The sequence below is a fragment of the Nonomuraea fuscirosea genome (assembly GCF_003001935.1).
In the GTDB taxonomy this organism is placed as follows: Bacteria; Actinomycetota; Actinomycetes; order Streptosporangiales; family Streptosporangiaceae; genus Nonomuraea; species Nonomuraea fuscirosea.
In genome coordinates, this window is the sequence record NZ_PVNG01000016.1 from 1 (window position 1) to 55,386 (window position 55,386).

Below are 55,386 nucleotides of genomic sequence, written 5' to 3' on the forward strand. Positions count from 1 at the left end.
ACCCTGCTGGTCTCCGACAACGGCGTGGGCCTGGGCGAGGGCGGCCGGCGCAGCGGGCTGCGCAACATCGAGGAACGGGCCGGGCGGCTGGGCGGCACCGCCCTGCTGGAGTCCCCTGACGAGGGTGGCACGCGGCTGAGGTGGACGATCCCTGTGTGAGGGCCACGCCCCGCGTGCCGGAGGGCTGGATCGGGTCGCCACGGATGAGCGCCGGGCTGGACGAGACGAGGACCAAAGTCCCCTCAGCACAGGGAGGACGCCTCTGAGCGGCGGGTCCCGCCTGCGGGAATCTGAAGGCGGATCTAGGAGGCGGCGATGTCTCTGGACGAGCTCGGTGTGGTGGTGGGCTACGACGGTTCCTTGCCGGCACGGGAAGCCCTGCGATGGGCGGCCGCGGAGGCTGCCGGCAGAGGGGTGCCGCTGACGGTGTGCCACGCGTGGGACTGGCCGTACCACGAGTGGCCGGGTGAGCTGGTGCCGCTCGAACTCGTCCGCCGCCCCGCCCAGCGGCTGGTCAAGGCCGCGGCCACCTGGGCCGGACGGCACCATCCCGGCGTCGCGGTCAACACGCTGATCGACCGCGGCTCCCCGTCCGTGCTCCTGACCGACCTGTCCGCCGCCGCCGAGCTGATCGTGGTGGGCAGCCGCGGGCACGGCGCCCTCCAGGGAATGGCGGTCGGCTCGGTGAGCGGTCATGTCGTCTCCCGGGCCCGCTGTCCGGTGATCGTCATGCGCGGTGACTCGCAGGAGCGTGGCGCGCGCGAGGTCGTGGTGGGTTTCGACGGCTCCCCGGCGTCCAGGGCCGCGCTGAGCTTCGCCGCCACGGAGGCGTACCGGCTGGGCAGCCCGATTCACGTCGTGATCGCCCGCCACGGCGGGGAGGCGGACCCGCTGGAGCCGCGCATCCGGGCCCAGGGGCTCGCCTGGGACGAGCTGACCGCCCGGCAGGGCGCCCATCCGGACCTTCAGGCGAGCGTCGAGCTCGTGGACGAGCCCGCGCGCCGGGCGCTGCTCGAAGCGGCCCGCAAGGCCTGCCTGCTGGTGGTCGGGGCGCGCGGCCTGGGCGAGGTGCGGGGGCTGCTCCTCGGCTCCGTCAGCCAGGCCCTGGTCCACCACGCCCCGTGCCCCGTCGCCGTGGTGCACTGACCGGCCGCGGCAGGGGACGAAGGTCCTGGTGCCGCGGGCCCTACGGCACTGCAGCGGAAGCCGCGTGAGCGGTGTGCTGGAGCTGACTCGGAAACGGCGCATCACCCCTCGGAAAGGGGGCCATCATGAACGCCACCATCGGCAGGCCCGCCGTGCAGGCCGGAGCCACGCAAGCTCGCCGCCCGGTCGACTACGTGTGGGCCGCGGCCCGGATCGCGATCGGCTGGATCTTCCTCTGGGCGTTCCTGGACAAGACCTTCGGCTGGGGCTTCGCCACCCCCGCCGACCGCGCCTGGATCAACGGCGGCAGCCCCACGACCGGCTTCCTCAAGGGCACCGGCGAGAACGCGCTCGGCGGCTTCTTCTCCGGCCTGGCGGGTCAGCTGTGGGTGGACTGGCTGTTCATGGCCGGCCAGCTCGGCATCGGCCTGGCGCTCGTCCTGGGCATCGGCATCCGCGTCGCCGCCGGTGCGGGCACGCTCATGCTGGTCCTCATGTGGGCCGCCGAGCTGCCCCTGGCCAACAACCCGTTCATGGACGACCACATCGTCTACGCGATCGTCCTCGTCGGCCTCGCCCTCACCGGAGCCGGCACCACGCTCGGCCTCGGCAACCTGCCGGTCGTCCAGCGCAACGCCTGGCTGAAGTAGTGCCGCGATACCGCGCCCACCTCCGGCAGGCCGGAGGTGGGCGCCGGTCGTTCAGGTGCCGGGGCGCGAGGCGTAGGGGAGCAGGGCCATCTCGCGCGCGGTCTTGACGGCGCGGGCGATCCGGCGCTGCTGCTGGACGGTGACGCCGGTGACTCGGCGACTGCGGATCTTGCCGCGGTCGGAGATGAACTTACGCAGCAGCGCGGTGTCCTTGTAGTCGATGCGGTCGGTGTTGAGCAGCGGGTTGGGCTTCTTGCGCGGGGCGCGGCGGGGCTTCACGCGATCTCCTTGAGGTCGAGGATGGGAGCGAACGGGTCGTCGTGGCCGGGGTGTTCGCCCTCGGCCAGCAGGCAGGAGTCGAGCAGGCCGTGCAGGCGTATGACGTCGAGGTCGGGGCCGGTGAAGACCAGGTGCTGGACCCGGTCACCGTGCTCGGGGTCCCAGTCGAGGGCGGCCGCCGCACGGCGGGCGGGAGAGACGAGGTCCCAGGCGGCTTCGGGCAGGGCGGCCAGCCACGGGCCGGCGTCCTCGACCGAGACGATTCCGGCGACGGCGTCCCACGCGAGGAGCTGACCGGGGCGGGTGGCCAGCCAGAAGCGGCCGCGGGAGCGAACGGACTCGGTGACCAGCTCGTCCACGGCCTCGAAGAGGCGGCCGGGATGCAGCGGGCGGCGGCTGTGCCAGACCGTCGTGACGATCTGCTCGGTCCTGGCGTCGGCGGGCAGGCGGGCGGTGCGGGGGTCCACGCGTTCGGCCAGCTCGGCCGGGCACAGGGCCGGGCCGGTGACCGCCGGCAGGCTTGCCACGTCGTGCACCGGGGTGAGCGGGGCGAGGTGGGTGAGCACCCGCAGCGACAGCTCGTGGTCGTCCTCGTCCCCGCCGTGCAGGACCAGGCCGGTGGCGTACTCGAGCTGCCGGGCCAGGACCTCGGCCAGATAGCGCTGGTCGCCCGCGGCCGCGGACCGGCCGACCTCGCGGAGGCGCTCGCCGCGGGTGAGGTCGTCGGGCAGGCCGCCGGCATCCAGTGCGGTGAGCACGGCCGTGAGCCGCAGGATCTCCTGGGCTTCGGCGCAGCCGATCGCCTCGGCGACCGAGCGCGGCTCGACCGAGTCCCACAGGTCCACGATCAGCAGGGGCGTGCCGGGCGCCAGCACGACGAGCCGGGGGAGCAGGTCCTCGCGGACGGTGCAGGTCACGCAGCCGTGGGCGAGACGCACGTCGGCCGTCTCCAGCACCTGGCCGCCGTCGCGGACGATGCGCCGTACGCGGCCACGGGTGACGTCGGCGAGATCGTGGTGGACGGCGACGGAGCCGGGACAGCGCGTGAGCAACTCGTCGACGGCAGCGGTACGAGCCGCGCCGTGCAAGCCGGCGACGAGGACGACAGGGGTGGACATCCAGCCTCCCAATTGCGGAATGAAAATCATTGTCGTTATGCTGGCACAGTATCGCACGCCGAAAGGAACCGCTTTGGCAAGGAATGAGGTGCTACCCGTGATCAGACTCAAGTCCACGGCCGGCACCGGCTACACGTACGTGACCACCAAGAACCGGCGCAACGACCCCGACCGGCTCACCCTGCGCAAGTACGACCCGACCCTCCGCCGGCACGTCCTGTTCAGGGAGGAGCGATGAAGAACTGCCAGCTCACCGGGGTCAAGTCGGTGTTCGGCAACAACGTCTCCCATTCCCACCGCCGCACCCGGCGCCGCTGGAACCCCAACATCCAGCAGCGCCGCTACTGGCTGCCGAGCGAGGATCGCTTCGTCCGGCTCACGCTCAGCGCCCGCGCGATCAGGACGGTCGACAAGATCGGCGTCGAGGCGGCCGTCGCGCGGATCCGCGCCAGGGGAGAGCGGATCTGATGGCGAAGAAGAGCAAGATCGCCGCCAACGAGCGGCGCAAGGCCGTCGTCGCCCGGTACGCCGGGCGGCGCGCCGAGCTGAAGGAGATCATCCGCACCGGCGCACCCCAGGACCGCGCGGACGCGGCTCGCGAGCTGGCCCGCCAGCCGCGCGACGCCAGCGCCACCCGCGTGCGCAACCGTGACTCCGTCGACGGCCGTCCTCGTGGGCATCTGACCAAGTTCGGGCTGTCGCGGGTGCGCTTCCGGGAGATGGCGCACCGCGGCGAACTGCCCGGCATCACGAAGGCGAGCTGGTAGCCGTGGCCGTGCCCAAGCACAAAACGTCCCGCGGTAACACCCTGCACCGCCGCAGCCAAAGGCCTCGGCCGCCGCGGCGAGGGTGACGTACCCGCCCCGCGGCGCGGCCACTTTCGGTGCGGCGTTCTGCGGGTCGCCGGCGAGCTCCGTGCGCGGCGCGGGGCTCGCTGCGACGTACCGGACAACGTGCTGGAGTCGGCCACCACTCCGCCGAGACGTTGTCATGGCCGGTGCGCCGGCATGATCGCTCATGCAGGTGATGCGAGGTCATCAACACGTACATGAGGCTTCTCGTGACAGCGAGAACCGGGGTTCCGCTTTTCCATTTGATCGACTATCGTCGATTGACGATGAATAAGACCATGGGGCCCTTGCCGCGCGCGGAGGCCGAGGAGTACGCGAGCTGGTTCAAGGCTCTGGCCGACGCCACTCGCATCCAGATCGTGTCGCTGCTGGCCCGGCAGCGTACGCCGATGAGTGTGGGCGAGATCGTGAACGCCTCCGGGGTGGGCCAGTCCACCGTGTCGCACCACCTGAAGATCCTGGCCGAGGTGCGGTTCGTCCTGGTCGAGCGGCAGGGCACCTCCAGCCTGTACCGGATCAACGAGAACTGCGTGAGCTGCTTTCCGACCGCCGCCGACGTGGTCATGGGCAACCCCGTCCCGGCCGCGCCCACCTGCGAGTGAAGGAGGTCCGTCATGGCGCACGATGAGATCATCGACCGCTACTCCGCCCTGGCCCGTGCCGCGGAGGCCGGCCGGACGGTCGTCGACTGCGGGCAGGAGGAGTTCGACCGGGGAGTCTTCGGCGCGGCCGGTTACGGCGACCTCGGGGCGCTGCCCGAGGGGGCGGTGCGGGCGAGCCTGGGCTGCGGCAATCCGCTGGCGGTCGCAGATCTGCGCGCCGGCGAGGTGGTGCTGGATCTGGGCTCGGGCGGCGGGATCGACGTGCTGCTGTCGGCGCGCCGGGTCGGCCCGCACGGCAAGGTGTACGGGGTGGACGCCAGCGCGGACATGCTGGCGCTGGCCCGGCGCAACGCCGAGCAGGCCGGCGCGCGCAACGTGGAGTTCCTGCACGGCACGATCGAGCGGATACCGCTGCCGGACCGTTCGGTGGACGTGGTCATCTCCAACTGCGTGATCAATCTGTCCGGTGACAAGGCGTCGGTGCTGTCGGAGGCGTTCCGGGTACTGCGGCCGGGCGGCCGGTTCGGCGTCAGCGACGTCGTGGTCGAGGATGACGTCGATCAGGCCCGTCGTCTGGCTGCCGAGCAGCGGATCGGCTGCGTGGCCGGGGCGCTTCCCGTGGGCGAGTACCGCGCTTCGCTGGCGGCGGCTGGGTTCGTCGGCGTGCGGATCACCTTGACCGCCGACCATGGCGACGGCGTACATTCGGCGATCGTCCAGGCCGCCAAGCCTGCCGCTGGACCGGGCTTGGAGATCCGGCCGATGCGGGAGACCGACGCCGAGCAGGTGCTGGCCATCTACCAGGCCGGACTGGACACGGGACAGGCCAGCTTCGAAACCGCTGTGCCCAGCTGGGAAGGCTTCACCGCCGCCCGGCTGGAGCACCTGCGCCATGTGGCCGTCGACACCGAGACGGGGCAACTGGTCGGCTGGGTGGCGGCCTCCCGGGTTTCGCCCAGGCCCGTCTATGCCGGCGTGATCGAGCACAGCATCTACGTCCACCCTGGCTGTCAGTCGCATGGGATCGGCCGCGCCCTGCTGGAAGCCTTCGTCGCAGCCGCCGAGGGCGCGGGGGTGTGGACCATCCAGTCCGGGGTCTTTCCCGAGAACGCCGCCAGCCTCGCGCTCCACCAGGCGCTCGGCTTCCGGAAGGTGGGCGTGCGCGAACGTGTCGGACGCCACCACGGCGTCTGGCGCGACGTGGTCCTCATCGAACGTCGCAGTCCGGCGCGCTAAGCCGCCAGCATGGGAGGAAGGGCACGCACCACGGCGAGGAGGCGAATCAGGCTCGCGGGTACGGCCGCGGCCAACGGCCACACCGGGCCGGTCGAGAAGTGCAGCGCCGTGGTCATCATCAGTCCGTCCAGCAGGATCAGCCCGAGCGCGCCTGCGATCACGGTCAGGCGCGTCCGGCGGTGGACCCGTGGCCGCAGGGCCGCGGCGAGGAGCAGGCCGACGACGGTCAGCAGCGCGACGCCGTACAGGACTTTGACCGGTGTGGGCAGCGGCCACGCCCATGCCTGGCCGGTGATGAGCGTCGCGGCCCAGAGGGCGGCCATGATCGGCCCGGTGGCCAGCAGCATCAGAGCGGTGCGCCGCCAGGGTGAGACGCGGACGAACGCGGCCGTGATCGTGTCGGCGTCGCCGAACTCGGCGATCGTCGCCCGGGCGGCGACGTCGGGATCGCCATGGCGGCGTAGCTGATCCGCGTAGGCCTCGTGCAGCCCGTCGGCCAGTTCTTCGACCGCTTCGGCGGGCAGGCGGGCGGCCAGGATGGCGAGTTGCGCGGCGATCAACTCGTGGCCGGCCATGACCGTGTCCCCAGTGCGGCGGTGATCGCGGTGGCGAACTCCTGCCAGCCGGTGCGTTCCCTGCTGAGCACCGTACGGCCGGCGGCGGTGAGCTCATAGGTGCGGCGGCGACGGCCGCCGACGACCGACCAGTCGCCCGCGATGAGCCCGGCGCGCTCCAACCGGTGCAGTGCCGGGTAGATCGTGCCGGTGGGCAGGTCTATGCGGCCCTCTGTGGCCTCTCGCAAAGCCTCCTTGACGGCGTAGCCGTGACGCGGGCCGTCTTCGAGGGCGGCCAGCAGCAGCCCGTCGAGGTGTCCTTTCAGCGCTTCGGCCCTCATAGGTAGTAACGCTATATCGGGCCTTGGCGGGCGGCAACGGCCGGAGTAGCGTCCCTATAGGTAGTGATACAACCTATAGGGAGTGCGCGGTGGACATCCTCGGCATCCCGATCCCTGACGCTGGACCGGTCTATCTGACCGCGCTGGCCGTTCACATCCCCACCGGTCTGACCTGCGTGATTTCAGGTGCCGTGGCGGCGCTGACCCGCAAGGGCGGCGCCGCGCACCGGCGCTTCGGCCGCGTGTACGTCTGGGGCCTGGCGGTGGTGTTCGGCACGATGACCGTGATGTCGGCGATCCGGTGGCGGGAGAACGCTCATCTGTTCTTCATCGGTGTCGTGGCCCTCGCCGCGGGCTGCGCCGGCTATCTGGACCGGCGCGGCCGGCTGTCCGACCGAGTGCACATCACCTGCATGGGCGTGTCCTACGTGGCGCTGCTGACCGCCTTCTACGTCGACAACGGCCCGCACCTGCCGCTGTGGGATCGCCTGCCGACGTGGGCATTCTGGCTGCTTCCCTCCCTGCTCGGACTTCCGGTCATCTTCCGGGCGATCAGGGCAAGGAAGCCGGCATCGTGAATCGTCACGCGGACAGGCGGCGACTTGGCACTGGTGAGCGCTGTCACCCGAGGCTGGACCGGCCCTCCTCCTTGCCGGTCCATCCTGGCTTTGATATGTGTCAATATAGAGAGACATTGATTTCGATGGCTGTCTATACGGAGTAGATGTGGAACCTCTGGAGCTCTTGGAGTGCAGTCCGCCGCTGATGCGCCAGCCGTTGGACGCAGAGCAGGCGGCCGGGGTGGCGCGGGTGTTCAAGGCACTGGGCGATCCCGTGCGGCTGCGCATTCTGTCGATCGTCGCCAGTCGCGCCGGCGGTGAGGTGTGCGTGTGCGACATCACCGGCGCGTTCGAGCTGTCCCAGCCGACCATCAGCCACCACCTGAAGGTGCTCAAGGAGGTCGGCCTGCTGACCTCGCAGCGGCGCGCCTCCTGGGTGTACTACCGCCTCGTCCCCGAGACGCTCGGTGAGCTGTCGGCCCTGCTCGACGTGCCCGTGACCGTCTGAGAGGTAGCGCGATGACCTCTTCCACATCCCCGGCTTCATCGGCCTCGGCGGCCGCCCAGCCCGCGCGCGGCGTCATCGCCGGCCTGTCCACGCTCGACCGGTTCCTGCCGGTGTGGATCATCGCGGCCATGGCCGCCGGGCTGCTGCTCGGACGGCTGGTACCGGGTCTGAACACCGCGCTGGAAGCGGTGAAGGTCGGCGAGATCTCGCTGCCGATCGCCCTCGGCCTTCTGCTGATGATGTATCCGGTGCTGGCCAAGGTCCGCTACGACCGGCTGGGCGCCGTCACCGGCGACCGCCGCCTGCTGCTCTCCTCCCTGCTGCTGAACTGGGTGCTCGGCCCGGCCGTCATGTTCGCGCTCGCCTGGATCTTCCTGCCCGACCTGCCCGAGTACCGCACCGGCCTGATCATCGTCGGGCTCGCCCGGTGCATCGCCATGGTGCTCATCTGGAACGACCTGGCCTGCGGCGACCGCGAGAGCGCCGCCGTCCTGGTGGCGCTCAACTCGGTCTTCCAGGTGATCGCGTTCGGCGCGCTGGGCTGGTTCTACCTGCAGGTGCTGCCCGGATGGCTCGGCCTGTCCCAGGCCGCGCTGGAGGTCTCGACCTGGGACATCGCCCAGTACGTGCTCATCTTCCTCGGCATCCCGCTGGCCGCCGGATACCTGTCCCGCAAGCTCGGCGAACGCGCCCGCGGCCGAGACTGGTACGAAAGCCGGTTCCTGCCCCGCGTCGGCCCGCTGGCCCTGTACGGGCTGCTGTTCACCATCGTCATCCTGTTCGCCCTGCAGGGCGGCACGATCACCTCCCGGCCCGGCGATGTCGCCCGGATCGCGCTGCCGTTGCTGGCCTACTTCGCTCTCATGTGGGGCGGGTCGTTCCTGGCCGGCAAGGTGATCGGCCTGGGCTACGAGCGCTCCACCACGCTGGCCTTCACCGCCGCCGGCAACAACTTCGAGCTGGCCATCGCCGTGGCGGTCGGTGTCTTCGGCGTCACCTCCGGCCAGGCCCTGGCCGGCGTGGTCGGCCCGCTCATCGAGGTCCCCGTTCTGGTCGCCCTGGTCTACGTCAGCCTGGCCGGCCGCCGCCTGTTCACCGCCAAGGAGCCCACCCGTGCCTGAGACCGTCCCCGCCAAGCCGAGCGTCCTGTTCGTGTGCGTGCACAACGCCGGACGCTCCCAGATGGCCGCCGGCTGGCTCACCCACCTGGCAGGCGACCGGGTCGAAATCCGCTCCGCAGGGTCAGCGCCCGCCGACCAGGTCAACCCGGTCGCCGTCGAGGCCATGGCCGAGGTCGGTATCGACATCACCGCCGCTCAGCCCAAGGTCCTGTCCGTCGACGCAGTCCAAGCCTCCGACGTGGTCATCACCATGGGCTGCGGCGACGCCTGCCCGATCTTCCCCGGCAAGCGGTATGAGGACTGGAAGCTCGACGACCCCGCCGGGCAGGGCATCGAGAGTGTCAGGATCATTCGCGACGACCTCCGGCAGCGGGTGGAGCAGTTGCTCAGCAGCTTGTGATGGGTTGAGGGCCGGATGCTTGACCTCGACCACAAGCGTCACTACTCCTCCGGGGACAAGTGGCACGGACGGCCAGCGCGCTACCTTTCCATGGACAGCAGCCACGTGGTGGCCACCACCAGGCGAGCCGCCGCCACCAGAGTGTCCGGCTGGACGCGGTCGGGGGTTTCGGCAGGGGTCTGGTAGCCCGGCATGCCCATGCCGATACCGACCGCGGCCAGACCGGCAGCGGCGTAGCGGCGATTGTCGGAGGCCATCGCGCCGGCCCGCAGCGGCACGCCGACCAGGCGGGCGGCCTGGTCGAGCGTGGCCAGCAGGGCGTGAGCAGGTCCGCCGGCCTCGACGGAGGCAGCCTGGTGCAGCTGCGCGGCGCCGTCGAGGTTGAGCACCAACGTGTCGGACGGCACAGCGGGCGCGTGGTGGGCCGAGCCCCATGCCCCGCTCTCCTCGGCGTCCAGGAAGGCCACCGACAGGTCGGCCCGGGTGACCCGGTCTGCTGTCAGGACGCGGGCAGCCTCCAGGACGGCGGCCACGCCAGAGGCGTTGTCGGCGGCTGCGGGCAGCCGCATGCCGGGGTCGTCGCCGACGCCGTCGTAGTGCGCGGCCAGCAGTACCCGCGGCCCCGTCCCCGCACCCCTGACGCGGGAGGAGGCGGGGAAGCGAGCGTGGACGTTGCGGCCCTCAGTGGAGATCTGCCGCAGCGGCATCGACCCGGTGACCTGCACCGGGCCGATGGCCAGGGCGTCGGTCAGGCGGGCGTGCTGGCCGGTGCGCAGGGCGATGATCGGGACGGCGCGGGTGGCCGGTCCGGCGATCATCTTGGGCATCCACCCCTCGGCGTCGGTGCCGCGCGCGGTCAGTACTCCGGCCGCGCCGTGGGCCTCGGCTCGTTCACACGCCTGCGCCCAGTCTCCGGCCTCGGCCAGCACCCATCGGCCGCGCAGGTCGGCCTCGGAGGCGGCGGCCAGCGGCGCGGTGTGCCGGTGCGGCAACTCAGCCGAGGCGAGGTGCTCGACGAAGTCTCGGCGGTGCTTCAGGCGCAGCGCCTGGCCGCCCGCGTTCCACTCGAGCACCGGGGTCGCATACAGCTCTCGCACGTCCGCGACGGGGAAGGAGTCGACTTCGACCTCGGCGCCCAGCTCGCGTAGCCGCTCGGCGAGCCATGCGGCGGCGGCGCGGCCTCCGGGCGTGCCCACACGCCGCCCCGCGTAGTGGTCGCGGGCCAGCTCGTGCACCGTGGCCAGCATCCGCGCCGCCGACACCCGCTCCACGACGGCGGCCAGATCGGGCGCCTGAGGGATGTCCGGCGTGGTGGAGGTCATCCGCAGCAGCCGGTGGAAGCTGCCTCGGCGGCCGGGGCGGCGGCTGGGGCCTGACCGCAGCAGCCGGCCTGGGCGGCCTGGTGCGCGGCGGACGTGCTGCCGCAGCAGGCGGTGGCGGCTGCATCTGCCTGCTGGGCCGTGTCACTGGCCAGGGAGGAGGCAGGAGCTCCGCAGCAGCCACCGGCGGCGGGTGGCGCGAAGGCCTCCGTCAGGTCGCCGATGAAGCCGCCGCTGGTCTGGTTCGTCGTCATGGTGGTTGCCCTTCCGCCGGTGCGAGGTCGAGGCCGTCAACACTTAGATGTATGTCGAATCAGGCTCCACGATCTCACGCTGCTTAGATGTTCGTCAAGATAGACGAAGGTCGAATCAATGGTGTGAATACACCGGAGTGCGTGCGCCTAAAGCTGGGCGATGACCTCCGCGGCCAGCTTCCGGGCGGTGCGGCCGGCGCCGATGAGGGTGGCCGAGGCGGGGCCGGTCCAGTCGCCGTAGCCGAGCAGGTGCAGGCGTGGTTCGGCCAGGGCGCGGGTGCCGTCGGTGGGGATCGTGCCGCCGGGCCCGCGCAGCCGTAGCGGGGCCAGGTGAGAAAGTGCGGGCCGGAAGCCGGTGCACCACACGATCACGTCGAATGCCGCCGTGCTGCCGTCGGCCCACGCCACCCCGTCGGGGGTGATGCGGGAGAACATGGGCTCGGATTTGAGCGCGCCCCGGTCGCGGGCCTCGCGCACGGACGCGACGGCGACGATGTCGCCCAGGTCGCCGATGCCTTCGGCGTTCTGTCCGGCCTGGGCGGCCTGGTGGCGGCGGGTGGCCAGGTCGAACAGGGCGCGGCCGTCGATCTCGTCGGGCAGCAGCCGGGGCGGGCGCAGCGTCGCCCAGGTGGTCTGGGCGACCTGGGAGAGCTCGGCGAGGATCTGCGCGGCGGAGTTGCCCCCGCCCACCACCAGCACCCGGCGATCGCGGAAGTCCCCGGAACCGCGGTAACCGGCGGTGTGCAACTGCTCGCCCCGAAAGTCACCGATGCCGGGACAGTGCGGGACGTAGGGACGCCACCAGGTGCCCGTGGCGCTGACCACGATCCGGGCGTGCCAGGTGCCGGCGCTGCTGTCCACGGCCAGGCGTGGTCCGGCGCGCCGCACGGCCCGGACGGTGGCGGGGCGGACGACCGGCAGCCGGTAACGCTGCTCGTAGTCGGCGAGATAGGCGACGACGTGGGCGGCGTCCGGATGGCCGCCGTCGGCCGGGACCGGCATCATCCGGCCGGGCAGGGAGCTGTACTGCGCGGGGGAGAAGAGCCGCAGGGACGGCCAGGCATGCTGCCAGGCGCCGCCGGATGCCTGCTGGGCGTCCAGGATGACGAAGTCGACGCTTGCCCGCCGTAGGTAGTAGCCGGCCGCCAGCCCGGCCTGTCCGGCGCCGATGACCACGACATCGGCCGGGTGGGCCGCGTCGGTCATACGGTGAGGAGTTCCACGTCCACCGGACCGCTCTGCGCAGCGGGCGGGGCGGCGAGCGGGGTGAACAGAGCGCCCAGCCTACTCACCGTCTCAGGGATGATCCGGTAGTAAACCCAGGTGCCGCGGCGTTCGCCGTCGATCAGCCCGGCGGTGCGCAGCACCTTCAGGTGGTGGGAGATGGTGGGGGCGGTCAGGTCGAAGACGCCGGTCAGGTCGCAGACGCACGCCTCGCCTCCGGGGTGGGAGCCGATCATCGACAGCAGGCGCAGTCGTACCGGGTCGGCCACGGCCTTGAGCAGGACCGCGAGGTCGGCCGCATCGTCCTCCGACAGGGGCGCGCGGGCGATCGGCGCGCAGCACTGGGTCGTCACGGCGGTCATCCGGGGCTCCTTAATTCGACATTCGTCTAAATCATACGCGATGGTAGGCGACCAGCGACAAGGCGGCGGTGACGCAGACGGCGGCCACCGCGCTCATCACCCAGGTGTAGCCGACGGCCTGGGCCAGGGCGACCGCACCGAGCGGAGCCAGGGCCTTGTCGGCGACGGAGAAGAGCGCGATGCGGCCCGACAAGGTGGCGTAGGCGGCGGTGCCGTACCGCTGCACGAGCAGGTGCGGCAGCGTGATGGAGCCGATGCCGAAGCCGAGCCCGAAGAGCAGCACGCAGCCGATCGCGCCCGCGACGCTCGCGCCAAGGGCCGGCAGGAGCAGCGCCGCGACGCCTTGCAAGATATAGATCGCGGCGGCGATCAGAGCGGCGGGCAGACGGGTCTGCAGACCGGTGGTGATCAGTCGCCCGGTGACCGACAGAACGCCGAGCAGCCCGGCGAGCGTCGCGGCCAGGACCGGGGTGTGGCCGAGGTGGATGAGGTAGGTGACCAGCACGACGGCGATGACGGCGACCGCGCCGCCGCTGGCGGTGAAGGCGATCACCAGCAGCCAGAACGGACGGCGGCGCACGGCGGCCCTGACCAGGTCGGCGCGTTCCCCGGCGGCCTCGGGTGTGCGGGCGTGGGCCGGGCGGCGGCGGATCACCAGCGCGTGCAGCGGGATCGCCGCCAGGCCGTAGACGAGACCGAGGGCCACGAGGGCCTGACGCCAGCCGTAGGCGTCGACCAGCAGGCCGGTGAGCGGGATGAAGATCGAGGAGGCGAACCCGGCGACGATGGTGAGCGCCAGGATGCCTCGCGCACGGCCTCGCGCGTCGGCGCCGTACCAGGCGATGATGACGGCGAACGCGGCCTCGTACAGCACCATCGAGCAGGCGACGCCGATGGCGGCGAAGACCAGGTAGAGCTGCCACAGTGCGGTGACCTGCGACCAGGCCAGCACCGCCCCGGCGCCGAGCAGCGAACCGAGCGTCATCAGGACGCGCCCGCCGTGGGCGTCCAGCCACCGCCCGGCGAGCGGGGCACAGACGGCGGTGATCAGCACGGACACGGTGAGCGCGGCGGCGACCTGGGCGTTGGTGGCGTGCAGGTCATGGGCCATCGGGACGAGGAAGACGGAGAAGGCGTAGTAGAGCACGCCGTAGCCGGTGGTCTGGGTGACGGCCAGCGCTGCGACGACCCGCCGGCCATGTCCGGAACGCGGCGGACCGCCGCCCTGCTGTTGGAGGGCGGCGGTCTCGGCGGGGGAACTCATGCTGGACAGGCGATCAGCGCACGGCCCTCAGCGGTGGTCGCCCAGTCGCCCGCGAGGGTTTCGGCGATGAAGCCCTGGGCCTGCAGCCGCCAGGCGAGCGTTCCTGCCATCCGGGCGATCGCCGGGCCGTAGCCGGGGTTGGTGCTGGGCTTGCGGGCGGCGACCAGTTCGTCGGCCAGCCGGTGGGCGGGCATCGGTTCGTGGCGGCAGATGAGGCGGAGCGCTTCCTTCTGGGCGGCGGTGGGGTAGCCGTCAGACATCGGGTGCTTCCTTTCAGCCGCAGCAGCTGCCGCCGGACTCCGCCGGAGCTCCGACAGTGGTGAGCGGGAGCGGAGCCGCCAGCAGGCCGCCGCTGATGCCGGTGGCCAGGCCGACCCGCTGCTCCTGGGCCTGGACCAGGTTGGAGGAGCACACGCCGGTCTCGGGCAGGTCGAGCTGCACGTCGCGAGCCGCCTGCCAGTCCCCGGCCAGCGCGGCGACCACGGAGCGGACCTGCTCATACCCGGTGGCCATGAGGAAGGTCGGGGCCCGGCCGTAGCTCTTGACCCCGACCGCGTAGTAACCGGGCTCCGGGTGGGCGAGTTCGTCCACGCCGTGGGGCGGGACGGTGCCGCAGGAATGCTGGTTCGGGTCGATCAGCGGGGCCAGGGCGCGGGTGGAGCCGAGCACCGGGTCCAGGTCCAGGCGCAGTTCTGCGGCGATGGAGTGGGCGGGGCGGTAGCCGGTCGCGCTCACGATCCGCTCCACGGTGACGCTCTGCTCGTGGCCGGACGGGTCGCGGCTGATCACCTGGATGTCCTGGCCGGTGGCGTTGACGCGGTGGGTGAAGAAGCCGGTGAGCAGCGTGATGCGGCCGGACTCGACATGGGCCCGTAGCCGGGTGCCGAGTGCGCCGCGGGCCGGGAGGGCGTCGGCGTCGCCGCCGCCGTAGGTACGGGTGGCGTCGCCGGCGCGGATCGCCCAGGTGATCGGCGTACCCGGCAGCTCGGCCAGTGCGAGCAGAGTGGTGGCGGCCGAATGGCCGGCCCCCACGACCAGGGTGTGCTTGCCCTGGTAGCGGTCGCGGTCGGCGCCGAGCACGTCTGGCAGCGCGTGGTCGACGGATACCTCCCCCTCGCCGTGGGCGGGCAGGCCGCTGGCGCCGAGCACGTTCGGGCTGGTGTAGGTGCCGGAGGCGTCGACGATCGCTCGCGCCCGCAGTTCGGTGCCGTCGGCCAGGCGGATGAGGAACGGGGCCTGCTCGCGGCCTGTCGTGCGCACGCGGTCGTAGCCGAGGCGGCTGATCGCGGTGACCTTCGCGCCCAGGCGGACCCGGTCGCCGAACAGCTTGGCCAGCGGGGCGAGGTAGTCATTGATGAGCTCGGCGCCGGTCGGCAGCCATTCGGGATCGGGCGCGGTCCAGCCGTCGGCTTCCAGGAGGCGGCGGGCTGTGGCGTCGATGTCGTACTTCCACGGGCTGAACACCCGCACATGTCCCCACTGCGCGATCGACGCGGCGACCTGCTCACCGGCTTCCAGGAGGAGGAAGTCGATGCCGCGCTCGGTCAATTGGGCGGCGGCGGCCAGCCCGACCGGCCCGGCGCCGATCACGACGACCGGCAGGCCGGCCATCCCCGGGGCGGTCTGCTGAGGAGTGGTGAACTGCTCGATCTCGAACGTGGTGGTGCCGCAGCAACTGTCACTCATGACGGCTCTCCAAGTGGGCGTGTGGGCTAGCGGAAGGACGGGAACGTGGCGTAGAGGCGGGCGCGCTCGATGGCGGCATCGGCGCGGCAGTCGAGGTCGCACACCCGCGAGGTGGCCTTGTCGACGGTGAAGCCGGACCGGTCGATGGGCGGGCGGCGGCGGGTGAACAGAGCGCGCATCACGCACCCCTTTGGATAGAAGTTCATCTAATCAGGAGTCATCATGCGCTACTGCTTAGACGGAAGTCAAATCAGCTTGTGGTCGAGGCGGGACAGGAGAGTGTGAGCAGCATCAGGATCGCTGGGGAGCGCCGCGCAGGTGACGGGCGAGCATCCCCACCACGTGCGCGGCGTCCGCGCCGACGCCGCGCAGGGTGTTGGAGGAGGGCGTGCGCTGCCACTCCAGGCCCAGGTAGCCCAGGCCGGGATGGGTCAGCGACAGGCCGCGGCGCTGGCGCGGGTGGCCGCCGTCATCGTCCAGTGCGCCTAGGCCGGTGAGGTAGGACAGGTTCGGCCGGTAGCCGGTGGCCAGCAGTACCGCATCGACGCGCTCACGCTCGCCGTCGGGCCAGAGCGCGTGATCGCCGTCCAGGCGGGCGAACATCGACCGGCGCGCGTAGCCGCCCTCGCGCAGCGCCTGGCGGTAGCGGCCGTCATCGAGCACCGGTGAGGCGGGCGGATTATCCGCTCGGGCCAGCGGCAGCCGGTCGAACCCGGTCAGGCGGAACCAGAAGTGCAGGTCACGTCCCAGCGGGCGCTGGGGCACGAACCGGATCGGCTCCCGGCTGGCCAGCGTCACCCGGCGCCCGGTGGCCGAGTCGGTGGCCAGCTCGTGGGCGACCTGCACCGCCGAGTTGCCCGCCCCGACCACGACGACGCGCTCACCGGGCAACGAGGCCGGCGAGCGGTAGTCGGCGACGTGCAGCACCGGGCCGGTGAAGGCGTCCAGGCCGGGCAGTGCGGGCCGGTGCGGGCGGCCGAAGGAGCCGCTGGCCGCGATGACGGCAGGAGCGGTCAGCTCCTGCCCGCCGGCCAGGCGTACGAGGAAGCCGCTCGTGCCGGGCTCGCCGGCGGCGTGGACGGCCTCGACGCGGGCGCCGGTGCGCAGCTCGGCGCCGCGCTCGATCAGGGCGGCGGCATACCGCTCCAGGTAGGCGACGACTTCGTCGCGGCGCGGGTAACGCTCGGGGTCGCCGTCGAAAGGAAGGCCGGGCAGGCTGCTGTAGCGGGCGGGCGAGAACAGGGCGAGGCTGTCGTAGTAGCGCGGCCAGGATCCGGCGGCCCGATCGGAGGCTTCCAGCAGCAGGGGCCGCAGCCCCTGCTCCAGGGCGGCATGGGCGGCGGCCAGGCCGGACTGCCCGGCCCCGACGATCACGATGTTGTCGCTGTCGATGGGCATGTCGCAGAACGTACCGTCATTTTCTAATATGTCAATAAGTTGGTATGAGGATAGGGTGCGGTGGACAGGAGGGAGCGCGCATGGCCGAGACCACGGCATCCTCAGCCGCGCCGATCGATGCGCCGATCGATGCGCCGAAGGATGCGTCGGCGGACGAGACGGTGGGCGCGACAGGGGGCGCGACATGCACGCCGCAGCTGCCGCAGGCCGCCCAGGACTTCCTCAAGGCCCTGGCCAACCCGGGACGCCAGCAGCTCATGCTGCTGTTCGCCCAGGGCGCCGAGTTGTCGGTCAACCAGGTCGCCGAGCGTGCCGGCATCAGCCAGTCCGCCGCCTCCCAGCAACTCGCCCTGCTGCGCCGCGGCGGCATCGTCACCTCCCGCCGCGACGGCAAAGAGGTGCTGTATCGCGGCGACCGGGACAGAGTCGCCCGCATCCTCGGCGACCTGCAGGATTATCTGAAGTTCTGCTGCTGACCGACGTCGCGCAGGCGGCTCGGCCGGCCCCTGCGCCGAGCAAGGCGTAGCGAACTCGAGCAGGCTCGGCGTGTTCACCCGGCCGTCCTTCGGCGGAGAGAGCGGAGATCCGCAACGGCGCCCCGCCGGGCCGGGGGAGCGGCAGGTTCTGCGCGACCCGATGCACTGGCACATCCCTCTTCGCCCGGCCTCTCCGTGGACGTCGTTTGCGTGTCTTATATGGCAAATGATAACCATTGTCATCACCGATGAAGGAAGTGACATGTCATCCGTTGGTGATCAGAAGGCACGGGTGGTGAGCACGCTGCCGCCGTGCTCCATCCGCGACGCAGAGGGCCGCGACGCAAAGCGCCACGACGGCGCGACCCGGATCAGTGCGCCCGCGCTGAGGGCGGGGACGGCGTGAGGGAGCTCCCCTGGGCCGTGCGGCTGCTGCTGGTCAACCAGTTCGGCGTCAACACCGGCTTCTACCTGCTGGTTCCCTACCTCGCCGGCCACCTCACCCAAGACCTGGGCCTGTCCGTCGCGGCGACGGGTGTCGTCCTGGGGGTGCGCAACCTCAGCCAGCAGGGGATGTTCCTCGTCGGAGGTTCGGCCGCCGACCGCCTCGGGGCCCGCCGGGTGATCATCGCCGGATGCGCGCTGCGCACTGCCGGATTCGCCCTGTTCGCGTTCGGGGTCACGGTGCCGCTGCTGCTGGCGGCCGCCGTACTCAGCGGGCTGGCCGGCGCCCTGTTCAACCCGGCCGTGCGCGCGTACATCGCGGCCGATGCCCCCGGCGGGGCCGGGACCTTCGCGCTGTTCAACGTGTTCGCCCAGGCGGGCGCGTTGTGCGGGCCGCTGCTGGGCGGCGTGTTGCTGCTGGTGGACTTCCGGGCCGCCGCGCTCACCGCCGCGGCGATATTCGCGGTGCTGACCCTCGCGCAGACACTCGTCCTGCCCGCGCGCGACGTGCCGCCCAGCGGCGCCTCGGTGCTGGGCGACTGGCGGCGCTGCCTGGCCGACCGGCGTTTCCTCGCCTTCACCCTGGCCCTCAGCGGCATGTTCGCGCTGCAGAACCAGCTCTACCTGGTGCTGCCGCTGGCCGCCGAGCGGGCGACCGGCACGCCGAGCTCGGTGGCGCTGCTGTTCCTGGTGTCCACCGTGGCGACCCTGCTCTTCCAGGTCCGGATCACCAAGCGCCTGGAGGCGGCGACGAGCCCGGGCCGCGCGATGGCGCTGGGGCTGACCGTGATGGGCGCCGGGTTCCTCGCGCCCGCCTTGCTGCCGGGGCTCCTCCCGGTGCTGGTGGCGGTCCTGGCCCTGGCCTTCGGCGTGATGATGGCGCAGCCGTTCGTGTACGAGCGGATCAGCCGCTTCGGCGGCGAGTCCCTGACCGGCACCTACTTCGGCATGTTCTACCTGGTCTCCGGGATGGTGGCCGCCGCGAGCACCGCGCTGATCGGCTGGGTGGGCCCGGCCGGGGCCGCGGTGTGCGCCGCCATCGGGCCGGCCTGCGCGACGCTCGTGCTGATCCAGGAGCGGCGTACGACGGCACCGGCGTGAACACCCGCACCCACGACCCCCCACGACCCCCGAACGAAAACCGCCCGACGGTTCGCCCTGCCCCTGTCACCCGTGCTCGCGAAGGACTCTCACCATGCACGACCACCCCACCCGCCGCGGCTTCCTCGGCCTGAGCGCCGGTGCCGCTCTGCTCGCCGGATGCGGCACCGCCACCCCCTCCTCCGGCGGCTCAGGGGGGAGGCTGCGCGCCGCGTTCGCCGGCGGCGGCGCCACCGAGGTGCTGGACCCGCACCTGGCCAATCTGTTCAACGAGGCCGCCCGCGCCAAGGCCCTCTACGACAAGCTCGCCGACCTCGGCCCGGACGTCTCGCCGCAGCCCCGCCTGGCCGAGAAGTGGGAGCCGGACGCCGACTTCACCGTCTGGCGCATCACCCTGCGGCAGGCGCGGTTCCACGACGGGCGGCCGGTGCGCGCCCAGGACGTCCTGGCCAGCTACGCCAGGATCGCCGATCCGGGCAGGACGTTCCGCGCCAGGTCCAGCCTCGCGCTCATCGACCTGCCCAACAGCCGGGCCGTCGACGACCGCACGGTCGAGTTCCGCCTCAGGCGGCCGTTCGCCGAGCTGCCCAACGTGCTGGCGGCGTTCGGCACCTCCATCGTCCCCGAGGGGACCACGGACTTCAGCAAGCCCGTCGGCTCGGGTCCGTTCTCCTTCGTGTCCTGGCAGCCGGGCCGTTCCGTGCTGCTCAAGCGGAACCCGGACTACTGGGAGGGCGCGCCGTACATCGAGGAACTGGAGTTCCTCATCGCCAACGAGGAGTCCGCCCGGGTCAACGCGCTCCTGGGCGGGCAGGTCGAGTACGCGCACGACCTCACCCCCGCCACCGCCCGGCAGCACGAGGGCCGCGTCACGATCGTCCGCGCCCCCAACAGCGCGATGCAGGCCTTCGCCATGAAGGTGGACCGCGCCCCGTTCGACGACAGGGACCTGCGCGAGGCGATGTTCCTGCTCACCGACCGGCAGCGGCTCGTCGACACCGTCATGCCCGGAGCCGGGCAGATCGGCAACGACCTGTTCGGCAAGGGCTACCTGCATTACGCCTCCGAGATCCCGCAGCGCACGCACGACGTCGACCGGGCCAAGGCGCTGATCAGGAAGGCGGGAGCCGAAGGACTCCCCATCGAGCTCACCACGTCCACGGCCGCGGCCGGCTTCGTCGAGGCCGCCACCGTCTTCGCCGAGCAGTTGCGCGCCGCCGGGCTGAAGGCCGAGATCCGCACCGGCAGCAAGGACACCTACTGGGCGGACATCCTCACCCGGGGATCCATCGCCAGCTTCCGCTCCGGAGCCATGCCGATCGAGACGCACATCGCCCAGAGGCTCCTGTCCACCTCGACGACCAACACCACGAAATGGGCGCGGCCGGAGTTCGACGCACTCTACGAGACGGCCGTCTCGGCGCGCGCCGCCGCGGACCGGGAGAGCGCCTACCTGCAGCTTCAGCGGATGCTGCACGCCGAGGGCGGGCTGCTGGTGTGGGGATTCGCCGACTGGATCGTCGCGACGTCGCCGAAGCTGAGCGGCGTACGGGCGGCGCCCGCGAACACCCTGGACTGGGCCCGGTTCGACAAGGTGAGGCTGGCTTGAACCTGACCCGCTACGCCGCCCGCCGGCTCGCCGCGGGCGTCCCGCAGATCGCCGGCGTCGCCTGCCTGGTGTTCGTGATGGTGGAGGCGCTGCCGGGCGACGCCGCGGTGACGCTGGCCGGCGACCAGCCGGACCCGGCGCGGATCGAGCGGATCCGCGCCGAGCTGGGCCTGAACCGCCCCTTCGCCGAGCGCTTCGCCGCCTGGGCCGCCGGCCTGACGCGGGGCGACCTCGGCGTCTCGCTCGTCTCCGGCCGCCCGGTCGCCGGGATCGTGCTGGACGCGCTGGCTCCCACCGCCGTGCTGGCCGGGCTCACCGTGCTCCTGCTGGTGCCGCTGTCGATCCTGCTCGGGGTGGCCGCCGCGCTGCGGGAAGGGAGCCGGCTCGACCGGGCGCTGACCGCGGCGAGCACCGCGCTCTACGCGGTCCCGGAGTTCGCGCTGGCCATCGTCCTGGTGACGGTCTTCGGCGTGACGCTCGCGTGGCTGCCGCCGACCGGGCTCGGCGGCCTCACCGCCTCCGCCCTGGTGCTGCCCGTGACGGTGCTGCTGGTCCGTCCCGTCTGCTCCACCGGGCGGCTGGTCCGCTCCGCGATGATCGACGTGCTGGCGTCCCCGTACGTGAGACACGCCCGGCGCCTGGGCCTCGGCTGGTTCGCGCACGCGCTGCCCAACGCGCTCGCGCCGGCCGTACAGCACCTGACCAGGACCGTCGACTGGCTGCTCGGCGGCGTCATCGTGGTGGAGGCCGTCTTCGTCGTCCCCGGGCTGGGCGGCACCCTGGCCGAGGCGGTCGGTCACCGGGACCTCCCGGTCCTGCAAGGACTCGCGCTGCTGTTCGCCGCCACGACCGTCCTGGTCAACCTGCTCGCCGACGTGGCCGCCTTCCGCCTGGCCCCACGCGCATGAGGTTTCTGCTGCTCGGCGTGCCCCTGTCCGTCGCCCTCCTGGGGCCGTGGCTCGTTCCCGACGACCTCGTCCGAGGTGCGCCGTTCGCCGATTCGGGCCTGCTCGGCACCGACTTCGTCGGCCGCGACGTGTGGCACCAGGTGCTCCTGGGCGGACAGGGTCTGGTGCTGACGGCCGTGCTCGCCACCGGCGGCGCCTACCTGCTGGGCGTCGCGTGGGGCCTGGCCGCCGCGACGACGCCCCGGGTGGTCGACGAGGTCCTGATGCGCCCGCTCGACATCCTCATGGCGGTGCCGTCGCTGCTGCTGCTCCTGGTGGTGGCGACGCTCGCTCCCGGCGGAGCGCTCGTCTGGATCGTCATGCTGGTCCATCTGCCCGACATCGCCCGCCTGGTCCGCGCCTGCGCGCTGGAGATCGGCTCCCGGCCGGCCGCGGAGGCCATGCGGATGCAGGGCGAGAACCGGTGGCGGATCGCCACCGGGTTCGTCGCGCCCGCCATGGCCCGCGTGCTCGCCACCGACGCCGGCACCCGGCTGACCGGATCGTTGTACCTCATCGCCGCCGTGAGCTTCCTCGGCGTCGGGGTGCCGCCGGACAGCAGCGACTGGGCGGTCATGGTCGACCGCAACCGCGGCGGCCTCTTCCTCAACGCGTGGGCGGTCCTCGCCCCCGCACTGCTGATCGTCATGCTGGCGGTCGGGCTGAACCTCACCCTGGATCGCATGCCGGAGAAGGCGGATCATGATCGAAGTTGACCGGCTGACGGTCTCCGTCCCCGGCCGGATCCTGGTGGACGACGTCAGCTTCACCCTGCCCGCCGCCCAGACGCTGGCCCTGGTCGGCGCCTCGGGGAGCGGCAAGACGACCACCGCGCTCGCGCTGCTCGGCGAGCACCCGGCCGGTGCCCGCGTCACCGGCCGGATCACCGTGGCCGGGCACCGGGTCACCCCTGGACGGCCGCCGGCGCCCGGGACCGTCGGCTTCATCCCGCAGCACCCTTCCGCCGTGCTCAACCCGGTGCTGCGGATCGGCACGGTGCTCCGCCAGATCGCGGCGCGGCACGGCACGAGCGTCCCCGACGCCCTGCGCAGGGCGCGGCTCCCCGAGGAGCGAAGCTTCCTGCGCCGCTTCCCGCACCAGTTGTCAGGCGGGCAGCAGCAGCGGCTCGTCCTGGCGCACACGCTGCTGGCCGGCCCGTCCGTCATCGTCGCCGACGAACCCACCACCGGTCAGGACGCCATCACCCGGGCCGAGGTCGCCGCCGAGCTCGTCTCACCCGGCGTCGCCGTCGTCCTGCTCAGTCATGACCTCGACCTGGTGCGGGAGCTGGCCGGCCAGGTCGTCGTGCTCAAGGACGGGCGCGTCGCAGAGTCCGGGCCCGCGGTGCTGGACACGCCACGCGGTGCGTACGCCAAGGCGCTGGTCGGCGCGCGACCCCACGTGGCCGCGACCCGCATGGAACCGCACCCGATTCTGACCGTCGCCGATCTCGGAACGGAGGTCCTGCGCGGGGTGAGCCTCGGCGTCGCCCGCGGCGAACGGCTGGCCGTCGTCGGCCGTTCCGGCAGCGGGAAGACGACGCTCGCCCGCTGCGTCGCCGGGCTGCGCGCCTGGACCTCGGGGAGCGTACGGCTGGACGGCCGCCCGCTACCGCCCTCCGGCCGCCGCAGCCGCGCCGACCTGGCCCGGGTGCAGTACGTCCCCCAGGACGCCCGCGCCTCGTTCGACCCCCGGCGGGCCGTGGTGGAACAGGTCGCCAGGACCGCGGTACGGCTGCGCGGATCGACCCCGCCCGCCGCGCGCGAGGACGCCTTCGCGACCATGGCCTCGCTCGGCCTGAGCCGCGAGCTCGCACGGCGCCTCCCGGGCCGGCTGTCCGGGGGTGAGTCGCAGCGCGCCGCCCTGGCCCGCGCCCTGCTCGCCCGTCCGGACGTGCTGATCTGCGACGAGATCACCTCCGGGCTGGATCCCATCACCGAGGCGGAGGTTCTGGACCTGCTCACCGAGCTCGACGTGACCCTGATCCTCATCAGCCACGACCTGCCCATGGCCGCGCGGATCGCCGACCGGATCGCGGTCGTCCACGAGGGCAGCCTGATCGAGCACGGCCCGGCGGATCAGGTGCTCCGCACCCCGTCCCATCCCGTCACCCGCGCGCTCGTCGGCCCGGCGGAGGAGCCACGCCCGTTCTGACGTTCAGCCGCCCGCGTCCGCGCCGGACGACGGTGCGACGGACTCGCGGTGGCGGACGGGCATCGGAACCCGGTGCACCTCGCCCGCCCCGTCGCCGGCCGAGCGGTCGCGGCCGATCTCGCCGAACAGCACGTCCACCGCTTTACGGCCCAGCTCGTAGTGGGGCAGCGCCACGGTGGTCAGCTGGGGCCGCATCCACGAGGCGATCGGATGGTCGTCGAAGGAGACGATGGAGACATCGGCGGGCACCTTGAGCCCGAAGTCGTCGAGCGCCTGGTAGGCGCCCATGGCGATCCGGTCGTTGAAGCAGATCAGCGCGCGCGGCCGGACCGTCCGCAGCAGGTCCCGCGTCGCCGAGAGGCCGTACTCGGGCTGCCAGTCGGGGCAGGTGCGGGCGCCGGCCACCTTGACCCCCGCCTCGCCGAGCGCCGCACGGATGCCGACGAGCCGTTCCACCGCCGCGAGGCTCTCCGCGGGCACGTCGCGCAGGCGCGGGCCGACGCCGATCAGGTAGATGCCGTCGCGATGACCGGCGTCGAGCAGGACGCGGGCCGCGCGACGGCCGGCCTCGACCTCGTCGGGCAGGATGGCGGGCAGGGGAGCGGGCTGCTTGGGCAGGGCGTTGAGCAGCACGGCGGGCGCGGTCGTGACGGCCTTGGGCACCTTGATGGTGCGGGTGAACATCGAGGCCAGGATGAGCCCGTCGACCTGGCGGTCGTGCATGGCCTGCAGCAGGAGGCGTTCGAGTTCGGCGTCGCCTTCGGTCTCACCGATGATCAGCATGAAGCCGCGGTCCCGGGCGGCCTCCAGCGCGCCCTTGATCATGTCACCGGCCAGCCGTGAGGTGGCGACGGTGTCGGACACGAAGCCGATGGTGCGGGTGGTGCCCGTACGCAGGCCCCTGGAGACGATGTTCGGCCGGTACTGCAGTTCCTCGGCGGTTCTCAGCACCCGCTGCTCGACGTCCTGGGAGATCCGCAGCTCGCGACCGCGGCCCGACAGCACCAGCGAGGCGGTCGTGCGGGAGACGCCCGCGGCCTTGGCCACATCGGCCAGCGTGACCCGTCGTGGGCTCACCGAATCTCCGATCGTCGCGAGTGCGTTACGGGGGGGTTGACATCGTACGACGCGGGTGGTGAGACTATCGGGCGCTAACACGATTTAGCAACGGAGTGGGGACATCTGCCGCGCGCCGGTCGTCCCCAGCAGCGAAGGAGATCCACATGGCTCGTCGAGTCCGCTCCGGCAGGTCAGGGGCCGCGCTGGTGATCGCCCTGGGGACGCTGGCCGCCGCCTGCGCGGCACCTGGCGGCAACAGTCCGCAACCCCAGGCCACCGCCACATCCCCGGCGTCGGCGGCACCCGCCTGCGGCTCGGCGCCCATCACGATGAGCGGCTACTTCGAGACCGGTTTCCCGCTGCCCAAGGCGCTGACCACCGAGTTCACCAAGCAGCACCCGAACGTGACGTGGAACGTCCGCGAGGACCAGTTCGCCGTCATCACGCAGAACGCCCCCCGCGTGCTGGCGGACAACCCGCCCGACCTCATGCGCCTGCCCCAGGTCTCCGAGCTGGTCAAGGACGACCTGCTGAAGAACCTCGACGGCTACGCGACGGCCTTCGGCTGGGACAAGTGGCCGGCCTCCCAGCTAGAGCAGCTGCGCCTGGGCCAGGGCGGCCGCCCGCGCGGCGAGGGCTCCCTCTACGCGCTGGGCCTCAACATGAGCATGACCGGCCTGTTCTACAACAAGAAGCTCGCCGCTCAGATCGGCATGTCGGAGCCGCCCGCCACCCTGGCCGAGCTCGACCAGGCCCTCGACAAGGCCAAGCAGGCGGGCCTCACGCCCATCATGCAGTTCAACGGCGGAGCCACCGGGGGCCTGGCGTTCCCGCTGCAGAACCTCATGGCCTCCTACGGCCCCGCCGCGCCCATCAACGACTGGATCTTCCAGAAGCCCGGCGCCACCATCGACACCCCGGCGAACCTCCAGGCCACCCAGCACCTGGAGAAGTGGATCAAGGCCGGTTACTTCCAGAAGGACGTCAACGCGGTCGACTACGCGACCATGATGAGCCGCTTCATCGACGGCCAGGGCCTGTTCATGTTCAACGGCGACTGGGAGTCCGGCAACCTCGACAAGCAGATGGCGGGCAACGTCGGCTTCACCCTGATGCCGCCCGCCGAGCAAGGCGGCAAGCGCGCCGCCATGTCGGCGCCGCTCACCTTCGGCATCGCCGCGAACGCCAAGAACGCCGACTGCGCCGCCTTCTTCCTCAACTGGGTGGCCACCGACAAGCGGGCCCGCGAGATCGGCGTCGAGATCGGCGGGTCACGCCCGATGGGGCCGGCCGACGCGTACATGCCGGACGTGGCCGCGGACAAGGTCACCGCGAGCACCCTGGCGGCCGGGGCGGACATCGCCAAGGACGACGGCGCGATGGACTTCATCGCCAACGCCACCGGCGCCATCTACGCCAAGAGCTGGACCCCCAACCTGCAGAAGCTGGTGGCCGGCAAGCAGACGCCGCAAGGGCTGCTGAAGACCGTCCAGTCCGACTACGCCGGCCAGCTCGAAGGGAACTGAACGAAGTGACACCCCGGTCCGCGCACCGGCGGCCGGCCGCCACCCGACTGCGCGGTGCGCGCGGCCTGGCCGGCTGGCTGTTCATCCTGCCCGCGCTCGCCTTCTACACGGTGTTCGTGCTCCGCCCGATCACCCTGACCTTCCAGTACTCGCTGTACGACTGGAACGGCATCGGCCCCTCCACCTGGGTGGGCCTGGCCAACTACGGCAAGGTCTTCACCGACCCCGACCTGTTCGACTCCCTCGTGAACGCCTTCCAGCTCATCGTCTTCTTCAGCGCGATCCCGGTCGTGCTCGGCCTGGCCATCGCCGCGACCATCAGGCGCATCGCCGCCAGCCGGCTCGCCCTCGTGGCGCGTACCGTGCTCTTCCTGCCCCAGGTGATCCCGCTGGTCGCGGCCGGCATCGCCTGGAGCTGGCTGCTGGCCTCCACCGGCGTGGTCAACCAACTGCTCACGCTCGCCGGCCTCAGCGGGGTGACCCGCGCCTGGCTGGGCGACTTCGCCACCGCCCTGCCGGCGGTCGGCATGATCGGCGCGTGGGTGCTGCTCGGCCTGTGCACGCTGCTGCTCCTGGCGGGCATGAGCAAGATCGACCCGGCGCTGTACGAGGCGGCCAGGCTCGACGGCGCCGGGCCGTGGCGCGAGTTCGTCTCCATCACGGTGCCCAGCCTCCGGCAGGAGATCGCGGTCTGCGTCACCGTGACCGTCATCGCGGCCCTGGCCAGCTTCGACATCGTCTACATCGCCACCCAGGGCGGCCCGGGCAACACCACCATGGTGCCCGGCCTGCAGATCTTCTACCTGGCCTTCTCCGAACGCGAGGTGGGCACGGCCTCGGCCCTGGCCATGGTCCTCATGCTTCTTGTGATCGCCTGCGCCCTGCCCATCCAGTGGTTCGCGAAGGACGGCGGCAAATGATCACCGGCCGGCGGGAGGCCTGGACCGGCAGGCTGCTGCTCATTCTCATGATGGCGGTCACGCTCCTGCCGTTCCTCAGCCTGTTCGTCACCGCCCTGCACCCCTCCGGCACCTACCCGGCCGGGCTCGCCTGGCCCGGCGACCCGCAGTGGGGCAACTTCCTGCGCGCCTTCGAGGCCGCGAACATGGGCGCGCTGCTGTGGTCGAGCACCCTCATCGTGCTGGGCGTGGTGCCGATCTCGATCGTGCTCGGCACGATGGCCGGCTTCGCCATCGGTCACCTGCGCGTCATCGGCGGCCGGCTGGTCTTCCTGCTGTTCGTGCTCGGCCTGACCCTGCCGTTCGAGGGCGTCATCACGCCGCTGTACTACCAGATCCGCGACATGGGGCTGCTCAACACCCGGTGGGCGATCATCCTGCCGCTCATCGGCCTCTTCATGCCGTTCAGCGTCTTCTGGATGCGCGCCCACTTCGTCAACATGCCCGGCGAGCTGTCCGAGAGCGCCCGTATGGACGGCGCCAACGTGTGGCAGCTGTTCCGGCGCATCCACGTCCCCCTGGCCATGCCGGCGATCTCGTCCCTGGGCATCCTGCTGTTCCTGTGGACCTGGAACCAGTTCCTGCTGGCCATCGTCCTGGTGGACGACCCGGCCAAGCGCACCATGTCCGGCGCCCTAGGCGCCTTCCAGGGCCAGTGGGGGACCGACATCCCGCTGCTGTGCGCGGGGTCGCTGCTCATCCTGACCCCCACCCTGGTGATCTTCCTCGTCTTCCAGCGTCACTTCGTCAAGGCCCTGCTCCAGGGCTCACTGAAGGGGTGATGAGGCAGGTCCTCGCACCTGCCGTCGCCCACCACGTCCCACGAGCGAAAGCGGAGGTCGTCCATGCCTGTCCGAACGCAACAACGGCGCGCGCGAGATGCGGCGACCGCGTGAGCGGTGCACGAACGGCGCGCTGGACCCGCCGTCACCTCGACCTGCTCACCGAGGATGACGCGACCACGGCGCCCCTCTTCGATCCCGCGGCCCTGCCGCGGATCCTGCCCGGCCACGACCTCTGGGACCTGTGGCCGATCCAGGAGGAGGACGGCTCGACCAGCGTGGCAGCGGGCCGCGAGCTGTGGATGGCCCTGTCGGCTCCCGCGCTCGGCCACCCCGAGGAGCGCCACGACCGGGCCAGGATCCGCCTGCTCGGCAGGAAGGGAGCCGCGTGGGAGGACCTGGGGAACGCCTTCCCCGACGGCGCCTCGCCCGGTAGCCGTGAATGGTCCGGATCGGCGATCCGCCGCCCCGGCGGGACCGTGTCGGTGTACTACACGGCCGCCGGGCGGCGCGGCGAGGCGCGTCCGACGTACCGGCAGAGCGTCATCGAGGCCCGTCCCACGCTGATCGCCGACGGCGACCGGATCACGCTGCGTCACGACGTCCCCCACCGCGAGGTCCTGCGCTCCGACGGGCGGAGCTATCTCCCGGCCGACGAGGACGACGGAGCGCCCGGCCGCATCAGGGCCTGGCGCGATCCGGGCTGGTTCCGCGATCCGGCCGGCGGCGGCGACCGGCTGCTCGTCGCCGCGTCCACGGCCTGGCAGGACACCTTCGCCGGCGCCATCGCCCTGGCCGGGCCACGGGACGGCGCCTGGTCCCCGCTCCCGCCGCTGCTCGTCGCCGAAGGCGTCAACCACGAGCTCGAACGCCCGCACGTCGTCGTGCACGACTCCCGGTACTACCTCTTCTTCTGCACCCAGCGCCACAACTTCCACCCGGCCGGCCGCGCGCCCACCGGCCTGTACGGCTTCGCCGCGCCCACCCTGACCGGGCCGTACGAGCCGCTCAACGGCTCCGGGCTCGTGATCGGAAACCCCGCCGGCCAGCCGGACCAGGCCTATGCCTGGCTGGTGCTGCCGGATCTGCACGTCGTCGGCTTCGCCAACTACCGGTCACACCCGGGTCTGGATCTCCGGTACGCGCGGGCGGCGCAGGCACGGGCCGCCTTCGGCGGCACCGCCGCCCCGACGCTCAAGCTGACCCTGGACGGCCTGAGCAGCCGCGTCCTTCCGGCGGCGGAAGAGTCGCGGCGCGTCCCTGGCCGTTCCTCGACGTGAACGGACCGGACACGCGCCGAGCACCGTGGGACATCGTCTTCAGCCGTGCTCGGCGCACGCCCTATTCGTACGGCTCGGCCGGCCGCCCGACGGCCGTCACGGCGGTCGCGGCCAGGGCCGGAACCACGTAGTTGTCCGGCACACCGTCCTGCCAAGCAACCCAGGTCCCCGTGACCGCCACCCACGCGTCCTCCGGCGGGGCGGCCGCCCCCTGGACGACCACCTCCAGCGCGAGCGCGTCGGCGGCGCAGCAGCCGATCCGCATCCGGGTCAGATACCAGCCCCCACCGTCCCCGGCCCGTACGGCGAAACCGACCAACCGGACCTTCCGCCCGGCCAGCGACGGCCCCGTCCGCGCGTACGCACGGCCGATGAACTCGCCCAGCGTCAGCTCCGTCACCTCGCCTCCCGCCAGCGCGCGGTAGCCCTCGGCCCGGACGGGCGCCGGCGGGCCGTCGTCGCGCCTGGCCGCGAAGGCGCCGAGGGCGGGCGGGGCGATGAGCACGATGACGAACGCCGGCACGGCCAGCAGCCACGCCACCCGCGTCCCCCGGTGATCGGCGGCCCCGGGCCGGTCCAGCACGTCGGTGACGACGGACAGCAGGCCGAGCAGCACCAGCACGGCTCCGGCCGCCACGAGCAGCGGCCGGAAACCCGGCCTGACGTAGTTGAGGTACGTCGTGGAGAACGCGGAGCCGCTCAGCACCGTCGCGCCCAGGATCAGCAGCACGGCGCCCTGCGCCTGACGGCTCACGGCAGCGCCCACCCGGCCACGAAGCTGACCCCGATCGCGAGGACCAGCGTGAGCGGCGCGAACCGCGCGGTGAAGGCTCGGCCGAAGGTGCCCGCCTGCAGGGCGATGAGCTTCAGGTCCACCATCGGCCCGACCACCAGGAACGCCAGCTTGGCGGTGGGGGAGAACGCGGTGAACGACGCCGCCACGAACGCGTCGGCCTCGGAACAGATCGACAGCAGCACGGCCAGGAACGCCAGCACCAGCACGGACACGACGGGCACCCCGGCCACCGCGGTCAGCCAGTCGCGCGGGATCACCACGTTCAGCGTCGCCGCGGCCAGCGCGCCGACCACCAGGAACCCGCCGGCGTGCAGCAGGTCATGACGCATCGCGTCCACGAAGACGCTCCCCCTGCCCGCGTGGGTCCCGGCGGTGCGGCGGGGTACCGGCAGCCACGCGGCGCGCCCGAACCGGGTCCAGATCCAGCCGGCCAGCACCGCCACCGCCAGCGAGGCGGCGAACCTGGCCACCACCATCGACGGGTCGTCGGGAAAGGCCACCGCGGTGGCCACCAGCACCACCGGGTTGATCGCCGGGGAGGCCAGCAGGAACGCCAGCGCTGCCGGCGGCGCGACACCGCGCGCCATCAGCCCGGAGGCCACCGGCACCGACGCGCACTCGCAGCCGGGCAGCACCGTCCCCGCCAGGCCCGCCACCGGGACCGCCGCGGAGGTCCGCCGGGGCAGCGCCAGCGTCCAGAACGAGGCGGGCACGAACGCGGTGATGGCCGCCGACAGCGCCACGCCCAGCACCAGGAACGGCAGCGCCTGCACGCACACCGCCACGAACACGGTCGCCCAGGTCCGCAGCGCCGGATGCGTCAGGTGCGGCGCGAGCAGGAACCGTCCCGCCACCAGCAGGGCCACGAGGACGATGAACGCCCACGGCAGCCGGAACCCGGCCGGGCCCCGCCGTGACCCGGACTCCGGCGGCCGGTCACTTCCGGGAACCGGCCGATCCGCCGTACTCGGCTGCGACATCACTCTCCCACCCACACGGACGCAGATTCGCGGGCGCAGGCTAACGCGGCTGTATCAACCCTTACACCCCGATGCGTACGACTCATGGGTGATGGTACGGTCTGCCGGAAATGATTCTCATTTTCGGGAGTGTCGTTGAGAGCGTTGCGTGAGTCAAGTTCATCGGACTCCGGCGTGGCGGCCCTGGGAGCCGATGATTCACCCATCGGCGGAGCGGCGGGGCCGGCCATGCCGATGGTCGTCGTCCTGCTGGCCGGCCTCCTCGCGGGGTCGGTGCTGCTGGCGATCGGCCTGGGCGCCGCGGCCGTGCCGCCGGCGGAGACGCTGCGCTTCCTGTGGGCGGCCGTGACCGGCGGCTCGCTCACGGCCGAGGACGTCACCGCGTACCAGATCATCTGGCAGGTCAGGACGCCGCGCGTGCTGCTGGCGGTCCTGGTGGGGGCGGGGCTCAGCGTCGTCGGCGTGGCGATCCAGGCGATGGTGCGCAACGCGCTGGCCGACCCGTTCGTGCTCGGCGTGTCGTCGGGGGCGTCGGCCGGGGCGGTGCTGGTCAGCGCCACCGGCGCGCTCACCGCCCTCGGGATCTACGCGGTGTCGGCCGGCGCGTTCCTCGGCGCGCTGCTCGTCTCCGCACTGGTCTACCTGGCCTCGCGCGGCTCCGGTGGCCTGCTGCCACTGCGGCTGGTGCTCACCGGGGTGGCGATGGCGTTCGGATTCCAGGCACTGATGAGCCTGATCGTGTACTTCGTCCCGGACGGCGAGTCGACGAGCACGGTGCTGTTCTGGTCGATGGGTGGCTTCGGCGCGGCGACCTGGGGAGCGCTGCCGGTCGTGGCGGTCGTCACCGTGGTCACCGTCGTGGCGCTGCGCCGCTCCGGGCGGAGCCTGGACGTGCTCGCCCTGGGCGACGAGACGTCGGTGAGCCTGGGCGTGGACACGGTCAGGCTGCGCAAGGGCCTGTTCGTGCTGACGTCGCTGGCCACCGGCGCGATGGTCGCGGTCAGCGGCGCGATCGGCTTCGTCGGGCTGGTGATGCCGCACCTGGTGCGGCTGTGGGCCGGGGCGGCGCACGCCCGCGTGCTCACCGTCGCCCCACTGGCCGGGGCGATCTTCATGGTCTGGGCCGACCTGGTGGCCAGAACCCTGGTGGCGCCGCGCGAGCTGCCGCTGGGCGTGATCACGGCGCTGGTGGGCGTGCCGGTCTTCGTCGTCCTGCTGCGCCGCCGCGGCTACCTGTTCGGCGGCCGCTGATGACCCGGCTGCTGCTGGACGATCTGTCGGTGTCCATCGACGGCACCGCCGTCGTCAGGGACCTGGCGCTCGCCGTCGCCGATGGGGAAGTGGTGGGTCTGGTCGGGCCCAACGGCTCGGGCAAGACGACGGCCCTGCGGTGCGTGTACCGAGCGTTGCGGCCGGCGGGCGGCGCCGTGTGGATCGACGGGCGGGAGCTGTCGCGGATGCCGCTGCGCGACAGCGCCCGCGTGATCGCCGCCCTCACCCAGGAAGGGCGGGCGGATCTCGATCTCACGGTCGAGGAGGTCGTCGCCCTCGGCCGCGCCCCGCATCTGCGCGGCAACCAGGCGCTCAGCGCCCGCGAACGCGAGCTGTGCCGCCAGGCGATGGCCCGGATGGAGGTGCTGCACCTGGCCGGGCGCGGCGTGCTGGCGCTGTCCGGCGGCGAGCGCCAGCGCGTCCTCGTCGCCCGCGCGCTGGTGCAGGAGCCCCGGGTGCTGGTGCTCGACGAGCCGACCAACCACCTCGACCTGCACCACCAGATCCGGCTGCTGTCGATGCTCAGAGGCGCGGGACTGAGCGTGCTCGTGACCCTGCACGACCTCAATCTGGCCGCCTCCGCCTGCGACCGGCTCGCCGTGCTCTCCCGTGGGGTCCTCGTCGCGTGCGGCCCGCCCGCCGAGGTTCTCACCGAGGACCTCCTCCGCGAGGCGTTCGGCGTCGAGGCGAACGTCGTCCCCCACCCGCTCACCGGGGTCCCCCAGGTGCTCTACGACCTCGGCGCGGCCACGACCACGACCACGACCACGGCCACGGCCACGGCCACGGCCACGAAAGGAAACTGAAGTGAAGACAGGCACTCCCGCCGCGCTCCTGGCGGGCGCGCTCCTGCTCGCCGGATGCGGCGCGCAGGTGGAGGGCGGCGACACCGCCGCGCGTACGGTGACGGTCAAGAGGTGCGGCGAGGACGTCCCCTACACCACGCCCCGCCGCGCGGTCGTCTACGAGGGCGGCAGCGCGGACAAGATGTTCGCCCTCGGCCTGACCAGGCACGTGCACGGCTACGTCATGCCGCCCGCCAACCCGCCGGTCACCGAGTCGCCTTGGGCGGCCGAGTACGCCAAGGTGAAGTTCCTCGGCGACGACCTGCTCAACCGGGAACTCGTCGTGGACGCCAAGGCCGACTTCGTGGTGGCCGGCTGGCGCTCCGGCTTCAGCGACCAGCGCGGCATCACCCCGGCCATCCTCGACGGGTTGAAGATCCAGAGCTTCATGCACACCGAGTCGTGCTTCAACTATCCCGGTCACCCGGAGCGGGTGACGCCGTTCGAGGCCCTCTACACCGACCTCGAACGCCTCGGCCGGATCTTCGGCGTCGAGGACCGGGCCCGGACCCTGATCGCCGGCTACCGCCAACGCGTCGAGGCCGTCGTGGCCCAGGCGCCGAAGGGCGACCCGCCGCCCGTCTTCCTCTACGACTCCGGCACCGACAAGCCGTTCACCGCGGGCAGCCAGGTGCCGCCCACGGACATCATCCGCTTCGCCGGCGGCCGGAACGTCTTCGGCGACCTGGACGCGCGCTGGGGCGAGGTCACCTGGGAGGCTGTGGTCGAGGCCGAGCCGGAGGTCATCGTCATCCTGGACTACGGCGACAAGCCCGCCGCCGAGAAGATCAGGTTCCTCAAGGAGTTCCCCACGACCAGCAAGCTGCCCGCCGTGGTGAACGATCGCTTCTACGTCCTGGACTACAACGAGGGCATCAGCGGGCCGCGCAACATCGACGGGCTGGAAGGGTTCGCGAAATACCTGCGCGAGCTTCGGACAGCCGCCACCCGGTAGCCGTTTCCATCCATCGCGCTTGGAGGAGACCACAGGTGATCGCGTCCACCGGTTCGGACACGTCGCGGTCCGTCCTGCGTGACAGGCGGTTCGTCCGGCTCTGGTGCGGTACCACCGCCTCGGGGCTGGCGACCTGGGCGCTGCCGTTCGTGCTGGGGCTCGCCGTGCTGGACCGCGGGCTCACCGCCGCCGGCCTCGGGATCGTGCTGGCTGCCCGCACGGCCGGTTTCCTGCTCGCGGTGCCGATCAGCGGAGTCCTGGCCGATCGGTACTCGCGCCGCGCCGTCGTGTGGTGGGCCGGGCTGGCCGCCGCGCTCGCGACCCCGTTCATCGCGCTCGGGCTCGGACGGTCGATTCCGCTCATGACCGTGGCGGCGGCGGTCGTCGGCGCGGGCCAGGGGGCGTGCCGGCCCGCGTTCCAGGCGCTCACCGCCGAGGTCGTGGACGCAGGCCGCCGCCGGCGGGCCAACGCCGCCATGACCCTGGCCGTGCGCGTCACCACCCTCGTCGCCCCGGCGGGCACGGCGTTGCTGGCCGCCGTCCTGGACACCTGGTGGCTGCTGATCGGCACCGGGCTGCTGTGGCTGGCCGCCGCCGTGCTCCCGCCCCGGGGCCTGCCCGCCCCTGCGCGGACGGCGGACAGCGGACGGTTCCTCGCCGAGTTCGGCGAGGGCGTACGCGAGGCGCGCCGGCATCCCTGGTTCCTGGCCGGCCTGGGCGCACTGGCCGCGGTCGTCTTCACCGGCTACTCGGCCACGAGCGTGGCGCTGCCGCTGGTCAGCCGCGACCACTACGGCGCCGAGGTGGTGCTCGCGGCGGCACTGACCGCCTACACCCTCGGCGCGTTGGCCGGAGCGCTGCTCGTGGCCCGGTGGCAGCCGCGCGCACAGGGCTGGACCGCCCTGGCCGGCCTGTCCCTGTACGGCTTCGCGCCGCTCAGCCTGCTGCTGCCGGCGCACCCTGCGGCGGTGTTCGCCGCCTACGTCCTGGCCGGGCTGGGGATCGAGCTGTTCAACGTGCCCTGGTTCACCGCCACCCAGCGCGAGGTGGAGCCGCGCCTGCTGGCCCGCGTCTCCTCCCTCGACTTCCTCGTCTCCTACGGCCTGGCCCCGCTCGGCCTCGCCTTCCTCGCCCCCGCCGTGGACGCCTTCGGCCGGCAGCCGGTTCTGGCCGGGTGCGCGCTGGTGTGCTTCCTCGCCCCCGCCGCCGCGGCCCTGGCCCCCGGCAGCCACGGCTTCTCCCGATCTGAGAGGTCCCGGAGAGGCCCTCCGGCTACTTGATCGCGATGAACCCCTCGAAGGCGAGATATTTCAGGATCGTGCCGTAACTGGTGAAACCGGCCTCCTCGAAGACGGTGAGGTTGTCGTCGGTGGAGACCGGCCGCAGCACGCCGAGCAGGCTCTCCTTCTTGTCGAGGATCTCCTCCGGGCTCAGGCCGGCGTTGCGTTTGAACCGGTAGTGCAGCGTCGTGATCAGGTCCTCTAGCTGAGCGCCCGGGGCCAGGACCTTGTCGAACATGAAGAAGGCCCCGCCGGGACGGAGCGCCTGGCAGATCCGGCGCAGCACCTGCCGCCGCTGTCCCGGCGGCAGGAAGTGCATGGTCAGGTACGCGACCACGAAATCGCACGGCTGGAAGGCGATCTCGGTGAGGTCGCCCGCCACGACCTCGACGTTGCCGAGACCGGCGCAGTGCTCGCGGGCGGCCTCGACCATCGCCGCCTCGCGGTCGACCCCGATCCAGTGGGTGGCGGCGTTGGCCGGGCCGTGGCCGGCCAGCCGGCGCAGGAGCTGGCCGGTGGCCGAGCCGAGCTCGTAGCCCACCCGGGGCTGGTCGCCGCCGAGGAAGCACGTGGACAGGTCGCAGACGAGGTCGTGCCCGGCGTCGTAGAGCGGTACGGAGTGACGGGCGTGATCGACGAACACCGCGGGCACGTCGCCGGAGAAGACCCACGATCCTGGTGAGGTGATGGGAAGGGAGGTCACGTCCGGTCACGCTTTCCGGTACGCCGAGATGTTACGGGTCGAGGCGGGCGTGAAGGGCGCCTTGTCCCAGCTCGACCAGCGCTCGTGCGGCCGCATACCGGCGATGCGGGCCATCAGGTCGAGCTCCGACGGCCAGACGTAGCGGACCGCGCCCGGCCGCAGCTGGACTCCGTCCGTCTCGCTGAGCCTGATGTGGCAGGTCCGCATCTCCTGCGTCACCTGGTTCGCGGTCGAGACGAACAGCGAGACCGCGTCGGGCTTGACGCCGGAGGTCCAGGCCCTGCCGTTCTCCAGGACGCCACTGGCAGGCGCCATCAGCTCGACGACGAAGAAGCCGCCGGGCGCCAGGTGCGCCGCGACGTTCTCGAAGCACCGCACCTGAAGGTCCTGCGTGGTCAGGGCCGACAGCGCGAAACGGGAGATGAAGGCCAGGCCGAACTCGCCGCTCACCTTGACGTCGGCGAAGTCGCCTTCCACGACGTCGATCTCGTCGCCGCGCGGTTTGGCGCGCAGCTGTTCGAGCATCCAGGGGGAGTTGTCCACGCCGGTCACGGCCAGCCCGCGGTCGAGCAGCGGGAGGGCGAGCCGGCCGGTGCCGATGCCGAGCTCCAGCACGGCCCGGCCGCCGGCCAGCCCGGCGAGGTAGTCGGCCGCGTCCTGGGTGTCGGGCTGGTCGCCGAACTCCGCCTCCCAGCGGGCCGACCATTCGGGTCCGTAGGCGACGGCGTTGAGGGCGTCGGCGTCTTTCATCGGGGGCTTTCCTTTCACGCGTGGGGGAGGGGGAAGACGTTCAGCTCTGTCCTGGCGGGCCAGCCGAACTTGGTGGCGGCGTCGCGCAGCCGGTCCGCGCCGAGGTAGGGGAAGGCGGCGGCGAAGTTTCCGGCCAGTCCGGGGACGAGCGTCCTGGTGACGTGCAGCCCGGCGGCGGCGACGTCCGGCGTGGTGAGGTCGACGGCGATCACCTCGTAGCCGGCCCGCTCGACCCGCTGCCGGTAGGTGCGCAGGGAGCGGTCCGGCAGCGCGGGCACGGCCGAGGCCGGGGTGGTGCTCCCGCCGCCGAGCCGGTCGCGGACGCGTTCGACGGCGCGGGGGTCGAGGTTGACCTGCAGCTGGCATTCCAGGTCGCCGACGTCCCTGAAGTCGGGGCGGAAGCTGTCGAGGTAGGCGCGGTCGGCTCGCCACTCGTGCATGAAGTGCCGCGTCTTGCGTCCGGCGCGTACGGCCTCCCAGTACAGTCCCGCGGGATCCTGGAGGTCGCGGGCGATCTCCTGGAGCGTGAGCGCTTCGGCCCAGGCCTTCTCCGCGGCCGGCTCGACGGTGTCGCGGCAGCCGAAACCGATCGTCAGGATCCGCTCCTCGACGTGCTCGACGACGCCGGCGATCACGGGGACGCCGAACTCGTTGGGCAGCGGGACGAGCCACGCGCGCTGTCCTTTCGTGCCGTCGAAGAGCGCGGCCAGGCGCGGCGTCGGCTCCAGGGACGGCAGGGCGGGCAGGTTGGCCCACCAGACCATGGTGGCGTCCCGCTCGATCACCTCTTCGAGCCCCGACCGGACGGCGTCGTCGAAGGACTTCCCGGCCGCCACACCGGCGTAGTACAGGGGGTTCGTGACGGGCTCGTGGTAGTAGGGGCCGACGTAGTAGTTGCAGTAGGCCAGGCTGGCGGGCACCCAGACCGGCCGGTCGTGGGTGAGGGAGCGGCCCGCGATCCAGCGCACCGGCAGGCCGGCGTCGAAGCGGACGAAGGGGAACCCGTCCGCCGCGTACTGGGCCTCGGAGAACAAGACGATCGACTCGGGCGCGACGGCGTTCTCGCCGGCCCGGCGCAGCTCGGCGTAGGACGCCTGGCGTAACCGTTCGGGCTGGATCCAGTTGGCGCAGTAGCGTTCCACGCTCTCGCCGATCGCCGCCGCCCGCGCGCCTGCCACGTCGCCGAACGTGCTGGCCCCGCACAGGACGTTGGTGGCCCAGGGGAAGCGCCGGCTCATGTCGGCGACGTCGGCCTGCACGGTGGTCAGAGTTCGCGGGATCGACGGGTCGTGCTCGATGACCCTGGTGGCCGCCACGATGCCGAGGCGGTCGCCGAGGAGCAGGTCCGTGCCCGTGACGCGGTGGTTGACCACCTCGGGGAACGGGCCGGCCGGCAGGGGCAGGAACGGGTGGAGCCGGATCTCCGGCCCCGCCGGGTCCACCTCGATCTCGTTGCCGGCCAGGGCGCAGGGCTCGCCGGCCAGCCAGCGGCGCAGCTCGGCCAGGAACAGCGACACGAGCCAGGTCAGCACGTCCGGGGGAGGGGGACGCAGGCCGCCGGTCAGCGACGGCCGCAGCAGCGCCTCGGCGAGGTCCGGCCGCTGCGTCACGCAGGCCCGGCGGGTCAGCAGATCCCGGTAGGGCGCGCTGCGGCCGGGCTCGACGGCCGGGCCGAAGTAGCACCTGCCCTGGTCCAGGAAGAAACAGCTCCACGCTCCGGTACGGCGATCGTCCACCCGCGCCAGCAGTTCGGGGTCGAACCGCGTGCTCAGCAGCGCCATCGGCCGGTCGTGCGGAACGTCGTCGTCGAGGAACCCGATCTGTTCACCGGGCGCGGCGAGCGCCGTGACGATGGGACGCAGGGCGGCATCGGTGAGAAGCACCGGGGCCTGCGAAGTCTGTGCGGTCTCGGCAGGAGGTGCCGAGGTGGGCGGGGATTCGGCGGGGGAGAACGGAGCAGGGGGCTCGATGAGGGAGCCGGTCGAAGTGAGCAGGGCAGCCAGCTCCGGCCACGGCGGAGACGCATCCGGTGATGTCGCGGCGAGATCTTCGAGGGCGCGGACGACCTCCGTCGCGGGCCGTCCGATCTCGAACATCCGGCCGTCCGGCGTGATGAGCACGGCCGCGTCCGCGCCAAGCGCACGTACGTCCACGTTGACTCTCGGAAGGTGTGTCAAGATCGCATCCTTCGCGTCGCAGGGCCCCGTGAGGCCGGATGCGGGCCGGCCCCACGGGTCTCACCTCGATCAGCTCCAGCGGAAGGCGCGGAAGCCCGTGCTGTGGTTGTGCGGCGCGACGGTGTCGCGACGCCGCTCGGCGCTGATTTCACGGATCATGTGCTGACCTCCTTCCTGTGGGTGGTTATCGCAGCTGGTGGCGGACCAGCCGGGCGTAGGTGCCGCCGGCTGCCACCAGCTCCGCGTGCGTGCCGACCTCGGCCACCTCGCCGCGGTCGAGCACGATCAAGCGGTCGGCGGTGCGGATCGTGGAGAGCCGGTGGGCCACCAGCAGAGTGGTCCGGCCGGCGCGGACCCGGGCCATGGCCAGGCCCAGCAGCCGCTCGCTCTCCGCGTCCACGTTGGAGACGGGCTCGTCGAGGATGAGGACGGGCGCGTCGCGCAGCAGCGCGCGGGCGATGGCGATGCGCTGCCGCTGCCCGCCCGAGACCCGCGCCCCCCATTCGCCGACGACGGTGTCGTAACCGTCGGGAAGCTCCTCGGTGATGAAGTCGTGCGCCAGCGCGGCCCTGGCGGCGGTCTCGATCTCCTCCCGGCTCGCGCCGGGCCTGCCCAGCGCGATGTTCTCGGCGACCGTCCGGTTGAGCAGGTAGATCTCCTGCGGGACCACGCAGATCAGCTCGCGCAGCTCCTGGTCGGCCAGGTCACGCAGGTCGTGCCCGGCGACGCGCACCGAGCCCGCCTCCGGGTCCCAGAAGCGGAGCAGCAGGTTGGTGAGCGTGGACTTGCCCGCGCCGGAGTGTCCCACCAGCGCGACCGTCTCCCCGGCGGCGATGTCGAACGTGACGCCGGACACGGCCGGCGGGAGGCCGGGGCCGTACCGGAAGGAGACGTCGCGGAAGGAGACGCCGAGCGCCGCCGGCCGGGCGGGCAGCGGCGCCGGCGCGGCCGGTTCCGGGGCCATGGCCGGCGCGTGGACGACAGCGAAGACGCGTTCGCCCGCTGCGGCGACCACGCCGAGCTCACGTGCGGCGTCGCCGAGTTTGGTGACGGGCGCCAGCGCGGCGGCGGCCAGGACCACCGCGGCCGGATACAGCGCGACCGGCATCGCGCCGGCGGCGACCAGGACGGCCGAACCGGCCAGCACGCCGACGACTCCCAGGCCGATCAGCAGGTCGGTCGCGGCACGTTCGGCGCCGACCCGGCGGGCGTGGGCCAGCTGCGCCTCGTGCAGGTCGCGGCCGTGGGCGCCGAGCCGGACCAGGAAGCGCTCCTCCTGGCCGAAGGCGGCGATCTCGCGCAGCCCCTGCACGCCGTCCACGGCGGTGGCGTTGAGCCGGCCGAGCCGTAGCCGCCACGCGCGGCCCTGCACGGTGGCCCGCCCGCGCAGCCAGGCGGGGACGAAGGCCACCAGGCCGGCGACCGGCAGGACGACGAGGGCCAGCGCCGGGTGGATGAACGACAGGGCCGCCACCGACCCGGCCGGCACCACGACCGCGACGCACAGCGGGCTCAGGGTGTGGGCGAAGAACACCTCCAGCCGCTCGACGTCGTCCATGACCGTCGCGGCCAGGTCGCCGGAGCGGTGCCCCTTGGGGTGCGCGGGCGCGATCCGCTCGAAGCCCACGTACAGCCGCTCCCTGATGTCGACCAGTATCCGGAAGGCCATGTCGTGGGCGAGGTGCGACTCCACGAAGGCCAGCACCGCGCGGGGGAGCACCAGGCAGGCCAGCACGATCAGCCCGGGACGCAGCTGGGCGACCCCCGCGCCGGTGATCGCGGCGCCGGCCACCCAGGCGCCGGCCGCGGCGATCGCCACGGTAAGGGCCTGGTCCAGCACGCCGCTGCCGATCGCGCCGGCCAGGTGCAGCCGGTAGGGCCGCACCACGGACAGCAGGGGACGCAGTCCGGAGATCATCGGCTCACCGCCTGCGCCGCCACCAGCCGCTGGTAACCGGCCGAGCGTTCGAGCAGCTCGGAGTGGGTGCCGGCGGCGGCGACCCGGCCGTGGTCGAGCAGCAGGATGCGGTCGGCGTCGCGTACGGTCGACAGCCGGTGGGCGATGACCAGCGTGGTACGACCGGCGGCCAGCCGGTCGAGGGCCCGCTGGATCTGCGCCTCGTTGGCCGAGTCGATGCTGGAGGTGGCCTCGTCCAGGACGAGGATCGGCGCGTCCTTGAGCAGCGCGCGGGCGATGGCGACGCGCTGCCGTTCCCCGCCCGACAGGGTGACGCCGCGCTCGCCGACCACGGTGTCGTACCCGTCGGGCAGCCTGGCGATGAAGTCGTGGGCGCCGGCGGCGGCCGCGGCCGCTTCCACCTGGCCGGCGTCGGCGTCGGGCCGGCCGAGCAGGAGGTTGTCGCGGACCGTGCCGTGGAAGAGGTACGTGTCCTGGGCCACTACGGCGATCAGGCCGCGCAACCGCGCCAGAGACAACTCCCTGACGTCGTGCCCGCCGAGCAGGACGCGGCCCGATCTGGGGTCGAAGAAGCGCAGCAGCAGCGAGACGATCGTGCTCTTGCCCGCGCCCGACCGGCCGACGATCGCGACCGTGCGGCCTTCCTCCACCGCGAACGACAGGTCCGAGACGACGTCCCGCCCGTCGCGGTAGCCGAAGGACACGCGGTCGAACGAGATCGACGCGGACACCGGCGGCGGCTGCGGACGGCGCGCCTCGGTGACCGCGGGCTCGGCGTCGAGCAGTTCGAAGATCCCGCCGGCGGCGGAGATCGCCGGGTAGGCGGAGTGGTAGGCCTTCTGCAGCTCCTCCAGCGGCCGGAACGCCTCGCGGGCCAGGAGCAGGACCAGCAGCAGGCCCAGCACGTCGAGCTGCCCGCCGGCCAGCCGTACGGCGCCGAGCCCGATCGCGAGGCAGACGCCCGCGACCGACAGCAGCCCCATCGCGCCGGTGCGCAGGTTGGCCACCGCCACGAAGCCGATCGAGGCCCGGTAGAAGTCGTGGGATTCGCGCGCCAGCTCCCGGCCGCGCTCGCGGCTGACCCCGAACGCCTTCAACGTCGTCATGCCTTGCAGCACGTCGAGATATTCGGCGCCGAGCCGCCGCCACAGTCCCCAGAACCAGCCCGCCCGTTCGGCCTGGAGGCGCCGGGCGAGCAGCGGGGTCGCGGTGATCGCGAGCGCTCCGGCGAACAGCACGCCGCCGATGACCGGATCGACGAGGACGAGCCCGGTCAGGATCGCCAGCGCGCCGAGGGCGGCGCCGAGCAGCTGGGACAGGAAGCGGCTGACGTACACGTCGATCTTCTCCACGCCGTCGACCACCGTCGCCTGGGTGGCGCCCGTCCGGTTGGCCGCGGTGTAGCCGGGTCCCAGCTCGAAGAGCCTGGCGTACAGGCGCCGGCGCAGGGAGTCCTTCACCGCCCGCCCGGTGGTCACGACGACCAGCTCGCCCGCCCAGAGCAGGGCCGCCCTGGTCACCAGCATGACCGCGACGACGGCGAGCGGAACGAGCACGCCCTGCCACGGTGCGCCGGCGAACACGACGGCCAGGGCCTGGGCGATCGCGATGCCCTGGCCGACGTGGGTGGCGGTGACGGCGAGCGTCACCGCCGTGCCGAGCGCCAGCCGGCCGGGCACGGCGGCGGCCAGACGTAACAGCCGGGGCGTCATCGGGGCAACCCGTTGCCGAGTCGACGCGGGTTTGATAACCGTTGTCATGTTCAAGGACGCTAACCCGGCATCGACGGGTGCGCAACAGTTGCGGAGGAAAAGGATGAAACGCTTATTGTGTGTGCTTCTGGCCGTCGGGCTCGCCGCCTGCGGAACCGCCGGTCCTCCGCCGAGGGCGGCTCCGGACCGCCCCGGCTGCGTGACGGACTTCTCCGCCGAGCAGGACTACTTCCCCCACCGGGTGCGGGCCGAGTACGCCCAGGGCTGGCAGGTCCGCTACGAGCGCTCGTACAAGGTGCTGAAGACGACGGTGCAGGCGGCCGGTGGGCACGCCGAGGCCGGCAGCCGCGAGATCGACAGCACCTACGTGCTCCTGCGGTGCGGCGCGCCACGGCCGGAGCTGACCGGCGAGCTGGCGGGCGCCACCGTCATCGAGGTGCCCGTCAACACGATGGTCGACGGCGGCAGCGTTCTGTACGCGGCGCTGGAGAAGCTGGGCCGGGCCGACGCGCTGACCGGCTCCGCCGAACCGTTCATCGGTGACGTCGAGGCGCCCTACTTGCCCAGGATCGCCGAGCGGATCAAGGGGGGCAAAGTCGCGGAGATCGGCTACGAGGTCAACTACGAGGCCCTGGCCGACGCCGACCCCGACTTCTACACCAACTACGCCGGGGACGACCAGACCTTCAGCAAGATCGAAGAGCTCGGCATCCCCGTCGTCTACTACTTCCCGTACACCGAAACGCCGCTCGGCGCGGCCGAGCAGATCAAGTTCCTGTCCCTCTTCTTCGACGCCGAGCAGCGGGCCCAGCAGGTGTTCGACCCGATCGAGGAGCGCTACACGAAGCTGCGCGCCCGGATCGACGCCTACGTCGCCGGCAAGGAGAAGCCCAAGGTGCTGATCGGCGCCGTCGGCGAGTCGGGAACGGTCACCACCAGGCAGCGCGAGCGGTTCGAGCCGCAGCTCATCCGCGCGGCCGGCGCGGAGCCGGTGCCCGACCTGCCCGGCGGCGGCATCGCGGCCCTGTCGCTGGAGCGGTTCCTCGACGCTGGGGCGGACGCCGACCACTGGATGGACCTGGTCTTCTTCCCCAAGCACCGGACGGGGGCCGACTACATCGCCGCCGACGACCGGCTCGCCCGCCTGCCCGCCCTGAAGAGCGGCAGGACCTTCCACCGCGTCGGGGCGCGCGGCTCCGACTACTTCCTCAACGGCGCGCTGGAGGCGGACCTGATCCTGCGCGACCTGGTGCACCTCCTGCACCCCGACCTCCTGAGGAGCGGCGATGACCTCCAGTTCGTCAAGCGTGTCCCGGCCGAGTAGCGCGCGCCGCGCCGTCGTCCTCGCCGTGCTCGCCGCCGCCGTGCCGGCCGCCTTCCTGGCCACGCTGGCCTGGGGGTCGGTCAGCGTGCCGCTGGACGAGGTCGTCGCCATCCTGCGCGGGCAGGAGCCGGCCCGCGGGACCTGGCGGGCCATCGTCCTCGACCTGCGCCTGCCCCGCGCGACGACGGCGGTGCTCGCCGGGACGGCCATGGCCCTGGCCGGGCTCGCCATGCAGACGCTGTTCCGCAACGCCCTCGCCGAGCCGTACGTGCTCGGCGTCACCTCGGGAGCCGGGCTCGGCGTGGGCCTGCTCCTGCTGCCGCAGGGCGCGACCACCGGCGTGGGCGCCTCGCTGCTGGCCGGACTCGCCCCGCTGCACGGGCTCGGCGTCGTCGGCGCGGCCGCCCTGGGCGCGTTCGCCGTCCTGCTGGTCATGCTGGCCATCGCCGGGCGGGTGCGGAACATGGTCATCGTCCTGGTGGCGGGCATCATGGTCGGCGCCTTCCTCGGCGCCGTCACCAACGTGCTGGTGTTCTTCGCCAGGCCCGAGGCCGTGGTGGCCTTCACGCAGTGGCAGTTCGGCAGCTTCGAGGGCGTGCGGGCAGTTCAGCTCCCCGTGCTCGCCGCCGTCGTCGCCGCGGGCGCCCTGCTGCTGACGCTCTTCGTCAAACAGCTGAACGTGTCGCTGCTGGGGGAGCGGTACGCCCAGAGCATGGGCCTGTCCCCGCGGCGGGTGCGGATCGTCGCCGTCGCCGCCACGGCCCTGCTGTCCGGCGCGGTCACCGCCTACACCGGGCCGATCGCCTTCCTCGGCATCGCGGCCCCGCACCTGGCGCGGGGCCTGCTCGGCACGGCCGACCACCGGTTGCTGATCCCGGGCTCGGCGTTGCTCGGCGCGCTGACCGCCCTGGTCGCGGGGATCTTCGCCCAGCTTCCGGGAACCGGGCTCACGCTGCCGCTCAACGCCGCCCTCGCCCTGCTCGGCGCGCCCGTCGTACTTCACGTACTGCTGCGGATCAACCGCGTAGGAGGAGGCTTCCATGTCTGACGAACGGCTGGCCGCCACGGACCTCACGGTGGGCTACCGCCGCCGCGCCGTGCTCTCCGGCATCGACGTCACCCTGCGCGCCGGCGAGCTGGCCTGCCTCATCGGCGCGAACGGCATCGGCAAGTCCACCCTCATGCGCACCCTCGCCCGCGCCCAGTCACCGCTCACCGGACGCGTCGAGCTCCGCGGCCGGCCCATCACCGACCTCTCGCCCCGCGAGCTCGCCGCGGAGCTGGCCATCGTCCTCACCGACCGGGTCGCCGCCGGGCAACTGCTCGGCTACGACCTCGTCGCCCTCGGCCGCGCCCCGTACACCGGATGGTTCGGCCGGCTCGACGACACCGACAGACGCACGATCGAGTGGGCCCTCGACACCACCGGCTCCGGGCACCTGGCCGGCCGCCCGGTGACGGAGCTCAGCGACGGCGAACGGCAGCGCCTCATGATCGCGCGGGCGCTCGTCCAGCAGCCCTCCGTCCTGCTGCTGGACGAGCCCACCGCGTTCCTCGACCTGGCCGCCCGGCTGGAGCTGGTCAAACTGCTGCTCTCCCTGACCCACGAGCACGGCCTCGCCGTCCTGATGTCCACCCACGACGTCGAGCACCTGCTGCGGCACGCCGACTCGGTCTGGCTGATCACCCCCGAACGCGAGCTGATCACCGGAGCGCCGGAGGAGCTCGGGCTGGGCGGGCACCTGCGGCGCATGCTCGGCGACACCGCCGCCTTCGACCCGCGAACCGGCACGTTCGCCTGGGACGACGGCCACGCGGCCACCGCCCGCGTCACGGCGCCGAACGAATGCCCGGCCGACCTGCTGGCCTGGACCGTTCGTGCGGTGGAGCGCGCCGGATACCGCGTCGGCGAGCAGGACCCCGCTGTCACGGTCGAGGTGCGGGCGTCCGGCGGCTGGCGGGTCGGCCCGCGCCGGCTCGATTCGGTGCAGGCGCTGGTCGCCTGCCTGCGCGACGGCGGCTGACGGAGGGCGGAGCTATCTGCGGTAGACGCCGATGGCCCAGTTCACCGGGCGGTTGGTGGACTCGCCCCAGAGCCCCACGCGTCCCGTGACGGTGACGCGCTTGCCCTTGGGCACCGTGAACTCCTGCATCGCCGTCGGGAACGGGCCCTCCTTCCAGATGCCGCAGCCCGAGCGCGTGGGCGACTCCTGGCCGCCGACTTGGTACGTGAACCACATGCGTCCGGCCAGGGCGCCCGAGCAGATCTGGTCGATGCCGACGGGGTCGCCGGTGCCCACCACCTGCATCTCGAACGTGGACTGGCCCGGCCAGACGCCCCTGAACTGGGCGAGCATCTTCTTGCCGTCCAGCCGCTCGGGCATCGCCCTGACCGGCTCGGGGAGGATCATCCGGGCGGGCGGGACCCACTCGTAGACCGCGAGGTCCCAGTCGGACCGCTGAGGCTTGACCGGCTCGCACGGCCCGTTCTTGGTCCGCATGACGCAGCCCCCGCCGGAGGTGCTCCGGTCGAACGTGACCGTGACCTCCTTGGCGTCCGCCGGCACGATCAGCGGACGCAGGTCCATGTCCTTGGGGCACGGCGCGAAACCTCGCGGGCCCGTGTTCCTGCCGTTCACCAGGATCCGTGGCGGCGCGCTCATCTCGCCGTCGCACCGCGCCGCGACGTCCAGCGGATTTCCGGTGACCGGGACCGTGACCGAGGTCTTCACCCCCGCCGCGACGAGCCTGGTCGCGGCCAGCCGGCGGTACACGGTGCCGTCGGGGGCGGTGTAGCGCTCGGGCAGGCCGGGCGCGGGCTCGGCGGTCACCGTCGTCGCGACCGGCTCCTCGGCCGTACCGGGCAGCAGGGCGACGGTCACCACGACGGCGGCCACCACCGACACCACCGACACCACCCCGCCCGCCACCGCCCGCCGGCGCAGCCGGGTCCTGCGGATGCGCGCGCGGACCTCGTCGTGGCGGTGCGGGTTCGCGGGCGACGGCCCCTCGGCCCGCTCGCGCAGGACGTCACGCAGATCTTGTACGGTCACCGGCGCAGCTCCTTCACCATCGCCTCGTCCTGTCGCAGCTTGGCCAGCGCCTTCGCGGTCTGGCTCTTGACCGTGCCCTCCTGGCAGCCCAGCAGCCCGGCCACCTCGCTCACGGGCAGGTCCTCGTAGAAACGCAGCACGATCACCGCGCGCTGCCGGGCCGGCAGCCGGCCCACCGCCCGCCACAGGTCCGCCCGCCCATCTGCGGCCGGATCGCCGGCCGGGTCGTGCCGCACCGCCTCGGGCAGATCGTCGCTCGGCAACTCTCTGCGCCATCGCCGCCGCCACCACGAGGTGTACGTCGTCACCAGCACCTTGCGCACGTACGCCTCGGGCTCGTCGATGCCCGGCCAGGCGAACCACGCCTTGGCCAGCGACTCCTGCAGCAGGTCCTCCGCGACGCCCCAGTCCCGGGTCAGCAGGTACGCGGTCCGTAACAGCCGGTCCGACCGCGCCACCACGAAATCCTGAAATATCGCCCTATCCGCCAACTTGACGTGCCTCCTGTACGAGCCGGTTGACGGTACTGACGCATCGACCACCCCACCAGGTTGCCCGCGCCCTCGACCTCTCCGTCAGCGACATGCGTCTTCTCGACAAGGAGGGTGGTGGGTGCCGCATTCCATCCGCCGGCATGTGAAAGGTGGCGAGTGCGCAAGAGAAGCCGGCGGAATTCAGTTCATGAGAAATGGCGTAGGTGGGGCCAGGGCTTCGTCTCGCCAAACTGCTCGACTCCGATGAATGGCCGAATTCATCGGATCGGGAATCTCCGGCTGTCCCATGGGTTCACTGTTCCGATCGCCGACTCTCAGTGCCTGTATGGCCATCACCTGGATGTTCTCGAGCCTCGGCACCGCCTGCACCTGGCACCAGGGGTCTGCGAGCTGCTGCCAGCCTATCGGTGATCCGCGCAAGCGCGACTTATTTAGAAGTACTTGGAACTGTCCGGGTTCGACTTCACAGTGTCGCGGCCTCTCGCTAGCCTGCTGACCGCAGGAGGAAGTCCATGATCATTGCATTGTGGAATGGCGTGGATATGACCGATCCGAGAGTGTGCGGGGGATTACAGCGCGATGAAGAATTCAATCTCGCCGAGGTCGGAAAGAGTCTCGGAGTTATCGGGGAGATATCCGGCCGTCAGCGCGGGGGTCGATCAGTTGCGGGATCTGCTGGAGCAGCAGTACCCGTCGTACTTCCTCAAAGTCATCAAGCCGCATCCGCGCGGCGCTCGGCATCAGTTGCTCCACCGAGGAAAGGCCATGCTCTACACCGCGTCATACGGGGGAGAAATCAGGACCGGGACGTCGGAGTCGCTCAACTTCTACGCGGTCATGCCGTTGCGCGGGGCCGGTTCCGTGACGCTCGACGGGGAGGACATCAGCGCGCCGATCTCCCTCCTGGGCCCCCAGCAGAAGATCGACATGCGGTGGAGCATCGACCACGAAGTGATGGTGATGCAGATTCCGTCGGCGCTGCTGCAGGATGCGCTGGAGCCTTACCTGGGTGAATCGGTCAAGGAGCGGTTGCGGTTCGAACCGGGGGCGGATCACGGCAGCGCGCTGGGGCGCACGTTCAGAATGTTGTCGTCGGTCGGGACGGCCGGTTCGCTGCCCTTCTCGGCCTCGAAAATCGCCGAGCACCACTTCGAGCAGTTCCTGCTGCACACCCTGCTCTCTTCCCAGCCGCACAACTACTCCCACGAGCTCGGCGAGCTCCCCGCCTCGTGGACCCCGGCCGCTCTGCGGCGGGCGACCCGCTACTGCGAAGATCACGCCGGCGAGCCGATCAGCCTGAACGACATCGCCGCCGCGGCCAGGGTCGGCGTCCGCACCCTCCAGCTCGGCTTCCGCGAGCATCTGCGGACCACCCCGATGGCCTATCTCCGTTCCGTACGGCTGGCGCACGCCCACGCCGATCTGGTCCGCGTCGCCGGGACGGACAGCCCGATGACCGTCACGGACGTGGCGCTCCGGTGGGGATTCACCCACCTCGGCCGGTTCGCGGCCCTGTACCGGCAGACCTACGGCCGGCCGCCGTCCAGCACCCGGCAAGGACGCCGGTGAGCAGGGTGGCCGCCCGACCTTGAGCAGGCCCGTTCAAGCGGGTGCCTGGTCCGCTCGTTCGAGGTCGATCGTCACCGCCGCGATGATCTGCCGCGCCCTGACCACGGCCGCGATGTCACCCAGTTGTTCGGCCGCCTTCAGCGCGGCCTCATGGAGGCCGGCCTTCGCGCGCCAGTCGCTGCGATGGTCGCACCAGGGCGTCAACGCCGCCGCCAGCTGGATGACATGGGACGGGAAGTCGTTCCTCAGCGCCTGGCGCACCACGGTGAACAGGACCGTGTGCTCGGCCTGGAACCACTCCAGTGCCTGCCGGCGGCAGGCGAGGCGTTCCGGCCGCACCCCGGGGGCCGGCGGGCTGGGCACGATCACGAGCGCCTCCGGCCTGAGCAGCCGCGTGGCCCGGTACGCGGTGTGCAGGTAGTGCTCGATCACCCGCCGTGCCGCCTGCCGGTGGAGCCGGACGTCGGCGACGCGGGCCAGATCGTGCGCGTACGTACGGAGCAGGTTGTGCAGCGTGACCCTGCCGGGGACGGCCTCGGCCACCAGATGCGCCTCCAGGAGCACGTCCAGCAGCCGGTCGGCCTGCACCCTGTTGACGGCCGCCAGACTGGCTACGGCCGCCCGGGCGATGTCGGGCCCCGGATGGATCGCCAGCAACGAGAACAGGCGGGCCGCCTTGGCGGGCAGGAGGTCGTAGGAGTGGGAGAACACCGTGCGCATGTCGGTGCGGGCATCCCGGGTGGCCAGCACGCTGACGTCGGTGCGGACACGGCGCAGCTCGGCCGAGAGCGCCGCGAGCGGAGCGGACGGCGCCGCGGTCGCGCGGCCGGCCGCGATGGTCAGGGAGAGGGGCAACCGCCCGCACAGGTCGATGATCTCATCGGTGGCGCGCGCGTCGGCCTCGACGCACTCGCGGCCCAACCGGCCGGCGAGCAGTTGCCGGGACTCGCGATGGGTGAGGACGTCCAAGGTGAGCAACGCGGCCGCGTGCCGGCTGACCAGGCTGTTCAGCCCTTGCCTGCTGGTGATCACCACCATGCACGCGGTGCCTCCCGGCAGCAGCTCCTGTACCTGCTCGGCGTCGCGGGCGTTGTCGAGCAGCACCAGCGCGCGCCGGCCTGCCAGCAGGGTCCGGTACAGCGCGATCCTGGCCTGCGGATCCACTGGAATCCGGTGTTTCGCCACGCCCAAGGTCTGCAGAAAACTGGACAGAACGTCATGCGGGTCCAGTGCGCTCTCGCCCGGCCCGAATCCCTGCAGATCGGCGTAGAGCTGACCGTCAGGGAAGCGTTCGGCGGCCTGGTGCGCCCAGTGCACGGCCAGGCAGGTCTTGCCGACGCCGGCGGTGCCGGTGATGACGCAGACGCTGGTGTTCCCGTCGAGCAACCCATCCAGCCGCTTCAGCTCCTCGTCCCGGCCGGTGAGCTCGGCCACGTCCGCCGGGAGCTGGCGTGGCGTGATCGGCGCCGCCCGCACCGCCTGGTCCTCCAGCAGGCCGGCGTGAATGCGCCGCAGCTCCGCGGAGGGGGTGGTGCCCAGTTCCTCGCTCAGCCCGCGCCTGAGCCGCTCGTACGCCGACAGCGCCTCGGCCCGTCTGCCGCAGCCGTCCAGCGCCAGGAGCAGGCGCCCCCACAACGGCTCGTGCCACGGATGACGGGCCACCAGCCTGCGGGCCTCGGGCACCAGCTCACTGTGGCGTCCCGCGGCCAGCCCCAGGTCGAGCCAGCGTTCCGCGGCGGTCACGTGCAGATCCAGCAGGTGAGCGGCGTCGGCCCCGTGCAGCGCCGGAGACTCGATCCCCTCGAACGGCTGCCCCCGCCACAGGCTCAGCGCCTGCTCCAGCGCCGCCGGCTCGGCTTCGGTGTCCAGCGCCGGCGCCGCCTCGGCGAGCAGGCGGCGAAACAGCAGTGCGTCGACCCGTTCAGGTTCCACCCGCAGCCGGTAGCCCAGTGACGTCGTCTCGATCGCCTCCGCGCCGAGCGTGTGACGCAGCCGGGCGATGTAGGTGTGAACGCTGCGCCGGACGTTGTCCGGCAGGTCACCCGCCCATACCGCCGAGGCCAGCCGATCCACCGACACCGTCTCGCCCGCCGACAGCGCGAGGACGGCCAGCAGCGTCCGCAGCCGGTTCGAGCCCAGCTCGACCCGGACCGTTCCCAGTCGCACGTCGAAGGGGCCCAGTACGGCCACGCGCAGTTCCCTTCCCGCGTCGGCGGTCACGCGGACCGGCCTTCCGGCGTCCGGCTGCCCTCGGTCGTCTGCCACACGCGGATGAGCCTAACCACGGGCCTGTGCCGGAGATATCCACGCCGCGTCCTGTCCGCTGCGCGTTCGGGATAGCGCGAGCGAGCATCACCGGCCCCTCAGAAGACCGGCCCCTCAGAAGACCGGCCCCTCAGAAGACCGGCCCCTCAGAAGACCGGCAGCGTGGGGGCCATGCCGAGGCGGACCCGTCCGACGGATTCGAAGAAGACGGCGGAGTGGTTGTGGTGCTGGAGCGCGACCATCCCGTCGCGGAAGAGCCGCTCGACGCCGTTGCCCTGATAGATCGAGGCGGAGCTGCCCAGCTCGTACATGGCCGTCAGCACGTCGCGGCCGACCTGCGCGGCGTGACTCATGGCGCCGCGCAGCGCGGCGCGCAGTTCAAGGGTGACGGGCTCGGCGTTCTCCCCGGCGAGGTCGATGTCGCGCGCCGCGGACAGCAGGAGCAGCCGGGCGGCCTGGAGCGCGGCCTCCGACCGGGCGATGACCGTCTGGGTGTGCGCTGAGCCGGCGAGCGTGCCGCCGGTCATCGTCCGCTTCGAGACCACGAGCGCGGCCGTCTCCTCGATGGCACTCCGGGCCACCCCGAGGACGACGGCGGAGCAGCCGGGGACGACGAGCGAGGGAATGTAGCCCTGGTAACGGGGGCGCTGGACGCGGGCCGGCACGTCCACGCGCGCCACCAGGTCGCCGGGCACCACGGCGTCCTCGACCATGACATCGTGGCTGCCCGAGCCGCGCAGGCCGGTGGAGTGCCAGGTGTCCTCGACCGAGAACTGCTCCCGGCGCAGCATGAAGAACCGCACGTCGAGCATGCCCTCGTCGGTCAGGAGCACGTTGTCGCCGTCCTTGATGTAGGCGGCCGCGGCGAACCAGTCGGCGTGGTTGATCCCGCTGACGAGCTTCCAGCGCCCGGACAGCCGGAAACCCCCGTCGCACGGTACGGCGGTCCCCACCATGCTCGACGCGGCGAAGACCGGCTCGGCACCCGATCCCCAGATCCGGGCGTTGCCCGGCTCGTCGAGCAGCGCGCCGATGAATCCCCAGTTGGCGTTCCACACGATCCACCCGGCGGAGGCGTCCAGCCGGCCGAACCCCTCGTACACCTTCAGCACGGTCTCCAGCGGGGCTTCGAAGCCGCCGAGCTCACGTGGCGTGAGCAGGCGGAAGGCGCCGCTGTCCCGCAACTCGCGCACCAGCTTCTCAGGGAGGTCCCGCCCGGCCTCCATGTCGGCGGCGGCCGCGCCGACGGCGGCCTCCAGTTGCGCGGGAAGATCCAGCGGGTGGGCTGTCTGCATGGTCATGTGCTCACTTCGTTCATGGTCGAGGTTCACGGTCGAGATTCACGGTCGAGGTTCATGGTCGAGGTTCATGGTCGAGGAGGAGGCCGGATGTCCGGGAGGACGGCGGACGGGCGACGTCAGGACGGGGACTCCGCATGGTCCTGGAGGGTGCGCGCCAGGAGGTAGGCCAGGTAGGCCTCGTCGGCTATCGGCAGGCCGAGCCGGTTGTTCGTCATGTGCAGGTACGACGCGAGCAGATGCGGCAGCAGGATCTCGGGATCGGAGATCACCTTGGGCGCCCTGGAGGTGCCCGCCTTGACGAAGGTGAGCCGGCCGGCGCTCCCGTGCTCCAGCACCTCTTCGCGCAGGCTCTCCCAGTGCCTGGCCCACATCGCCCGGAAGCCGGTCAGCCGATCCGGCTCGCCCCGCCTGATGCTGTCGTGCGTGTCCAGGAACCGGGTCGTGAGCACGTCCTTCATCGAGTCATAACACATGCGGTAGCTGGCGGTGTTGTCCTCGACGATGCGGGTCGTCGAGCTCCAGTAGTCGAGTCCGAACGACGAGTTCCAGTAGTCGTGATAACGCTCCAGGAAGGTCGCCATCCGGCCGGTGTCGCGCATGAAAGTGGAGACGCTGATCATCATGAGCTGGGCGGCCAGGCCCAGCAGCACCGGCCTGATGTGCACGTTGGCCGTCCGCAGCAGTCCGATGACCAGATCGCTGGAGAACTCGAAGTGCCGCTCCGCGAGGGTAATCCCGACCGGCCCGCCGTAGCGATCGTATTCCGGATGATACGGGCGGTGATGGAAGGTGTTGTTGTCCTGGACGGGGATCCGCCCCTCCGGGTACATCCGGCGCCGCTCGTTCTCGTCCGGATATTCCATGATGAACAGATCTTCCTGCGCCTTCAGCATGTCCTGGTCGAACGCGTACAGCGCCGGGCGGCTCGCCAGGAAGTCCCGCACGGCGGCCTCGGCGGCCGTGCGCACCGCGGAGGTGGCCGCCTCCGCGACCGGCTTCAGCCGGAGCCGGACGTGCGGGCCCTCCATCCAGTAGTTGATGAAGAAGTAGCGCTCCAGCAGCCCGCGGTCACGAAGGTCGCGAACCAGCGGTGCGACGCAGTCGGTCAGCATCGCCTGGGAATTGGCGCTGTAGAAGATGTGCAGCGCCTGCCACTCGCCCGGGGCCGGGGCAGGTCGCGACCGAGGATCGCCGACGGTGTGCGGCTCTGTTGTCATCCCTGAACTCCCTGTCTGATCAGTGACCGCGAAGCGGCCGGGTCGTGCCGGTGATCTCGACGGTCTGCTCGGCCACGTACCGTCCTTCAGCCGACCTCAGCCAGATCTGCTCAAGGTCGGGAAGCATCTCTTCGAGCACGATCAGGCGGTTGCCTTCGCGCGCCATCCGGTCCAGCAACTGGAGCGAGAGAACGCTGCCGAAGTCGATGTACTGGGGTTTGAACGTCGGTATGGAGGTGCCCGCGCCGGGCTTGAGCGGCACCGCGCCGAGTGAGGCGAAGACCCGCTGCGGCAGGCCGTGCTCCCGCTGCCAGCGCCGCCAGGCGAGAAACGACTCCGCCTCGCCGTCCCCGGCGCCGCGCGCGGGGAGGAAGCCGGGATGTACGGTCCACCTGCGTCTCGACACGACCAGGTCGCCGACGCGGATTCTCGGCCGGCTGCTGATCGTCGTGACCCGCTCGTGGGCGCGCGTGCCGCCCCACAGGTCGATCGTGGCGAAGATGGTCCGGGAGAACAGCAGCATCGCCCGCTGCACCTGGGGCAGCGCCGGCGGAATGATGAAGCCCAGGTAGACCGGGATGACCTCGCGGCCCAGGCGCCACGAGTACAACCGCAGCCGGCCGGTCCGCTCGTCGTGGAGCACGCTGAGGTCGTCCACCGCGATCTGTTCGGACTCGTCCCGGAAACTCACGTCGCCGGGACAGACCAGTTCGTACGGGGTGATCGCCGGATGCAGATTCAGGTTCGTGGTGTCGTACCCGCCCGTGACCTCGGCGAACACCGCGTCGGCCGGTTGCAGCTTGGCGAGTTCGTCCCGCAGTTCGGCGGCCAGCCCACCGCGTTCGGCGTCGTCGAAGCAGTGCATGAAGCGGGAGAACAACAAGGTCAAGCCGCTGTAGGTCTGGTTCACCACGGCGAACGGCGCACCGCCGTCGTCGCCGAGCTGCACGAAGAAACTTCTCGGCTCCAGGTCGAGCAGATGATCGGGCACCATGCCGGAGACCTCGTCGACGAACTCGTCGTCGAGCAGCACGTCGGTGCCGGACGCCGCGGCCAGTTTCATCCGGCGGATCAGTTCCCGCCGGGCCCGCGTCATCGCCTCCACCTCGGGCAGCCGCAACCAGTTCGGGTCGGGGACGAACACGCCGTCCTCGTCGAAGCTCGGCCGCGAGGTGACCTTCAGGTAGTAGGTGTAGTAGTCCTGGTGGAATTCGTGCACGAACCGCAGCACGTCATCGCAGCGTCCACCGACTCCGTAACGAGCGGTGAAGAACCCGTGCAGGCTCAGCCGCTGCGGCACCGTGGAGTCGAACAGCGGCAACAGGCGTGCCACCTGGCACAGCGAGGGGGTCAGCGATCGCCGCCACTTCTCCGGGTCGGCCACCGCGCCGGTGCCGGGGATGCTGACGTCCTCGTACACCAGGTTGCTCGGCGTGCTGGGCCGTCCCGCGCCGAGCTCGCGTTGCGTTTCCTCCAGGCCGGCCCTGATGATGCCGAGCAGCCTGCTGCGGGCCTCGTGATCGGCTGGCGGGTACAGCTTCACCAGCTCGGAGATGCCGCCGAGC

General features: G+C 71.8%; 57 protein-coding genes (1 of these 57 only partly in view). 30 read left to right on the top strand and 27 right to left on the bottom strand.

All coding sequences use genetic code 11. The features are described 5' to 3' along the window. Positions 1–315 precede the first annotated feature (315 nt). Both B0I32_RS32970 and B0I32_RS32975 read left to right on the top strand, forming a co-directional pair. Positions 316–1,146 (top strand): universal stress protein, encoded by an 831-nt coding sequence (locus B0I32_RS32970; protein ID WP_106246463.1) that lies wholly within the window; start codon positions 316–318, stop codon positions 1,144–1,146. A gap of 125 nt (positions 1,147–1,271) precedes the next feature. After that, a complete protein-coding gene (locus B0I32_RS32975; protein WP_106246465.1) occupies positions 1,272–1,796 on the top strand; it encodes a DoxX family membrane protein in 525 nt (174 codons plus the stop codon). 51 nt (positions 1,797–1,847) lie between these two features. On the opposite strand, the gene rpsR is transcribed toward B0I32_RS32975, so the two are convergent. Both rpsR and B0I32_RS32985 read right to left on the bottom strand, forming a co-directional pair. Beyond that, positions 1,848–2,075, bottom strand: a complete 228-nt coding sequence (rpsR, locus tag B0I32_RS32980; RefSeq protein WP_106246466.1) for a 30S ribosomal protein S18 — start codon at positions 2,073–2,075, stop codon at positions 1,848–1,850. Beyond that, complete coding sequence (locus B0I32_RS32985; RefSeq protein WP_106246468.1) at positions 2,072–3,193, bottom strand: CobW family GTP-binding protein; 1,122 nt, start codon at positions 3,191–3,193, stop codon at positions 2,072–2,074. The genes rpsR and B0I32_RS32985 overlap by 4 nt, the downstream gene beginning before the upstream one ends. 73 nt (positions 3,194–3,266) lie before the next feature. On the opposite strand from B0I32_RS32985, the gene rpmG reads away from it, so the two are divergent. The 5 genes from rpmG (at position 3,267) to arsM (ending at position 5,882) form a co-directional block, all read left to right on the top strand. Continuing rightward, a complete protein-coding gene (gene rpmG, locus B0I32_RS32990; protein WP_106246470.1) occupies positions 3,267–3,431 on the top strand; it encodes a 50S ribosomal protein L33 in 165 nt (54 codons plus the stop codon). Next, positions 3,428–3,661, top strand: coding sequence for a 50S ribosomal protein L28 (gene rpmB, locus B0I32_RS32995; protein ID WP_106246471.1), 234 nt, complete (start codon positions 3,428–3,430; stop codon positions 3,659–3,661). Before rpmG ends, rpmB begins: the two co-directional genes overlap by 4 nt. Continuing rightward, a complete protein-coding gene (gene rpsN, locus B0I32_RS33000; RefSeq protein WP_106246473.1) occupies positions 3,661–3,960 on the top strand; it encodes a 30S ribosomal protein S14 in 300 nt (99 codons plus the stop codon). The genes rpmB and rpsN overlap by 1 nt, the downstream gene beginning before the upstream one ends. 362 nt (positions 3,961–4,322) lie before the next feature. Continuing rightward, complete coding sequence (locus B0I32_RS33005; protein ID WP_245956201.1) at positions 4,323–4,646, top strand: ArsR/SmtB family transcription factor; 324 nt, start codon at positions 4,323–4,325, stop codon at positions 4,644–4,646. Positions 4,647–4,658: 12 nt separating this feature from the next. Further along, positions 4,659–5,882 carry an arsenite methyltransferase gene (gene arsM / locus B0I32_RS33010; RefSeq protein ID WP_106246475.1) on the top strand — a complete coding sequence of 408 codons (1,224 nt, stop codon included), beginning with the start codon at positions 4,659–4,661 and terminating at the stop codon, positions 5,880–5,882. On the opposite strand, the gene B0I32_RS33015 is transcribed toward arsM, so the two are convergent. Both B0I32_RS33015 and B0I32_RS33020 read right to left on the bottom strand, forming a co-directional pair. After that, entirely contained in the window at positions 5,879–6,457 is a 579-nt protein-coding gene (locus B0I32_RS33015) for a hypothetical protein (protein ID WP_106246477.1), read from the bottom strand. The two genes, arsM and B0I32_RS33015, sit on opposite strands and share 4 nt — an antisense overlap. Continuing rightward, positions 6,439–6,777 carry a PadR family transcriptional regulator gene (locus tag B0I32_RS33020; protein ID WP_106246479.1) on the bottom strand — a complete coding sequence of 113 codons (339 nt, stop codon included), beginning with the start codon at positions 6,775–6,777 and terminating at the stop codon, positions 6,439–6,441. The genes B0I32_RS33015 and B0I32_RS33020 overlap by 19 nt, the downstream gene beginning before the upstream one ends. Positions 6,778–6,866: 89 nt before the next feature. On the opposite strand from B0I32_RS33020, the gene B0I32_RS33025 reads away from it, so the two are divergent. The 4 genes from B0I32_RS33025 (at position 6,867) to B0I32_RS33040 (ending at position 9,366) form a co-directional block, all read left to right on the top strand. Beyond that, positions 6,867–7,355, top strand: a complete 489-nt coding sequence (locus tag B0I32_RS33025; RefSeq protein ID WP_106246480.1) for a DUF2306 domain-containing protein — start codon at positions 6,867–6,869, stop codon at positions 7,353–7,355. Positions 7,356–7,542: 187 nt separating this feature from the next. Then, positions 7,543–7,845, top strand: a complete 303-nt coding sequence (locus B0I32_RS33030) for an ArsR/SmtB family transcription factor (protein WP_245956183.1) — start codon at positions 7,543–7,545, stop codon at positions 7,843–7,845. An 11-nt stretch (positions 7,846–7,856) separates the two neighbouring features. Then, positions 7,857–8,966 (top strand): ACR3 family arsenite efflux transporter, encoded by a 1,110-nt coding sequence (arsB, locus tag B0I32_RS33035; RefSeq protein ID WP_281262634.1) that lies wholly within the window; start codon positions 7,857–7,859, stop codon positions 8,964–8,966. After that, complete coding sequence (locus B0I32_RS33040) at positions 8,959–9,366, top strand: arsenate reductase ArsC (RefSeq protein WP_281262635.1); 408 nt, start codon at positions 8,959–8,961, stop codon at positions 9,364–9,366. The genes arsB and B0I32_RS33040 overlap by 8 nt, the downstream gene beginning before the upstream one ends. An 80-nt stretch (positions 9,367–9,446) precedes the next feature. Here the strand turns inward: B0I32_RS33040 and B0I32_RS33045 are convergent, their stop codons facing one another. The 9 genes from B0I32_RS33045 to B0I32_RS33080 form a co-directional block, all read right to left on the bottom strand. Continuing rightward, positions 9,447–10,688 (bottom strand): M28 family metallopeptidase, encoded by a 1,242-nt coding sequence (locus B0I32_RS33045; protein ID WP_181308029.1) that lies wholly within the window; start codon positions 10,686–10,688, stop codon positions 9,447–9,449. Beyond that, the gene (locus tag B0I32_RS33050; protein ID WP_106246486.1) at positions 10,685–10,939 is read right to left on the bottom strand and encodes a hypothetical protein; all 255 of its coding nucleotides are present in this window, start codon (positions 10,937–10,939) and stop codon (positions 10,685–10,687) included. The genes B0I32_RS33045 and B0I32_RS33050 overlap by 4 nt, the downstream gene beginning before the upstream one ends. 147 nt (positions 10,940–11,086) lie before the next feature. Next, positions 11,087–12,145 (bottom strand): ArsO family NAD(P)H-dependent flavin-containing monooxygenase, encoded by a 1,059-nt coding sequence (locus B0I32_RS33055; protein ID WP_106246488.1) that lies wholly within the window; start codon positions 12,143–12,145, stop codon positions 11,087–11,089. Beyond that, positions 12,142–12,525, bottom strand: coding sequence for an ArsR/SmtB family transcription factor (locus B0I32_RS33060; protein WP_106246489.1), 384 nt, complete (start codon positions 12,523–12,525; stop codon positions 12,142–12,144). The genes B0I32_RS33055 and B0I32_RS33060 overlap by 4 nt, the downstream gene beginning before the upstream one ends. A 31-nt stretch (positions 12,526–12,556) precedes the next feature. Beyond that, positions 12,557–13,789: an MFS transporter gene (locus B0I32_RS33065; RefSeq protein ID WP_106246491.1), complete on the bottom strand. Its 1,233-nt coding sequence runs from the start codon at positions 13,787–13,789 to the stop codon at positions 12,557–12,559. Next, the gene (locus tag B0I32_RS33070) at positions 13,786–14,049 is read right to left on the bottom strand and encodes a hypothetical protein (RefSeq protein ID WP_106246492.1); all 264 of its coding nucleotides are present in this window, start codon (positions 14,047–14,049) and stop codon (positions 13,786–13,788) included. The genes B0I32_RS33065 and B0I32_RS33070 overlap by 4 nt, the downstream gene beginning before the upstream one ends. 13 nt (positions 14,050–14,062) lie before the next feature. Next, positions 14,063–15,475, bottom strand: a complete 1,413-nt coding sequence (locus tag B0I32_RS33075; protein ID WP_106246494.1) for an FAD-dependent oxidoreductase — start codon at positions 15,473–15,475, stop codon at positions 14,063–14,065. Between the two features lie 26 nt (positions 15,476–15,501). Continuing rightward, positions 15,502–15,654: a hypothetical protein gene (locus B0I32_RS58015; protein WP_181308031.1), complete on the bottom strand. Its 153-nt coding sequence runs from the start codon at positions 15,652–15,654 to the stop codon at positions 15,502–15,504. Between the two features lie 112 nt (positions 15,655–15,766). Further along, positions 15,767–16,873, bottom strand: a complete 1,107-nt coding sequence (locus tag B0I32_RS33080) for a flavin-containing monooxygenase (RefSeq protein ID WP_219912123.1) — start codon at positions 16,871–16,873, stop codon at positions 15,767–15,769. An 80-nt stretch (positions 16,874–16,953) separates the two neighbouring features. Here B0I32_RS33080 and B0I32_RS33085 point away from each other — a divergent pair, with 80 nt between their 5' ends. The 7 genes from B0I32_RS33085 to B0I32_RS33110 all read left to right on the top strand — a co-directional run bounded on the left by B0I32_RS33085 (position 16,954) and on the right by B0I32_RS33110 (position 23,604). Further along, a complete protein-coding gene (locus B0I32_RS33085) occupies positions 16,954–17,349 on the top strand; it encodes an ArsR/SmtB family transcription factor (RefSeq protein ID WP_106246496.1) in 396 nt (131 codons plus the stop codon). 226 nt (positions 17,350–17,575) lie between these two features. Then, entirely contained in the window at positions 17,576–17,755 is a 180-nt protein-coding gene (locus tag B0I32_RS56730) for a hypothetical protein (protein ID WP_146178397.1), read from the top strand. Beyond that, positions 17,752–18,894 (top strand): MFS transporter, encoded by a 1,143-nt coding sequence (locus tag B0I32_RS33090; protein ID WP_106246498.1) that lies wholly within the window; start codon positions 17,752–17,754, stop codon positions 18,892–18,894. The genes B0I32_RS56730 and B0I32_RS33090 overlap by 4 nt, the downstream gene beginning before the upstream one ends. Positions 18,895–18,988: 94 nt before the next feature. Further along, positions 18,989–20,503 (top strand): ABC transporter substrate-binding protein, encoded by a 1,515-nt coding sequence (locus B0I32_RS33095; protein ID WP_106246499.1) that lies wholly within the window; start codon positions 18,989–18,991, stop codon positions 20,501–20,503. Further along, positions 20,500–21,411, top strand: coding sequence for an ABC transporter permease (locus tag B0I32_RS33100; protein ID WP_219912124.1), 912 nt, complete (start codon positions 20,500–20,502; stop codon positions 21,409–21,411). The genes B0I32_RS33095 and B0I32_RS33100 overlap by 4 nt, the downstream gene beginning before the upstream one ends. Beyond that, positions 21,408–22,166, top strand: coding sequence for an ABC transporter permease (locus B0I32_RS33105; protein ID WP_106246501.1), 759 nt, complete (start codon positions 21,408–21,410; stop codon positions 22,164–22,166). The genes B0I32_RS33100 and B0I32_RS33105 overlap by 4 nt, the downstream gene beginning before the upstream one ends. Next, the gene (locus B0I32_RS33110) at positions 22,153–23,604 is read left to right on the top strand and encodes an ABC transporter ATP-binding protein (RefSeq protein ID WP_106246502.1); all 1,452 of its coding nucleotides are present in this window, start codon (positions 22,153–22,155) and stop codon (positions 23,602–23,604) included. The genes B0I32_RS33105 and B0I32_RS33110 overlap by 14 nt, the downstream gene beginning before the upstream one ends. 3 nt (positions 23,605–23,607) lie before the next feature. On the opposite strand, the gene B0I32_RS33115 is transcribed toward B0I32_RS33110, so the two are convergent. Next, entirely contained in the window at positions 23,608–24,681 is a 1,074-nt protein-coding gene (locus tag B0I32_RS33115) for a LacI family DNA-binding transcriptional regulator (protein ID WP_106246504.1), read from the bottom strand. 146 nt (positions 24,682–24,827) lie between these two features. Between B0I32_RS33115 and B0I32_RS33120 the strand changes: the two genes are divergently transcribed. The 4 genes from B0I32_RS33120 (at position 24,828) to B0I32_RS33135 (ending at position 29,210) form a co-directional block, all read left to right on the top strand. Further along, complete coding sequence (locus B0I32_RS33120) at positions 24,828–26,189, top strand: ABC transporter substrate-binding protein (protein ID WP_106246505.1); 1,362 nt, start codon at positions 24,828–24,830, stop codon at positions 26,187–26,189. A 5-nt stretch (positions 26,190–26,194) separates the two neighbouring features. Next, the gene (locus tag B0I32_RS33125) at positions 26,195–27,109 is read left to right on the top strand and encodes a carbohydrate ABC transporter permease (RefSeq protein ID WP_219912125.1); all 915 of its coding nucleotides are present in this window, start codon (positions 26,195–26,197) and stop codon (positions 27,107–27,109) included. Then, a complete protein-coding gene (locus B0I32_RS33130) occupies positions 27,106–27,930 on the top strand; it encodes a carbohydrate ABC transporter permease (protein ID WP_106246507.1) in 825 nt (274 codons plus the stop codon). The genes B0I32_RS33125 and B0I32_RS33130 overlap by 4 nt, the downstream gene beginning before the upstream one ends. 110 nt (positions 27,931–28,040) lie before the next feature. Continuing rightward, positions 28,041–29,210: a glycoside hydrolase family 68 protein gene (locus tag B0I32_RS33135; RefSeq protein ID WP_219912126.1), complete on the top strand. Its 1,170-nt coding sequence runs from the start codon at positions 28,041–28,043 to the stop codon at positions 29,208–29,210. Positions 29,211–29,271: 61 nt separating this feature from the next. On the opposite strand, the gene B0I32_RS33140 is transcribed toward B0I32_RS33135, so the two are convergent. Together B0I32_RS33140 and B0I32_RS33145 are read right to left on the bottom strand one after the other, a co-directional pair. Next, a complete protein-coding gene (locus B0I32_RS33140; protein WP_106246874.1) occupies positions 29,272–29,964 on the bottom strand; it encodes a TIGR03943 family putative permease subunit in 693 nt (230 codons plus the stop codon). Next, a complete protein-coding gene (locus tag B0I32_RS33145; RefSeq protein ID WP_106246511.1) occupies positions 29,961–30,986 on the bottom strand; it encodes a permease in 1,026 nt (341 codons plus the stop codon). The genes B0I32_RS33140 and B0I32_RS33145 overlap by 4 nt, the downstream gene beginning before the upstream one ends. Positions 30,987–31,214: 228 nt before the next feature. Here B0I32_RS33145 and B0I32_RS33150 point away from each other — a divergent pair, with 228 nt between their 5' ends. The 4 genes from B0I32_RS33150 to B0I32_RS33165 are packed head-to-tail and all read left to right on the top strand — an operon-like array spanning position 31,215 to position 35,338. Further along, complete coding sequence (locus B0I32_RS33150; RefSeq protein ID WP_181308033.1) at positions 31,215–32,237, top strand: FecCD family ABC transporter permease; 1,023 nt, start codon at positions 31,215–31,217, stop codon at positions 32,235–32,237. Continuing rightward, on the top strand, positions 32,237–33,064 hold the full coding sequence (locus B0I32_RS33155; protein WP_106246512.1) for an ABC transporter ATP-binding protein: 828 nt from the start codon (positions 32,237–32,239) through the stop codon (positions 33,062–33,064). The genes B0I32_RS33150 and B0I32_RS33155 overlap by 1 nt, the downstream gene beginning before the upstream one ends. 1 nt (position 33,065) lies before the next feature. Further along, entirely contained in the window at positions 33,066–34,058 is a 993-nt protein-coding gene (locus B0I32_RS33160; RefSeq protein WP_106246514.1) for an ABC transporter substrate-binding protein, read from the top strand. Between the two features lie 35 nt (positions 34,059–34,093). Continuing rightward, positions 34,094–35,338 carry an MFS transporter gene (locus B0I32_RS33165; RefSeq protein WP_106246516.1) on the top strand — a complete coding sequence of 415 codons (1,245 nt, stop codon included), beginning with the start codon at positions 34,094–34,096 and terminating at the stop codon, positions 35,336–35,338. On the opposite strand, the gene B0I32_RS33170 is transcribed toward B0I32_RS33165, so the two are convergent. From B0I32_RS33170 to B0I32_RS33190, 5 genes are all read right to left on the bottom strand, one after another. Next, positions 35,331–36,041, bottom strand: a complete 711-nt coding sequence (locus B0I32_RS33170; RefSeq protein ID WP_106246517.1) for a methyltransferase domain-containing protein — start codon at positions 36,039–36,041, stop codon at positions 35,331–35,333. The two genes, B0I32_RS33165 and B0I32_RS33170, sit on opposite strands and share 8 nt — an antisense overlap. Before the next feature lie 6 nt (positions 36,042–36,047). Then, positions 36,048–36,791, bottom strand: a complete 744-nt coding sequence (locus tag B0I32_RS33175) for a class I SAM-dependent DNA methyltransferase (protein WP_106246519.1) — start codon at positions 36,789–36,791, stop codon at positions 36,048–36,050. Between the two features lie 14 nt (positions 36,792–36,805). After that, positions 36,806–38,968 (bottom strand): YcaO-like family protein, encoded by a 2,163-nt coding sequence (locus B0I32_RS33180; protein WP_146178398.1) that lies wholly within the window; start codon positions 38,966–38,968, stop codon positions 36,806–36,808. Between the two features lie 184 nt (positions 38,969–39,152). Next, on the bottom strand, positions 39,153–40,886 hold the full coding sequence (cydC, locus tag B0I32_RS33185) for a thiol reductant ABC exporter subunit CydC (RefSeq protein ID WP_106246522.1): 1,734 nt from the start codon (positions 40,884–40,886) through the stop codon (positions 39,153–39,155). Then, positions 40,883–42,598: an ABC transporter ATP-binding protein gene (locus tag B0I32_RS33190; protein WP_181308035.1), complete on the bottom strand. Its 1,716-nt coding sequence runs from the start codon at positions 42,596–42,598 to the stop codon at positions 40,883–40,885. The genes cydC and B0I32_RS33190 overlap by 4 nt, the downstream gene beginning before the upstream one ends. Before the next feature lie 121 nt (positions 42,599–42,719). Between B0I32_RS33190 and B0I32_RS33195 the strand changes: the two genes are divergently transcribed. The 3 genes from B0I32_RS33195 to B0I32_RS33205 are packed head-to-tail and all read left to right on the top strand — an operon-like array spanning position 42,720 to position 45,946. Next, the gene (locus tag B0I32_RS33195; RefSeq protein WP_181308037.1) at positions 42,720–43,922 is read left to right on the top strand and encodes an ABC transporter substrate-binding protein; all 1,203 of its coding nucleotides are present in this window, start codon (positions 42,720–42,722) and stop codon (positions 43,920–43,922) included. Continuing rightward, on the top strand, positions 43,885–44,970 hold the full coding sequence (locus tag B0I32_RS33200) for a FecCD family ABC transporter permease (protein WP_106246526.1): 1,086 nt from the start codon (positions 43,885–43,887) through the stop codon (positions 44,968–44,970). Before B0I32_RS33195 ends, B0I32_RS33200 begins: the two co-directional genes overlap by 38 nt. Then, positions 44,963–45,946, top strand: coding sequence for an ABC transporter ATP-binding protein (locus tag B0I32_RS33205; RefSeq protein ID WP_106246527.1), 984 nt, complete (start codon positions 44,963–44,965; stop codon positions 45,944–45,946). The genes B0I32_RS33200 and B0I32_RS33205 overlap by 8 nt, the downstream gene beginning before the upstream one ends. 12 nt (positions 45,947–45,958) lie before the next feature. On the opposite strand, the gene B0I32_RS33210 is transcribed toward B0I32_RS33205, so the two are convergent. Further along, the gene (locus B0I32_RS33210) at positions 45,959–46,975 is read right to left on the bottom strand and encodes a hypothetical protein (protein ID WP_106246529.1); all 1,017 of its coding nucleotides are present in this window, start codon (positions 46,973–46,975) and stop codon (positions 45,959–45,961) included. Beyond that, positions 46,972–47,517 carry a SigE family RNA polymerase sigma factor gene (locus B0I32_RS33215; protein ID WP_342751794.1) on the bottom strand — a complete coding sequence of 182 codons (546 nt, stop codon included), beginning with the start codon at positions 47,515–47,517 and terminating at the stop codon, positions 46,972–46,974. Before B0I32_RS33215 ends, B0I32_RS33210 begins: the two co-directional genes overlap by 4 nt. A gap of 615 nt (positions 47,518–48,132) precedes the next feature. On the opposite strand from B0I32_RS33215, the gene B0I32_RS33220 reads away from it, so the two are divergent. Beyond that, complete coding sequence (locus B0I32_RS33220; protein WP_181308040.1) at positions 48,133–49,038, top strand: AraC family transcriptional regulator; 906 nt, start codon at positions 48,133–48,135, stop codon at positions 49,036–49,038. Between the two features lie 33 nt (positions 49,039–49,071). Here the strand turns inward: B0I32_RS33220 and B0I32_RS33225 are convergent, their stop codons facing one another. From B0I32_RS33225 to B0I32_RS33240, 4 genes are all read right to left on the bottom strand, one after another. Further along, a complete protein-coding gene (locus tag B0I32_RS33225) occupies positions 49,072–51,303 on the bottom strand; it encodes an AfsR/SARP family transcriptional regulator (protein ID WP_106246534.1) in 2,232 nt (743 codons plus the stop codon). 146 nt (positions 51,304–51,449) lie between these two features. Beyond that, positions 51,450–52,604, bottom strand: a complete 1,155-nt coding sequence (locus B0I32_RS33230; protein ID WP_106246536.1) for an acyl-CoA dehydrogenase family protein — start codon at positions 52,602–52,604, stop codon at positions 51,450–51,452. A gap of 116 nt (positions 52,605–52,720) precedes the next feature. Further along, positions 52,721–53,821: a lantibiotic dehydratase C-terminal domain-containing protein gene (locus tag B0I32_RS33235; protein ID WP_106246537.1), complete on the bottom strand. Its 1,101-nt coding sequence runs from the start codon at positions 53,819–53,821 to the stop codon at positions 52,721–52,723. A gap of 19 nt (positions 53,822–53,840) precedes the next feature. Then, positions 53,841–55,386, bottom strand: the 3' portion of a protein-coding gene (locus B0I32_RS33240) for a lantibiotic dehydratase (RefSeq protein WP_146178399.1). Its footprint extends 1,211 nt past the window's final position; 1,546 of the gene's 2,757 nt are visible here — the last part of the coding sequence; its start codon lies beyond the right edge, outside the window; the stop codon is at positions 53,841–53,843.

Bases quoted from the DNA above. Each gene is read 5' to 3' on its own strand.
- B0I32_RS32970 (WP_106246463.1), top strand. From the start codon at position 316: ATGTCTCTGGACGAGCTCGGTGTGGTGGTGGGCTACGACGGTTCCTTG.
- B0I32_RS32975 (WP_106246465.1), top strand. From the start codon at position 1,272: ATGAACGCCACCATCGGCAGGCCCGCCGTGCAGGCCGGAGCCACGCAA.
- B0I32_RS32985 (WP_106246468.1), bottom strand. From the start codon at position 3,193: ATGTCCACCCCTGTCGTCCTCGTCGCCGGCTTGCACGGCGCGGCTCGT.
- rpmB (WP_106246471.1), top strand. From the start codon at position 3,428: ATGAAGAACTGCCAGCTCACCGGGGTCAAGTCGGTGTTCGGCAACAAC.
- rpsN (WP_106246473.1), top strand. From the start codon at position 3,661: ATGGCGAAGAAGAGCAAGATCGCCGCCAACGAGCGGCGCAAGGCCGTC.
- B0I32_RS33005 (WP_245956201.1), top strand. From the start codon at position 4,323: ATGGGGCCCTTGCCGCGCGCGGAGGCCGAGGAGTACGCGAGCTGGTTC.
- arsM (WP_106246475.1), top strand. From the start codon at position 4,659: ATGGCGCACGATGAGATCATCGACCGCTACTCCGCCCTGGCCCGTGCC.
- B0I32_RS33015 (WP_106246477.1), bottom strand. From the start codon at position 6,457: ATGGCCGGCCACGAGTTGATCGCCGCGCAACTCGCCATCCTGGCCGCC.
- B0I32_RS33020 (WP_106246479.1), bottom strand. From the start codon at position 6,777: ATGAGGGCCGAAGCGCTGAAAGGACACCTCGACGGGCTGCTGCTGGCC.
- B0I32_RS33030 (WP_245956183.1), top strand. From the start codon at position 7,543: ATGCGCCAGCCGTTGGACGCAGAGCAGGCGGCCGGGGTGGCGCGGGTG.
- arsB (WP_281262634.1), top strand. From the start codon at position 7,857: ATGACCTCTTCCACATCCCCGGCTTCATCGGCCTCGGCGGCCGCCCAG.
- B0I32_RS33045 (WP_181308029.1), bottom strand. From the start codon at position 10,688: ATGACCTCCACCACGCCGGACATCCCTCAGGCGCCCGATCTGGCCGCC.
- B0I32_RS33050 (WP_106246486.1), bottom strand. From the start codon at position 10,939: ATGACGACGAACCAGACCAGCGGCGGCTTCATCGGCGACCTGACGGAG.
- B0I32_RS33055 (WP_106246488.1), bottom strand. From the start codon at position 12,145: ATGACCGACGCGGCCCACCCGGCCGATGTCGTGGTCATCGGCGCCGGA.
- B0I32_RS33060 (WP_106246489.1), bottom strand. From the start codon at position 12,525: ATGACCGCCGTGACGACCCAGTGCTGCGCGCCGATCGCCCGCGCGCCC.
- B0I32_RS33065 (WP_106246491.1), bottom strand. From the start codon at position 13,789: ATGAGTTCCCCCGCCGAGACCGCCGCCCTCCAACAGCAGGGCGGCGGT.
- B0I32_RS33070 (WP_106246492.1), bottom strand. From the start codon at position 14,049: ATGTCTGACGGCTACCCCACCGCCGCCCAGAAGGAAGCGCTCCGCCTC.
- B0I32_RS33075 (WP_106246494.1), bottom strand. From the start codon at position 15,475: ATGAGTGACAGTTGCTGCGGCACCACCACGTTCGAGATCGAGCAGTTC.
- B0I32_RS58015 (WP_181308031.1), bottom strand. From the start codon at position 15,654: ATGCGCGCTCTGTTCACCCGCCGCCGCCCGCCCATCGACCGGTCCGGC.
- B0I32_RS33080 (WP_219912123.1), bottom strand. From the start codon at position 16,873: ATGCCCATCGACAGCGACAACATCGTGATCGTCGGGGCCGGGCAGTCC.
- B0I32_RS33085 (WP_106246496.1), top strand. From the start codon at position 16,954: ATGGCCGAGACCACGGCATCCTCAGCCGCGCCGATCGATGCGCCGATC.
- B0I32_RS56730 (WP_146178397.1), top strand. From the start codon at position 17,576: ATGATAACCATTGTCATCACCGATGAAGGAAGTGACATGTCATCCGTT.
- B0I32_RS33095 (WP_106246499.1), top strand. From the start codon at position 18,989: ATGCACGACCACCCCACCCGCCGCGGCTTCCTCGGCCTGAGCGCCGGT.
- B0I32_RS33105 (WP_106246501.1), top strand. From the start codon at position 21,408: ATGAGGTTTCTGCTGCTCGGCGTGCCCCTGTCCGTCGCCCTCCTGGGG.
- B0I32_RS33110 (WP_106246502.1), top strand. From the start codon at position 22,153: ATGATCGAAGTTGACCGGCTGACGGTCTCCGTCCCCGGCCGGATCCTG.
- B0I32_RS33120 (WP_106246505.1), top strand. From the start codon at position 24,828: ATGGCTCGTCGAGTCCGCTCCGGCAGGTCAGGGGCCGCGCTGGTGATC.
- B0I32_RS33130 (WP_106246507.1), top strand. From the start codon at position 27,106: ATGATCACCGGCCGGCGGGAGGCCTGGACCGGCAGGCTGCTGCTCATT.
- B0I32_RS33145 (WP_106246511.1), bottom strand. From the start codon at position 30,986: ATGTCGCAGCCGAGTACGGCGGATCGGCCGGTTCCCGGAAGTGACCGG.
- B0I32_RS33150 (WP_181308033.1), top strand. From the start codon at position 31,215: ATGCCGATGGTCGTCGTCCTGCTGGCCGGCCTCCTCGCGGGGTCGGTG.
- B0I32_RS33155 (WP_106246512.1), top strand. From the start codon at position 32,237: ATGACCCGGCTGCTGCTGGACGATCTGTCGGTGTCCATCGACGGCACC.
- B0I32_RS33175 (WP_106246519.1), bottom strand. From the start codon at position 36,791: ATGAAAGACGCCGACGCCCTCAACGCCGTCGCCTACGGACCCGAATGG.
- cydC (WP_106246522.1), bottom strand. From the start codon at position 40,886: ATGATCTCCGGACTGCGTCCCCTGCTGTCCGTGGTGCGGCCCTACCGG.
- B0I32_RS33190 (WP_181308035.1), bottom strand. From the start codon at position 42,598: ATGACGCCCCGGCTGTTACGTCTGGCCGCCGCCGTGCCCGGCCGGCTG.
- B0I32_RS33200 (WP_106246526.1), top strand. From the start codon at position 43,885: ATGACCTCCAGTTCGTCAAGCGTGTCCCGGCCGAGTAGCGCGCGCCGC.
- B0I32_RS33205 (WP_106246527.1), top strand. From the start codon at position 44,963: ATGTCTGACGAACGGCTGGCCGCCACGGACCTCACGGTGGGCTACCGC.
- B0I32_RS33230 (WP_106246536.1), bottom strand. From the start codon at position 52,604: ATGACCATGCAGACAGCCCACCCGCTGGATCTTCCCGCGCAACTGGAG.
- B0I32_RS33235 (WP_106246537.1), bottom strand. From the start codon at position 53,821: ATGACAACAGAGCCGCACACCGTCGGCGATCCTCGGTCGCGACCTGCC.